The organism is Meishania litoralis (genome assembly GCF_042611095.1).
GTDB lineage: Bacteria > Bacteroidota > Bacteroidia > Flavobacteriales > Flavobacteriaceae > Meishania > Meishania litoralis.
This window is the reverse complement of record NZ_JBHFPV010000002.1, coordinates 286,807-343,064: the sequence shown is the minus strand read 5'-3', so window position 1 is coordinate 343,064 and position 56,258 is coordinate 286,807. Positions and strand designations below refer to the sequence as shown.

The window sequence follows — 56,258 nt, the reverse complement described above, 5'->3', positions numbered from 1 at the left end:
TTGCTTTCGACCAAATTCAGTTGGTCCACACTGACATTCGTGGTGAACATTCCGTAATTGACAATGGCCTTTCCTTTTTCGAGGAAATCAATGGTGCCGACGGCCTTTCCATCCAACATACGCACGCGATCGCCTACATTAAAAACGGGACGAGGTTTGTTTTTCTCTTTTTGAATGGCCTTTTTCTTTGCTACCTTCTTTTTCTCACGTATGACCTTGACCTCTTTTTGTACTTCATGGGCTACTTGGGCTTTTTTATCGCGTTCTTTTTTGGCTTCGGCGGCCGATTTCTTTTTTCGTTTACTGTTTTCGGTCTCTACAATCCGAAGTAATTCAGAAATTAAAGGTCGCTTCTTGTTGTTCTGAAAATACTTGTCAGCGGCCACGTTCACCTTGTTGCCCAACTGAATCATCCGCTGGTCATGGTCGTAGAGTTCTTGATAGTTTTCCAATTTGGTCTTTATCTTGGCATTCAGTTTCTCCAATCGTTCCGCTTCTTCGCGCGCCTTGGCTTCTTCTTCTTTGAGCTTGGAACTCGTTTCGGCCATTTTACTTCGTTCCTTCTGCAGTTTGGCAATGGTGGCATCGAACCGAACCTTGCCTCGTTTAATCTTCTTTTTGGCCTTGTTGATGAGCGAATAGGGAATACCGTTCTTTTGGGCTACCTCAAAAGTAAAGGAGCTGCCAGCCTGCCCTAGAATCAATTGAAACGTCGGTTCCAAGGTTTTGCCATCAAAAAGCATATTGGCATTGGTGGCATGGGGCAATTCGTTGGCCAAGGCCTTCAGATTGGCATAGTGAGTCGTGATTACCCCGTAGGAGCCTCGCTCGTAGAAGACTTCCAAAAAGGTCTCTGCCAAGGCACCGCCCAGTTCTGGGTCGCTACCGGTTCCAAATTCATCGATCAAGAACAAAGTTTTATCATTGCAGCGTTTTAAGAACTGGTTCATGTTTTTGAGCCGATAACTATACGTACTTAAATGATTTTCAATAGATTGATTGTCTCCAATATCCGTTAAAATCGTTTTGAAAAAACAGACCTCACTGCGTTCGTGAACTGGAATTAAAAGTCCGCTCTGCAGCATTACTTGCAACAAACCAATGGTCTTTAGCGTGATGCTTTTACCCCCGGCATTAGGTCCTGAGATAACGATAATTCGGTTTTCCGGGTGAAGTTCTATAGTCTGAGGAAATGTTTTTTCGCCCTTTCTTAAATTGCTCAAGAATAGTAGCGGATGATAGGCATCGCGCAAGTATGACCTTCTTTTGGTATTCAATTTCGGCATTAAACCGTTAATATCATGTGCGTAACGCGCTTTTGCGGCCGTAACGTCTATATGGGCCAAATAATCCTGATAATCGCTTAGAAGGCCCCTTAATGGCCTTATTTGATTTGTCAATTGATTCAGTATCCGTTGTATTTCTTCCTTTTCATCAAATTCCAGGTTGTTCAATTCCCTACTGAATTTCAAAGCGGCCTCAGGCTCAATGTAGACAATACTGCCCGTTTTTGAAGTGCCCATGACCGCCCCCCGCACTTTTTTACGGTACATGGCCTTGACCGCCAAAACGCGACGGTTCTCGACGACCGACTCCCGAATGTCGTCCAAGTAGTCCGAACCGTTATACGTGTTCAGGGCGGCGGCGAAACTCTGCCCGATTTTTCCCTTGACATGGCTCATTTGTCTTCGTATATCGAAAAGGGCGTCGGAAGCCTTGTCCCTTACTTCACCGAATCGGTCAATGATCCTGTCTATTTGCTTGGAAATTTCAGTATTCGATTCGATTTTTTCAGTGACCACGAACAACAAGGGGTAGTATTCCTTGAATTTTTTGAAGAATTTCTTGTGTTCGGCCATGGTGCCACAAATTGCAGAGATTCTTTTGAACCCGGCAATTTCCAATGTAGTGTTCTCGATCCGGAGCAGCTTAACATCACCTGTTATCGGGTCGAAACCATGATTGGGGATACGGTTTTCGCTCACCAAAGAAGAAAGATATTCCGAGGTCTGCCCCAATGCCCTGATTATTTCATCTTCATTGGGGAGGGGGCAAATATCCAAAACGTGCGTTTTTCCCAATTCGGTATTGCAGCGTGCCTGAAGTTGCTGCAATACAGTAGGAAACTCCAGGTCTTGAAGTGTTTTTTTTGATATACCGCCCATATTAACAAGAAATCGCGGGCAAAGGTAGCGATTAGGGATAATATTGTAAGCGTGACGACCTACGGTTTTTAGTTTCAAAAGCCTGTAAATTCTGATGTTTGCACAATAAATAGGCCTTAACGCGTGTTTTAGCTAGGTAAAACTTGTTCCCCGTCAATTGATCGGGGCACACCTATACCGACCGCCATGAAGAAAATCTGTTTAAATCTTGCACTGGGCATTTGTAGCCTACTAGCAATATCTTGCAGTAATACCAAACAAGTGTTGTTACAGACGACCGCTCCTTCACCGGTAATGCTCTCCGGTCAGATAAAAAAAATAGGCATTGTCAATAGCAGTGAGGTTTCGACCGGTGTGGAAGGTGAGACCAAAGGAATGGGCAACCTGTTGGTCGCTCAAGAAAAATGGCTTACCGAGAAGGGCAAGGATGCCGCCATTGAGGGACTTTTTGACGAATTGCTCAAGGATAAGCGTTTTGATGACGTTAAATTGTTGGATTCCGTTCAACTCGAAGGGCACGGTTCTGCAGAAAACTCCATTCCGTGGTCGTCAATTGCCCAATTGTGCGAAACCCATAATGTAGATGCGATTTTCGCTTTGGCGTTCTATGAGACGGATACCAAAATCTCCATAAAAAAAAGCTCGATGCTTCAGCCCAATTTGATGCGGGTCAAAGAAAAGGTGCCCGCACAAGAACTGACCATGGAAACACTTATTGAGAATGGTTGGCGGATCTATTCCCCCAAAAGCAGACAGGTCATCGACGAAATCGTGTTCAACGACCAGTTCGTTTCAAGCGGCAAGGGCACCGATACTTTTGCGGCCTATCAGGCCATTGGCGATAGAAAAGAGACGTTGATCCAGCAAAGCAAAACGTCGGGCATCAACTACGGACAAAGGCTTTTACCGTTCGAGCGGACAATTACCAGGGAGTATTTCAGTAAGGGCTCTGAGAATCTCGTATTGGCCGATAAATTGATTTCACAAGGTGATTGGGAAGGGGCCGGCCAGCTTTGGGCCATCGATGTCGATCATGAGGATACTAAAATCAGGGGAAGAAGTTGTCATAATCTGGCAGTGCTCAACGAAAAAAATGATAATTTGGAAATCGCTTTTCAATGGGCTTCCAAAGCCTACGAAAATAGTCGGGATGAAAAAGAACAGGATTATATGGGCATTCTCGAGAAGCGTCTTGAAGATAAGGGCCTGCTTATGAATCAAATGGCACAACTGGATTTCGCGAAATAAAAAGAATCAAAAGGTTCTTACCAGGATTCCGACCCCGATGGCCAAGCCAAAACTTAACAGCGTTCCAATAAGCACATATTCCGTCTTATTGAACCCTTTGGTTTCCTCTTTATAACGCAAAATAGACTTCGCGGCAATCAGGAAACCTACGGCACTGAACTGATCGATCAAGATAAAGGTAAGTACGAGCCATCGTTCCACAACACCGATAAGCCTTCCCGCATTAGGTAAATCATCCTTGTCCATTCCATCGAATTCGATCTGTGAGGCCTTGAAGATTTCCTTGATAAAGACATTCGCCGGTTTTCCACAGAAAAGATAACCTAATCCCAGCAGCAAATATTTCGTGTTTATATTTAAATGAATAAACGTATTCATTTGAAAATTAGAAGTGTACATCCAAACAACCAAGCATATTATTGCTATGTGCAACCCTTGGTCGATAAAGAACGAATACCTTCCCAATAACTTGCTCTTATCGATTCTGGGTTTGAATCCGTCGATAACCCAATGGGTAGATGCGATAATCAAAGCCCCAAAAACAAAGACCAGTTGAAATGAAAATAACCACGAGCTTATGAACATGACCAGAATGTGCCACTTCAAGTATTTGCTTTTGAATCCTTTTTTGTTCTTGTCGGCGGCCTGTTTGTCGGTCTGAAAGGTATAATCCGTTATTATGTGGGCCAATAACTGAAGTAGAAGTAGTTGGTAAACATCCATGGTCATTGACTTTTTAGGGTGTTGTTAAAATACTGTACGGCCTTTTCAATGGCATTCCACCCAATACCGTTCGCATGTTGGTTCACCGCCGGCTGTGATATACCCAATTTTTTGGCAATGGCATCTTCATTGTTTCCCATTAGCTTATAGTATAATACCTGCGATTGTCTGGCTGTGGCCTTGTTCATCAAAAAATCGAGCAAGAGCAGTAAAGGTTCGAATCGATTGTTCAAATCTTCGTCTTTTGAAACAAAGAACAGGGTATTTTTAATGCTTATGCGATCCATGGTATGGGTGTCCTCTTCATTGATTTTTCGCCCTGACATGTATATGGCCTCCCCATCTATGATGCCTTTTTCGGTGTCAAAACGTTGCAAGCTTCCGAAACCAATGGCCAATCGGATGCCATAGTTTTCGAAATAGGAGGTTCTATGGTCGCTTCTGGAATCCTTTGTTATAAGAATCGATTTGATACTGCTTTTGATCAAGAGCGCCACTTTTAGGGCATCTTCGGGTTTTGGCACGACACATTCCAAGTAATCACCTTTGACCAAACGGGCGTAACAGCCAAAAGCGGCCGTGAGTTCTTTAAAAAGCGCTTTAATGTGGGCTTCTACCGACTCTTTGTCTTTATTGGAAAGACTGGTAAACGCTACAATATCCCCAGAAATCACTCCTTTTTTCATAAAATTGGTACAAATGAACAGTCAAATATATAAAAATATAAGCTAAAAAGCTTATAAAATACAATTATAAGTTTAAAAGCTTATAATAAATAACTATAAGTCAATAAACTTATAATTTTCTTTAGGATAATGTTTCGCCATCAAAAAAGTCAGCTGCGGCAAGGCATTGTCGATAATCCTTATTTTTGTTTCTAGTTTTAAAAGGAAAAGTCTGGCATGGAGGTACGAATCGCGGAAAGTTGGAAACAACATTTGAACGAAGAATTTGAAAAGCCCTACTTTCGGCCTTTGATACATTTTGTTAAAGAGGAGTACACCAAATATACCTGCTACCCAAAGGGGAAACATATTTTCGCCGCTTTTGATCACTCCCCATTTGATAAAACCCGGGTAATCATTATAGGGCAGGACCCCTATCATGGTCCCGGTCAGGCCAACGGCCTTTGCTTTTCGGTCAATGACGGTATTCAGCATCCGCCTTCTTTGATCAACATTTTCAAGGAAATAGAAACGGACATGGGATTGCCTTATCCAAAAAGTGGCAATTTGGAACGTTGGGCCGAACAGGGGGTGCTTCTTCTCAATGCCACACTGACTGTAAGGGCGCAACAGGCCGGAAGCCATCAGAACAAAGGTTGGGAAGTGTTTACCGATGCGGTCATCAAAAAATTGTCGCAAGAAAAAGAAGGACTTATTTTTTTGCTGTGGGGCGGATTTGCCAAAAAGAAAGCTGCATTGGTAGAAGCGAACAAACATCACATCTTAAGATCGGGGCATCCTTCACCCTTGAGCGCGAATAGGGGCCTTTGGTTCGGCAATCGGCATTTCAGCACCGTGAACAAAATACTGGTCGATCGAGGGCAGTCTCCCATTCAATGGTAACGGGGGTCTACAGCGATCAAATCCTCTCGCTGGTCCATCGGTTTTGGAATAGGTTGAATTTTCCGCTTGATCCGCATGTATTCCTGCCAACGATACGATTCCAAAACATCGGCCATAGCCGATGTTTCTCTACTCGAAAGCTGTTTTAGCAGTTCGTACTTTGCCTTTGGAGATAGGGAATCGTCTTCTTCTATGGCCTTTCTTTTTACCAAGAATTTGGCCACCGTGCCTTGAAATTCCAATGCCTGCTCTGGCCCCATGACCAAACGGGGCTGGTAAGCGGCCGTAATATCAATGGCCTTGGCCCGTATGCTACGATCTATTTTTAAGGCGTAGAAGGTTTGTGAGATCGCAAATTCGCTAACAAAAACAGCAATGAACAGCGCTAATACCGTTTTTGTCAAAAAGCTTTTGGTCTTCATAACAAACTGATATTAAAGGTTTACTACCGAAAAATAACAAAACCACCTTTTTTTGTCAAGACCCTAATTATTAAGATTTTCCAAAATTTTTACCGATACTTCCTTTTGGTCGATCAGCTTGAGATCCAATAACGTGTCCTGCACTTTATCAAGCACTTGTGAATCCATTTGTGATTGACTCCATCTTGTTAGGGCGAGCCATTCTTTGATATCTTCCAACTTCTGGCCGTAGCGATTTGCCAATGTACGGTCAATGCTTGGTATTTGCTTGAATTCAAGGGTGTACAAATTGATGATTTCCAAAATATGGTTCAAAGTTCCTTTATTTTCGTCAATGAATTTGGCCGTTGCCGCGATTACAAAACAGGGCCACGGGGTAGGGCAGTCGCCCAACCTTCTAAAAACAGCTTGGTCGACCAAAGGTTTCGTCGTAAAGTGTTCCCACATAAAATAGTCGGCACCACCGTTGGTCAGTGCGTCAACGGCGCCTTGAAGGTTGTCAATTACTTCGAATTTTAAGCCTTCAGTTTCCCATCCTTCGGTTCGGGCATTTACGAAGGCCATGAGATGACTTCCACTCCCGAATCGGCTTATGGCGGCGCGGGAACCTTTAAGATCTGAAATGGACTTGAAGTTACTTTGGGCGCCTACGTGTATTCCCCAAAGTAGGGGCGAGGCGATATATTCCTGTACGATTTTGACGGGATTGCCTTCGGAAATGCTTTTCACCAGTCCCTCGGTCAGTATTATGGCGAGATCGGTCTCATTATTCTGCAACATTTGGCACATGCGGCCCGTACCTTCAGGAATGTCGGTCCATTGTAGGTCGATACCACGTTCTTCGAACGCACCTTCTTCAATGGCCATATGCCAGGGCATATTGAAATGCTCGGGCACGCCGATCAATCGCACTTTCTTCATTGGGTCAATTTTTCCAGTGTACTTTTTATCAATGTGTCCATGGATTTTTCAGGGTTTTTTGAGAATGTACCGGTAACGCGATTGGCCAAAATACAATTTAATGAGATCGCTTGGTGTCCCAATAGTTTTGAAAGTCCATAAATACCCGCCGTTTCCATTTCCAAATTGGTAATCTTTAGGTTTTCGTGCCTGAAAGATGCCAATTTTGAATTCAATCCACCATCTTTGGGCGTCAATCTCAGTTTTCGCCCTTGTGGGCCATAAAATCCCGGAATTGTAGCAGTTACGCCTAATCGTATATGATTTGATACGAAAATACGGGCCATTTCAGGGTCACATTGAGCAGCGTACGGATGGGCTTTTTCATGGTTCCAGTCCGAATGCCGCATAAACGCCTCCGCAATTTTTTTTTCAAGAACGGGCTCGCTGTCATAAAAGTGGAGTAGGCCGTCAAATCCGATGGCATATTCACTCAATAGGAAAGAATCAACCGGAATTTCGGGTTGAATGGCCCCTGAAGTCCCTATTCGTATTATTTGTAATCGTATATGATTTTCGTTTTTCGTTTTTTGGTCAAAATCGATATTTGCCAAGGCATCGAGCTCGTTCAAAACAATATCAATGTTATCCGTTCCTATACCTGTTGAGATGACCGTTAAGCGTTTTCCGTTCAAGAGACCCGTATGGGTTCTGAACTCCCTTTTGCCTTTTTTAATTTCGATGGAATCAAAATATTTGGAAACCGCACCAACGCGGTCGGGATCGCCCACGGTTATTATGGTATGGGCAATGTCTTCTGGCTGTAAATTGAGGTGATAAATGCTACTGTCGGCATTGAGGATAAGCTCGGAAGGCTCTAGCCGCATGCTACAATTTTAATATTCTGTCTGAATCTGTATTGTAAAGGTAGTTGTATTTCAAGGCTCCGCCAAGATAATCATCATTATCCCTAATGCAAGAATAGTAGCTTGTTTTTCCTTCCAATATTTCTTTGCCTTTTTTGGTCAACCTGACCGGGTTGAATGAAGAATATAAAGGTTTTAATGTGGTCAATATTCTATCGAACTGGGTGTCTCCGAAGCCATAATTGCCCTGATTCTTCAAGATGGTGCCCAAAAGTTGGCGCCGTGATTTTGGCTTGGTGGTCGCGGAGAGGTCCAACACACGGTTTTCCAATGCATTCAAGCCGTTTTTGATGCTCGGGAAGCGTTGAAGGTGCGAATGTAGCGCATCGGCAAGATATTCAAATTGAAATTCACCGAAATCGCGCAGATTCTCAAGCCTAATGGGATTGTCACTGCAGTATAGCTGCCAAACATAGTCGGCGTACTCGATGTCATCTTGTGAAAGGATCGTTCTGCTTTCGTAAAGATCTAGTAGTTTTTCATCGCTTAGCTCATTTAAGCCGTATAGCTTGTCCGTTTGATCTTCTTTTCCACTGCAGACCAGTGCTATCTCGGCATACTTTCGATTTGCTTTCAACCAACTCAGTACGGCCAACATATTGACTTGGCAGAAAAGGTCGTATTCGAACCACAAAACGATATGGTCTTGTTGCTTATGGTTACAGAGCGATCGGTACTCTTTGAGCGTTTTTTCGATGAAACTCGATTTTGTGACCTTATAGTTCTTGTGCAAAAACTCAAAACGGGTCTTCCAGAAAGATTCGCTGCCCACATTGGTCTCTGTCTTGCCCTCGCACAACATTTCCCGCCAGGTGATGATATCCCCTTTTAATTTAAGGCCTTTGAGTCTTTCTGTAAAACTGTCTCCATTGGTGATATGCAAAAGGGAACTCATAAGCAAATCGTTTACATTTTAGCTACTAAAAGTAACATTTAATCGAAAAAAACAAAAAAAATTAACACAAATGTGCGCAACCCTTTTTAAGGATCCCCATCGTTTTCGCCAGGTGCTATCCTCCAACACGTTTGACGCTAAAACCTTTTTCTTTTAGAACCGACATTATTCGATCGCGATAATCACCTTGAATTATGATCTTGTCATCTTTAAAAGTGCCCCCGACACTTAAGGTCGTCTTCAGTTCTTTGGCCAGTTTCTTGAAATCGGAAACGGCACCGTTATAACCTTCCAAAATAGTTATCGGCTTGCCCTTTCGTTTTTCATACTTGCATATAATCGGTTCGTCCTGCAACCAAATATCGTTTTTGGGCTTTGAGACTTCCGGTTCTTCGGGAACATGATCGGGAAATAAATTTTTAAGTTGGTCCTTTAAATCCATTTTTTTTAAAAGGGAATTGCCAAATATAAGTGAAAAACCGTTGTAGTCAGAAAAATAGGTGGCAAAAGCAGCATTGCAGAATATCTCGCGTTCTGAAATATATCTTGCTTCAAGGCTTATTTTGCCATTATACTTAGATTCCATGTCAAAACAGACGCTTCCATTGAAACCAAATAGAACTATGGTATTATTGCCTATCCACAAGGACGGAATCAAAAGAAGTACTAATAAGCTTTAAGCTTTGATAAGACCAAGCTCTATCAATCGCTCGTGCAAAAACGCACCGGCCGTGATATCTTCGTATTCCTTCGGATTCTCCGAATCGATGCAGTTTTCAAGGCAGTTCAGCGGCATTTCACTGATCGGGTGCATAAAGAAGGGGATGGAATATCGCGACGTGCCCCAAAGCGCTTTTGGTGGATTCACCACTTGGTGGATGGTAGATTTTAACCTGTTGTTCGAAAGCCTGGAGAGCATATCTCCTACATTGATCATAAGCTGATCGGGTCTGGCGATGGCATCGACCCATTCACCATCATGGTTTTTTACCTGAAGCCCTTTGCCATGGGCACCCATTAGCAAGGTAATCAAATTGATATCACCATGTGCCGCTGCCCTCACCGCATTCTTGGGTTCAGAGGTGATGGGCGGGTAATGGATCGGACGTAAAATGGAGTTTCCGTTTTTTATAAATTCGTCAAAATAATTTTCGTCAAGATTCAAATGCAGTGCCAGGGCCCGAAGTACATATTTGGCCGTTTTTTCAAGCATCTTATAGGTTTCCTTGCCCACCTCATTGAACTTTGGCAATTCTTCCACCGTTACGTTGGCCGGATATTGCGCCTCAAGTTTTGGGTCGTTCGCCACATATTGGCCAAAATGCCAAAACTCTTTCAAGTCACCCTCTTTTCTTCCTTTGGCATGTTCTTTTCCGAAAGAGGTATAGCCCCTTTGGCCGCCAATGCCCTCGATTTCATATTTATCCTTGGTTTTTTGGGGCAAATCGAAAAACTTCTTTATTTCCGAGTACAGATTTTCGACCAGTTCTTCTGAGAGAAAATGTCCGCCCAAGGCCACAAATCCGATTTCTTCAAATGCTTGGCCGATTTCTTTGATAAATTTTTCTTTTCGCGTCGGGTCGCCCGAAAGAAAATCCGATAGATCTACACTGGGTATGGCACTCATGGTCGTTAATTTTTATAATTGTCAAATTTACATAATATGGTCTTGACAAAGAATCAAACTACATGTTAATTGGTGTCTTTTTTGTTACTTTTGAACCTGTTTTTACGACTATTCCATGCAATATACCAATAAAGGCCTTAGTGTCGAAAGGCAGATTCAGTTATACCGAAGGATGCTCAAACCTCGAATGATCGAGGAAAAAATGCTGATTCTTCTACGTCAGGGCAAGATTTCAAAGTGGTTCAGTGGCATTGGTCAAGAAGCGATTTCGGTCGGTGTAGCCAGTGCCCTTGAGAATGAGGAATATATTTTGCCCATGCATCGCAATTTAGGGGTCTTTACGACCAGGGAGGTACCCTTGGACCGACTTTTTTCGCAATGGCAGGGAAAGGCGAACGGCTTCACCCAGGGCAGGGACCGTAGTTTTCATTTTGGCACCCAGGATTATAAAATTGTTGGTATGATTTCCCATTTGGGACCTCAATTGGGCGTGGCCGATGGAATTGCACTGGCCAATGTGCTTAAAAAGGAGAAAAAAGTAACCGCCGTTTTCACAGGAGAGGGGGGGACGAGTGAAGGTGATTTTCATGAAGCGCTGAATATTGCCGCGGTATGGGATCTGCCCGTTCTGTTCTGTGTCGAGAACAATGGGTATGGCCTATCTACCCCGACCAAAGAACAATTTAGATGTAAAAACCTGGCGGATAAAGGTATTGGCTATGGAATAGAATCGTATACGATTGACGGCAATAATATTCTCGAGGTCTTTACCACGGTAGATGCCATCTGTAAGCGTATCCGTCAAAAACCTGCACCGGTCTTGTTGGTTTTCGATACGTTTCGCATGCGAGGTCATGAGGAAGCGAGTGGCACGAAATATGTACCGCAGGAATTGATGGACCGATGGGCGGCCAAAGATCCCCTGGAGAACTATTTGGAGTTTTTACACAATGAAAACATACTTTCAGAGGAACAGGAAGTACAGATCAAAAAAGAGATCATAAAAGAAATCGATGAAAATCTTCAAATAGCTTTTGATGAACCTGCGGTTTCGTCGAATATAAGCAAAGAGCTATCCGATGTGTATTGCCCCTTTGATTATGAGGAAACTTCCCCAAACGGTGAAAAAGAGAACATTAGGCTTGTTGATGCTATTTCAAGCGGACTGAGGCTAAGTATGGAAAAGCATGACAATTTGGTCGTCATGGGGCAAGACATAGCCGATTATGGGGGAGTGTTCAAGATTACCGAGGGCTTTGTCGAAGCTTTTGGAATAGAAAGGGTAAGAAATACGCCGATTTGTGAATCTGCCGTGGTCTCAGCGGGTATGGGCCTTTGTATTAACGGCATGAAAGCCGTTGTCGAAATGCAATTTGCCGATTTCGTTAGTACCGGTTTCAACCCGATTGTCAATTATTTGGCAAAATCACATTATCGATGGGGCGAAAAGGCCGATGTCGTCATTCGAATGCCCTGTGGTGGCGGTGTAGGTGCCGGTCCTTTTCATTCACAGACCAATGAGGCGTGGTTTACAAAAACCCCGGGACTAAAGGTCGTCTATCCGGCCTTTCCGTATGATGCAAAAGGGTTGCTGGCCACGGCGATCAATGACCCGAACCCGGTATTATTTTTTGAGCACAAAGCCTTATACCGAAGTATTTATCAAGAAGTACCGAAAGATTACTACACGCTTCCCTTTGGTAAGGCAAACCTTTTGCGAGAAGGCAAATCCATTACTATCGCCACATACGGTGCCGGGGTACATTGGGCCCTGGAAACCTTGGAAAAAAACCCCGAAATAGAGGCCGATTTGCTAGATTTGCGCACCTTGGCACCTTTGGATATTGACAGTATCTATACCTCGGTAAAAAAAACGGGCAAGCTCATAATCCTTCAAGAAGATAGTCTTTTTGGTGGTGTCGCGAGTGATATTTCAGCACTGGTCATGGAAAACTGTTTCGAATATCTGGATGCACCGGTCAAGCGCGTGGCAAGTTTGGAAACACCTATTCCGTTTGCCAAGAACTTGGAAAACAATTACTTGCCTAAGGAAAGATTTACGGAAGCATTGCTTGATTTATTGCGATACTAGCTTTTGCAACAATAATCATCCTTTTTGAACACACCTTTTTGTCGATCAATAGGTTTCTTGCATCATATTAAAGGCTTCTTAACGTTATCTAAGACGTCGAAACTTGTATTCGTTTCGTATATAGTCTAAACCCTAATAAATATATAATGAAGAAACACGTATTAACCTTTGTCGTTGCTGCAATGCTAATTGTCTCATGTTCGGTATCGAAAGATGCCCGTGCCAAGCGCAATTTGCTCAGTGGTACTTGGACGTTGAACGACATATCATATGAAAACGCCTCGGGAAACTTTAAATCCGTTATATTCAATGATGCCGATGATATCTGTTTTGAGGGTAGCGAGTGGTATTTTCGTGACAACAACAGTACAGGTCGCTATACCATTGCCCCATCTACATTGTGCAACGGGGGTGACCGTTACATTCGGTGGTCGGTCGTGGAGCGAGAAGAGAATTACACCAGTCAATTGCAGTTCAAGTTGATCGATGAAAAGAACAAGGATATCTCAGGAGGACTGGGTTACCGATTGAACATTAGTAATCTCACCGAAAATGAAATGACCTTAAAATCAAATGCAACCGTTGATGGCAAAGTCGTCAATGTCGTTTATTCATTCACTAAAAAATCATAAAAAGATTCCCCATGAAAAAACTAGGTATTAAAGGTGTATATATAGTAATGGCGATGTCCATGATCGTTGGATGCAATGCTGTTAAGAATTCGAACCATAAACAAAGGGGCGCGACCGTAGGTGCCGCCAGTGGCGCGGTAATCGGCGGTGTGTTGGGCAATAACGTCGGAAAGGGCGATAATACGGCACTTGGTGCAATTATAGGAGCCGTTGTAGGTGGTGTCGCCGGTGGATATATCGGCGATCGAATGGATCGTCAGGCAGAACGTATCGAGGAAGAAATACCCGGCGCCGAAGTTACCCGTGTCGGTGAAGGAATCAATGTCATTTTCAATGAAGATGCAGGGGTTTATTTCGATACCAATAAATCTGGGGTCAAAGGTACTTCCGCCACTACTTTGGACAAATTGGCCGGAATCTTCAAAGAATATCCGAAATCATACATTTTGGTCGAAGGCCATACCGATAGTGCGGGGCCCGAAGACTATAATATGAAGCTTTCGCAGCAAAGGGCCGAATCGGTTACCGAGTACCTGGTGGCCAAGGGCATCGACGCAGGTCGTTTTACCACAAAATGGTACGGTGAGAACCAACCTAGGGAAAGTAATGAGACCAGTGAAGGAAAAGCCAAGAACAGAAGGGTCGAATTGGCCATTGTGGCTAGTCAAGAGCTTAAGGAAGAAGCGATACGCGAAACGCAAAACTAAATTCCCTATCCTTCTTGATTTGATTTTGAATCCCGATACATTTTGTATCGGGATTCTTCTTTTTTAATCGTTATCTTTCGATAGTGGAACACTATGATATTATTATTATAGGTGCCGGTTTGGCCGGATTGACCGCGGCAATTGATCTGAGGAAAAAAAACCACCGCGTTCTTGTGTTTGAAAAAAACACTTTCCCAAATCACAAGGTCTGTGGCGAATACGTTTCAAATGAAGTAAGACCCTATCTAGAATCGTTAGGCGTGGGCATTCCGCATAGTTCAGCGAACATCGATACGTTTACACTCTCCACGATCAACGGAAAGACGATTACGACGCGATTGCCTTTAGGTGGTTTTGGGATCAGTCGGTATGCCCTTGATAACCTGCTCTATGAAAAAGCCTTGGCATCGGGCGTTGCATTTATCTTTCAAGCTGTGGATGCCATAGCCTTTGAAGATTCGTTTTTCGAGATAACAACGCTAAAAGGGCAAATTTATAGGGCGCCATTTGTTATTGGCGCCTTCGGTAAGCGCAGCAATCTTGATAAAAACATGAAAAGGGCCTTCATTGCCAAAAAATCACCGTGGCTTGGCGTCAAGGCCCATTATGATTATCAGGGGTTTCCAGAAAACGAGGTGGCTTTGCATAATTTCAATGGGGGATATGCAGGACTTTCAAAGACGGAAACGGGCGCCGTGAACTTTTGCTATCTGACCTCGTATAAGAGTTTTCAAAAGGAAAGGAACATCACATCGTTCAATGAAAAAGTAGTTGCCCAAAACCCAGTTTTAAATACGTTTTTGAAAAAGGCAAAACCGATTTTCGATGAACCATTGAGTATTGCCCAGATTTCCTTTGAACAAAAGAAAGCGGCGGAAGACCATGTTATCATGTGCGGTGATTCGGCGGGACTCATCCACCCGCTTTGTGGCAACGGCATGGCAATGGCCGTTCACAGTGCCAAGATCGCTTCCGAACTAATCGATAAGTATATCAATGAAAATGGATATGACCGTCAAAAGTTTGAAAAAATGTATACCCTACAATGGAACGAAGCCTTCAAGAAGCGTTTATGGGCCGGTAGACAATTGCAATCATTATTGCTGAACAAAGGGGTTTCAAAACTGGGCATGTCACTTATCGTTGGGGCACCGGGACTATTGTCGCGAGTAATCCGAGCTACGCACGGACAACCTATTGTATAGATGATGGATTGGTCAAAACGCAGTACACAGTTGGAGATAATGGATGACTTTCAGGGCGAACCCGGTGTTTTGCGCAAGGTTTTTGACGATATCAATCGCGCAAACCGTCTTCTGGGAGGTGACTCCAATACCATTAGGGCAATCACAAAACTAATTGGGGAAAATCCGAAGGAGGATTATATAATTGCCGATATGGGATGTGGCGATGGGGCAATGCTGCGCACTTTGGCCCATTATTTCAAAAAACGGGATTCGAAGGTGGCATTTATCGGGATCGACTTGAGCGAAGAAGCCCTTTCCTTGGCAAAGGAAGCCTCGAAAGGTTTTGATGCGATACAATATTTGCAGGCCGATATTTTACAATTGAATTCGGCCGATTTTAAGTGCGATGTTATCATTAGTACGCTCACTATGCACCATTTTACGGACGGTCAAATTCCGTTATACCTTAAAAAGCTTGGTGAATTGTCCCGTATCGGGGTTATAATCAATGACTTGCATAGAAGTCCTTTTGCCTATTACCTATTTAAGGCCTTTAGTCGTATTTTTATCAGGACCAAGGTTGCAAAAAATGATGGTGCACTGTCCGTTAAAAGAGCTTTTGTAAGGCCCGATTTGATTGGATATTCAAAGCATCTACCCGATATGGACCATACAATTCGTTGGAAATGGGCTTTTCGCTTTGTATGGGTAATGCGTCCGAATCGACTAAAGTAACTATATGGGCAATGTACGAATTGTGAGTGTGGAGAAAGAGCTGCCATCCTATTCGAGAAAAACAGCGGATATTCTACCTTTTGTCGAGCTTTGGCTGGCCGATCAAGATGCGCGTTTTCGTCGCAAGGTGGTCAAGATCTTCGAAGGTGCGGGCGTTGATGTGCGTTATGGTATTATGGATATCGAAGAGGTATTCACCGCCACTTCCTTCGAGGCAAAAAACAATATTTATGTACGCGAGGTAAAGAAATTGGGCAGCAAGTCCTTGAAAAAAGCTTTGACAAATGCCCAATGGACGGCCGATTCCTTAGATTACATCATTACTGTCAGTTGCACCGGAATAATGATTCCTTCGTTGGATGCATATTTGGTCAACGAATTGGGGTTACGTCAAGATATCGTGCGTCTTCCGGTAACCGAAATGGGCTGTGCCGCAGGGGTTTCGGGCCTCATTTATGCCAGTAATTTTCTGAAATCGAATCCAGAAAAACGGGTGGCGGTCGTGGCCGTAGAAAGTCCCACCGCCACCTTTCAATTGAACGACTTTTCCATGGCCAATATGGTCAGTGCGGCAATTTTTGGTGATGGCGCGGCCTGTGTATTGTTGTCATCGGAAGAAGAAGCCACGGGCCCAAGAATTATCGGGGAAGAGATGTACCATTTCAAAAACGCCACACATTTAATGGGGTTTGACCTGACCGACCACGGATTGAAAATGATACTTGACCCAAGTGTACCGGAAACCATAGCTGCGCATTTCCCTCAAATTGTATATCCGTTTTTAGAAAAAAATGGCAGTGCCATTGAAAAAGTCGATCATTTGATTTTTCATCCCGGAGGGAGAAAGATCGTACAAACGGTCGAAAAGCTTTTCGGCAGTTCAGGAAAAAATATCGATGATACCCGAGAGGTATTGCGAAAGTATGGTAATATGAGCAGTGCGACCGTATTATACGTTTTAGAACGTTTCTTGAACCGGGAGATTCAAGGTGGGGAACAGGGCCTGATTTTGAGTTTTGGCCCCGGATTTTCCGCACAGCGGGTATTGTTGGAATGGTAAAAAAGCCCCACCCCTAAATCCCCTCCCAGAAGGGCGAGGGGACTTTAAAAAATTGAATTTTATGGATACAAAAAAGGAAAATAATATCCCCCTTTCGGGGGAAATGCCGAAGGCAAAGGGGGCATGGGCTTTAATCTTGGGCGGTAGTAGCGGTCTTGGTTTGGCAACGGCAAAAAAATTGGCTTTATACGGTTACAATTTGATTATCATTCACCGAGATGCAAGGGTAAACATGCCCGAAATCGAAAAAGATTTCAAGCAAATTGAGGAGGGCAACAGAATCGTTTTAAAACATTTCAACTGTGATGCCGCCAAAAAAGAGAAACGTGAAAGCGTTCTTAAAGAATTGAATACCTTGCTAAAAAAGAGTGAAAAAATAAGTGTTTTGGTGCATAGTATCGCGAAAGGGAGCCTTAAGCCCATGTACGAGGAAAACGGAACAGGTTTGAACCACGAAGATTTCGGCATTACGCTGAACGCCATGGCCTTGAGTCTTTTTGATTGGACAAAGTCAATTTTCGAAGCTGGATGGTTCGCAGGCGATAGCCGCATCGTCTCTTTCACCAGCGAAGGGAATACCAAGGCTTGGCCGGGCTATGCCGCGGTTTCGGCGGCCAAGGTCACCTTGGAGGCAATTACGCGAAACATCGCCTTGGAATATGCAGGTATGGGAATCAAGGCCAACTGCATACAAGCGGGAACTACCGAAACTCCTGCCTTTAAAATGATTCCGGGGAACGAAAAACTTAAGAAAAGTGCGCTACGTCGTAATCCCAATGGTCGATTGACCACTCCTGAAGATGTCGCGAACGTGGTTTACCTCCTTACTTTGGACGAAGCGAAATGGATTACGGGTACCGTAATCAAGGTTGACGGTGGTGAGAGTTTGCGATAGCTTAAAACAATGTTGAAAGATGCCCGAAAAGATGGGAATGAGAACATCGATACTGAATAAATTACCCTATTCCGAGCCTTTTTTGTTTGTCGATGAGCTTATCGCGGTCGATGAAAACGGTGCAGAGGGCAGATTTACCTTTTTAAAGGCTTCGGATTTCTACAAAGGTCATTTTCGTAACAATCCGGTTACCCCCGGAGTTTTACTTACCGAATGCTGCGCGCAGATCGGATTGGTCTGTTTGGGCATATATCTACTTGGTGACAACGGCAAAGGGGAAGTCGCTCAACCCCAAATCGGACTGAGTTCTTCCGAAATGGAATTTTTGTTACCTGTATTTCCGGGGGAAACCGTAACCGTGCGCTCCGAAAAATTATATTTTAGGTTCAACAAACTTAAATGCAAGGTAAAAATGTACAATTCGGACCATAAAATGGTATGCAGGGGAACCATCGCCGGGATGATCAAAGCAAATTCAAATGTCTAGAAGAGTAGTGGTTACGGGTCTTGGGGTCTGCGCCCCGAACGGCGTTGGGATCGCGGATTTCACTTACGCCATGCAAAACGGTAAAAGTGGGATACGTTTTCAGCCCAAACTGGAAGAACTCAATTTTGGTTGCCAAATTGCCGGTGAACCGTTGGTGAAGGATAATTTGGTAAATCGATACTTCACTCCGTTGCAATTGCGTGGATTGAATGCCAGCGGTATCGTTTATGGGGTAATCGCCGGTTTGGATGCCTGGAAGGATGCCGGCTTGCCGCTAGCGGATAACGATACACCGGATTGGGATGCAGGACTTGTCTTCGGTACGGGAATTTTGGGTGTGGATAAGTTCAGGGAATCCATTCACTTGGTCGACGAAAAGAACGTTAGGCGCTTGGGTAGTACCACCGTTTTACAGACCATGGCCAGCGGTATCAGCGCCTATTTGGGTGGATTGATCGGTTGTGGCAATCAAGTAACAACAAACTCTTCGGCATGCACAACGGGCACGGAAGCCATCTTGATGGCCTATGATCGCATCGCCAGCGGAAAATCGGAGCGTATGCTGGCGGGCAGTTGTAGTGATAGCGGACCTTACGTATGGGGCGGTTTCGATGCCATGCGCATTCTGCCACGGAATCATAATGACAACCCTACGGCGGCCAGCCGCCCGATGAGCGCCACAGCATCGGGATTTGTTCCGGGCAGCGGTGCGGGCGCCTTGGTGTTGGAGTCCTTGGAGAGTGCCAAGGCAAGGGGAGCGAAAATATATGCCGAAGTTCTAGGTGGAGCGATCAATAGCGGCGGGCAACGGGCCGAAGGCAGCATGACCGCCCCAAATAATGAAGCGGTGCAACGTTGCATTATTGAAGCCGTTCAAAATGCGGGCATTTCGCCATCGGATATCGATGCCATTAACGGCCACCTCACGGCAACGGCCAAAGACGCACAGGAGATTGAAAATTGGTGCAGGGCCTTAGAACGCTCGGGGGGCGATTTTCCCTATGTAAATTCCTTTAAAGGCCTGTTCGGTCATTGTCTGGCCGCTGCCGGAAGTATTGAAAGTGTGGCCACCATTTTACAGTTTGGGCACGGACAACTCTTTGGAAACGTGAACTGTGAAGATGTCCATCCGGAAATAGCCGAACGGATCGATGTTTCAAGAATACCGACAAAGACGTTTTCATACGACCCCAAATTCATTGCCAAGGCCAGTTTTGGTTTTGGTGATGTCAATGCTTGTGTTATTTTTGGAAAATGCAACGACTGATGCTTAGACCCGTCATTGGTCGGGAGGCCGATTAGGCAAAAGAGTCGATTTTATCTCTGAGTAAACTATTTATGGGCAAAGACGAACGCTATCAAAAATTACGCGACATCATTAAGATATATCTTCCGGAAGATGTTTCAATAGAACAAATATCCGAAGAAAGTCATTTCACGGAAGAACTCAATATCAACTCGGCCCATTTGGTCGATATTGTGCTCGACGTTGAAGACGCCTTCGATATTACTTTGGAAAATGATGATATGGACCAAATGCAGACCGTTAAGGATGCGTTGCGGATCATTGACCTTAAAATCAATAAATAGGATGACCGAATTTTTGCAATGGGCGAAAAATAAGCTTTTGGTCGACAAACGCCTACTGTTGCTATACTGTGTTGTCTATTTTTTGTGGGGTTTGGGTATGAATTGGTTCGGTACCCAAATGGAGATCGCCAAATTTACCTATTGGTGGCAGGTAATCACCTGTTACATTTTGTACATGGTGCCTATTTCATTGCTGCTTCGTGGTTTTCCTTTTCACAAGCAATATGCATACGGATTGATTGCCATGTGCCTTCTTGAGTTTGGGGGCTACGCACTCGAGACTTCCTATGCCTATCCGGGAAACATACTTGAATCCATTGTGGGCCAGCGCTCCTTTGGTCTTGCCATGGCCTTGTTCTTCGCGCTCTATTTCCCGTTGGGAAACTGGGGTGTGGACAGGTTATATCGGCTTATCTTCCCAAAAAAAGTCGATTAGTTATTTTTCATCGAAATGGATTCCGCAATACCCTGCGTGGGGGATAGTTCGTTTCAAGAAATTCTTTATTCGATCTGTTCATGGTGCTTCTCCGGAATTGCCAATGAGGCCACTATACCACCTACCAGAGCAACCGAAATCACGGTCAACGAGACCCATTCCGGAAGATGTACATAATGGGAAAACAGCATCTTAAGACCTACAAATGCAAGTATTACGACAAGACTGTAATTGATAAATCGAAACTTGTCCAACATCCTTGAGATCAAAAAATACATAGATCGAAGCCCCAGTATGGCCAAGATGTTCGAACTGAAAACTATGAAGGGGTCTGCCGTAATGGCCAAAATCGCAGGAATGGAGTCGAGCGCAAAAAGTATATCGGTCAATTCGATAATGATCAGTGCCACAAATAGGGGGGTAGCCGCCTTGACCCCCATTCGTTTCACGAAAAAGTCATGTCCCTGTATTGTACTAGTTATTGGATAAAGCTTTTTTACCTGTCGAAATACCCATGAGTTTTTCGGATTAAATTCATGCTCATCGCCTTTCAACATCTTAAAGGCGGTGTATAACAAGAAGACCCCGAATACATAGATGATCCAATCGAAACGGGTTATAAGGGCCACACCGAACAAGATCATCAATGCACGAAAGACGATGGCGCCCAATATGCCCCAAAAAAGCACACGATGTTGGTAAATGGGGGGTATTTTGAATGCGGAGAATATAACGGCGATAACAAATACATTATCGACGCTCAATGAAAGTTCGATCAGATATCCGGTAATATATTTTAGAACGGCATCGTTCGGGGTAAGTTGGGTAGGGTTGTCTATAATACCGCTTGAGAACAACCAATAAATGACCATGCTGAACGAAAATGCTATGGTCACCCAAATGCCGGTCCAAATACCAGCCTCTTTACTTTTTATGACATGTTCCTCTTTATGGAATACACCCAGGTCAAGGGCCAAGAAAACAATGATCAGCGCAATAAAAATTACCCATACCCACATTAGCGGAAAATTTAAGATGCGAAGTTAAGCATCATTTCGAAAAATTGTAGTGGAAATCGCGGAGATTGTAGACGATCATCGCAATTGAAGATCAAGCTTTACGGTTACCTTGTTCTGTTCGCGTTCTTTTTTGATATGTATACCATAATCCGATACAAATAGGGTAGTGGTACCGATCAATCGATCGCCATTTTTTCGAAAATCGAAGGTAATCGGTTTGGTCGTTCCTTTTAGGGTAAGATCACCATTTACCAAAAAACCATTTTCATTGGAAACGACCGAGCTGCTTTTAAAAAACAATCGCGGGTGTTCGTCTTCGTCAAAATATTTGCCACTTTTTAGCGACCAATCCCTTAAAAAGTTTCCGGTCTTGATCGTTGTCACTGCTACCGAACCTTCGAATGTGGAGTTTTCAAAATTTTGCAAGTCGATATTGGAGGAGGAGCTAAATCCCGAAATAGTCCCATTGACATCATTATCTTCAAAAACGAAGCTTATTGCCGCCGAACCGATTCGCGCCAGGTCTTGCGAAAAGACATTGGCCGAAACTGTTAAGAGCATCGTGAATAATAAAATTGGTTTCATAAGCTAGTAAGTTCAAGGTCCATGCCAAATTTATCGATAATGTTTTATCGATGAAAGTCTTTTTTCAACGGCCCAAACGTTGTCAAGACCAACAGATTGGGACTCTTTGCCTTTTTTTTTCTACTTTGTTATCGAGATTCACTTTTTGAAAATGAAACCTGGAAATATCAAAATAACTTTATACCTCTTGTTTTTGTATGCCTCTGTTGCGCTTGGTCAGACCACGGCCGGGAATCTGGAGAAAAAACAGATCAAGGTACAGCAATATACGGTTATGGAGCGTTTCGATCCAAATTTGGTCCTACCCGTCGAAGATCGTATTCAGTTGAAAAAAGATAGGATCGTCGAATTCAGACGCACCAAAGAATTGTTGGATACCTTGAGTATCTCAAAACGCAAAAAACGAAAACTGATGCGCGACCTTCGGCGCAGCCCCATTTTTACCGAACGCCTGAACAAAGTAGTTGCAGAGAACACCTTGGAAGACAACGAATAGTGCCTTACATCAGAAAGATTTCATTTTTGCCTTTCGCTTTCGAAGTTGTATTTCGAGGTCATTACAGGCCTCGGCTATGGAAGCTTCGAACGAGCCATGGTTTGCTTCGGCAAATAATCGGGGACCTGGCAGGCTCAATCGAATATTGCAGATCCTTCCTTTGTTCTGGGCCGAGGTATTTTCGGTTTTAAAGAATACATCGGCACGTACGATAAAATCGAACTTGTCAAGAAGCTTGTTCAGCTTTTCCCCTGTCATTATCTCTAATCTGGCACTTGCCCTAACATCGTCATATTCAAAGTTTATATCCATATTTTTCGCTTTATATGAAATTATAGATAGGCGGTCTTATTTGCAAGTAAATGACCACATATTTTCGGAGCGGTTATCAATGATCTTAACGCAAGTTTATCGGAACAATAAATAAACGTTAAAATCTCGTTCGTAGATACTTTACCACATCTGAACGGCGTTAATTTTACGTAGATTAATTAGCTGCACATAATTGTGTAACCCTTAAATTTAAAAATCATGGTGCTCGAGCAGGATACTTATATCGAAAGAAACAACTTGGTATTGCGATTGGAGCGAAATCAACGCGAGGTAGGGCAATTGAAAAACAAGCTCAATTCGTACGTTTGCGAACCCAAGACGTATTCACTTTTCGAACGTATCGAAACCTTGAAAACGGGTCTCGATAGGCTAAGCATTTCCAATCGCGAAATCTTACAGGCACTTAAGGAACGAAAAAAGTCGGTGGGGGACCATTTGGAAAATATAAGGCAACAGCTTTCCGAGTTCCATGAATTGCAGCAGGGTGTGCACGACTATGTTCGTGGTGTGCGCAACGTCTAAAACCCGATAAATTCCAGTAGATTACTGGTTTATCGATTGATTTACCTGATTAACACGATAACTCCATCCATATTTTCATTAATTTGCATACCACTTCTAGGAATGGAAACATGGTATTACGAATTGGCCTTTTATTGGTGTTGACGGTACTTGTTACGGCATGTCGGGATTTGGCGAAAAGTCAGGCGATGGCCTTTGAAGGTCATCCCGAAGAATTACCATACAAGGTGCAAACATCCTCGTTCGAGGATTTAAACGGGAATCCTGTTTCGCTCACTGATTTTAAAGGAAAATGGGTAGTGCTCAACTACTGGGCGACATGGTGCAGGCCCTGTATTGAAGAAATGCCCGACCTGGTGCGCGCCCAAGAACTTTTGAAAAATGAAAACTACGTTTTTTTACTGGCCTCGGATCAGTCCCTTGAAAAAATCAGGGCATTTGTCGATGAACGAAAGTTCGATCTTACGTTCATACGCTTAAAAGAAGCCTTCGCCCAAAGAGGTGTCAACGCCTTGCCTACAACCTTTATATACAACACGGCCGGGGAACAGGTACTTAAAATAGAGGGACAGACCGATTGGGCCAGTGATGGGGTCATCGATAAATTCAAGGCGGTTCAATGAGAAAATGGGGCTGTTTGGTTTTAGGTGTCATGCTTTGCCTACAAAGCTGCAATGAACAGCCAAAGAGCGAAGAACCATTAACACATCAGATGGACAATCCGGCAGGGATGGGTAGTGCCCTTCCTTTTCTTTTTTCCGACGGCAAAAGCGCTTTATTGTCGTGGGTGGAACCTGCCGACGACAGTTTGATGGCATTGAAATATAGCCGATTGGAAGGGCAAACATGGTCAGCACCCCAAGTAGTGGTCGCGGGAGGGGATTGGTTCGTCAATTGGGCCGACTTTCCGGCCATCAGCGAAAACCAAGGACATTTGTTGAGCCATATCCTTAAAAAATCCTCGGAGGGAACGTATTCCTACGACGTTAAACTGAACCTGAAAAAAACGGACGAGGGGCAATGGACAACCGATTTGCCATTGCACACCGACAATACCCCGACCGAGCACGGCTTCGTTAGTTCATTGCCCTATGAAAACGGATTTTTCATAACCTGGTTGGACGGTAGAAACACCATTGAAAATGAAGTAGGGAAGCGGGGAGCCATGGCCGTTCGAGCTGCTAAAATTGACGTTGACGGTACCCTTATAGACGAGCAGGAACTCGATGCCAGAACTTGTGATTGTTGCCAAACTACTGCTGCGATTACACATAATGGTCCGGTTGTTATTTATAGAGATCGTTCGGAAGACGAGATTAGGGATATCAGTATTGTAAGGCAAGTGAAAGGGCAGTGGTCGGCCCCGAAAAGTATTCATGAGGATGGTTGGCAAATAAAGGGATGCCCCGTAAACGGACCCAAGGCGGCTGCGTTGGGGAATCGCCTTGCCGTTGCCTGGTTTACGGCGGCCAATGATCGGCCAGCAGTGAACTTGATTTTTTCGGAAGATGGTGGTGCGACCTTCGATGCCCCGATACAGATCAGCGCTATCAATGCCATTGGCCGGGTCGATGTACTGATGTTGGACGAAGAAAACGCCTTCGTTAGTTGGATGGAGGCCGATGAAAATGGGGCCGTGCTGAACGCGGCAAAGGTCAATCGCAATGGCACAAAGGGAAAAATACATGCAATTGCGCCGCTGGACGCCTCGCGAAAAACCGGATTTCCGCAAATGGAAATGGTCGGCGATAAAATTTACTTCGCATGGACGCATATTACCGAAGAAAAAAGTAAGGTACGAACAGCCTATGTGTTAAAACAATATTTTTAGCTGATCAAAAATGGAAACCATGAAACTGAATAAGATACATTGGAACGAAGTGCCCGTAGAGAATGTGACCCCGCAAATGGAGCGTAAACTGGTCTACGGGGAAAAGATAATGATCGCCAGAATGAAATTCAAAGACGGTTTTGAAGTGCCGTTGCATCACCATGAGAGCGAGCAGATCAGTCAGGTGCTATCGGGAACGGTACGATTTTGGTTCGGCAAGGATAAAGAAGAGGTGATGGATCTACATGCTGGGGAAACCGTTGTCATTCCTGCCAACGTACCGCATGCCGCTTTAATGATCGGCGATGTCGAAGGTATCGATACTTGGTCGCCCATACGCGAAGATTGGCTTGATGGTAGCGACGACTACCTGCGAAAGTAGCCGATTGACATCTTATTGCATTTTTGGTAACTTAATTATTGTCAATGAAACGTATTACGGTATATGCAATAAGTATTTGGTCAAGTATAGGAATGCTTTTGGCCCAAGATAGCTATACTTCGCTCCGACGTGCCATGGTCGAAAACCAAATTCAAGCCAGAGGGGTTTCAGACTTACGGACGTTGACCGCCATGCTGAACGTACCACGACATAAATTTGTCCCCGAAGATATTCGACATTTGTCGTATCTGGATAGGCCATTGCCCATCGGAAGCGGGCAAACCATTTCACAGCCTTAAATCGTAGCTTTTATGACAGAAGCCTTGCAGCTGAAAAAGTCGGACAGGGTACTCGAAATAGGAACAGGTTCAGGTTTTCAGGCAGCAGTGTTAGGTAAAATCGTAGACTCGGTATACACCATTGAAATTATTGAGGAACTAGCGCTAAAAGCTAAAAAACGGTTATCGAACCTAGGTTATGACAACGTAATTGTCATGACTGGGGATGGTTATTACGGTTGGCCCGAAAAGGCACCTTTCAATGCCGTCATGGTAACGGCAGGAGCTGAAGAAATTCCCATGGCATTGGTAGAACAATTGGAACATGGTGGTCGCATGATTATTCCCGTGGGGCCGCATAATGCTGTTCGTCAATTGGTTCTGGTTACGAAAAGGAAAAACAAGATCTGCAAAAGGAATCTTATGCCGGTACGTTTTGTGCCGTTTACCCGTGAGAAGGATTAAATGAAATTATTATGAAATATAAAACAACACTACTCATCATTTCAATGTTTTTATTGGCGGCTTGTGGGGCCTCGCGAACGGTTTCTGAAAGCAATCCAAAGTTGGATTCGATGATACAAAACCTTGGGTTCAAAATCGAGATGAACAGCATGCAACCGCTGCCGACCCGGGCCTTGAACCAAATCGCGAATAGCGGATTGATCCAGCCCGGCAATACGATAAACCGCATCGACCTGACCAGTGCGAATCACTTCGTACGTATGCAAAGGGATTCCGTATCATCGAATTTACCTTATTTCGGGGAACGTCAAATGGGTGGGGGTTACAATAACAAAACCGGTATCGAATTTGATGGGGTTCCGAGAGAGATTGAGGTGACCAAGAACGAACGCGATAATAGTTATGATGTGAATTTCACGATTAATGAGTCCTCCGAAACTTTTTTCGTAAGACTCAAACTGTTTCCGAATTTATCGGTCTGGGCCGATATCTGGAGCTCACACCGCAATCGAATCCGTTATTCGGGGAATGTGGTAGCGCTTGAGGATTGAATAGGTTGTTCAATTGTAATCTCTATTTTGTTTGTCTGAACACCTTAATACACAATCCACTCGCTTTTTTCAACGTTTCGGTAAAATAATCCATTGAGTTTAGTTGATTATAATGCTTCTTTGCACTGGATATAAATAATCAAACGAAAAACCATGCGAACAAATTCCTTCAAACAATTTATTTTGATAGTAATCTTCCTGACATTATCAGGAAGTGCTTTTGGTCAAGAAGTATTAACGGCCGCACAATGGCAAGAAGACCTCCGTTTTTTGCAGAAAACCGTACATGCCGATTTTCCCTTCCTATTCAAAAAAGTGGAAAAGAAAGTTTGGGATGCTGAAGTAGAGAACTTGTATGTCGAAATTCCGAATCTGGAGGAACACGAAATCAGGGTCGGCCTTTCGAGAATCGTATCGCTGTTTGAATATGGACACACGCAAATACCCTTCAGTACCATTGCCAAAGATGGGGTGTTGCCCATAAACCTTTACCATTTCAAAGACGGGATTTTTGTGGAAGGGGCTCTAAAGGAACACACGAAGATACTGGCCGCGAAAGTGATCAAAGTAGGGGAGTACCCAATCGATGAGGCCCTAAAAATGATACGACCCGTAGTGCCGGTCGAAAACAATAGCTATTTCAAAGCCTACGGGCTCCGATTTTTGACCGTACCCGCCGTTTTACACGCTCAAGGAGTGATTCCCGATAACGGCAAGAACGTATCGCTGACACTTGAAAAAGAAGGCAAGGTCATCACGTATGAACTACCAAGTATCGCATACAATGAACTTTCACGTGACTACAATTTAACGCTACCCAACGAATTATGGGTCAGCGCTAGGGGAGCAGGGGAGCCCCCGTTCTATCTCAAGCATCTTTTTGAAAAGTATTATCATTATGAGTATTTGTCCGATTCGAAAACACTATATGTCAGACAGAGCTCCGTTTTCAATCATGAAACCGAAAGCTTGGCTGAGTTTTACAAACGGCTCTTTGATTTTATCGACACCAACGATGTACAGAAGCTTATCTATGATGTGCGCTTGAACGGGGGCGGCAATAACTACAATAACAAACCGCTCATTCAAGGGATAATGGCGCGCCCGGAACTCAATAAAAAGGGTAAGTTCATTTACATTATTGGTCGACAAACTTTTTCGGCCTGTCAAAACCTGACCAATGAGATAGAGAATTATACGAATGCCATTATGGTAGGCGAACCTACCGCGGAAAACAAGAATTTTTATGGTGACACCAAAAAAACAACACTGCCCAATTCTAAACTCAATGCCTACCTTTCGTTTGCCTGGTGGCAGGATAAGGCCCCTTGGGAGAATGCCGATGCCACGACTCCCCAAGTTTTTATAGAACCTACCTTTGCGGAATATAGCACCAATCAAGACCCAGTGCTGGAAATGGCGATGAACTACGATTTCGATTCCTTTTTGGTCAACCCAATGGACCATTTTACCAAATTGTTCATCGCAGGCAAGATGGAGCAGCTCAAAACGGATGCCACCCGTATCGTAAAAGATCCCGTGTACGCACATATTCCCTTTGATAAGGAATTCAAACAGGTCGGAAGGAATCTATTGTTTCAAGAGCAATTTGAAGGTGCGGTATTTCTTTACGGAATGTTTTCCGAATACTATCCCAAAGACCCCGAAATGTGGGAAGGCCTTGGCAAGGCGTTCAAGGGAATGGGCAAAGACAAAGAGGCCGATGGAGCCTTTGCAAAGGCAAAAACATTGAGCGAGAAAAAATAGAAGGTATGCGAGGTGTAACAATTCGGGTTGTGAATTGTCTTTTAAATCAAATAAACCAACCATCATGAGACACCTCGCACTTCTAATTATTGGATTTTTCTCCGCAACGGTCATTTCAGGCCAAGACCTCGAAAAGCCCCATGAAGGCCATTTTTCGGATGTCGATACATCAGACCTATTTTTATTGGGGACTTTCCATTTCAAGGATGCCGGACTCGATGGCTACAAACCAAAACACGACGTTGATATTCTTTCCCCCAAAAGGCAAGGGGAGCTACAGGACGTGCTCGACCAAATACGTAAGTTCAAACCCAACAAGATCGCGGTGGAATGGAAAAAGTCCCGACAATCAAGCCTTGATTCTTTATATAATGAATATCTCGCGGGGCGTTTTGAATTGAAGTCCAATGAGATATACCAAATAGGATTCCGGATGGGGAAGGAGCTCGGCCATAAGAAATTATATGCGGTAGATGCCCCAGCCCGGAATTTTGACGACTATAAGACTGAGGAGGCCTACAAAGAAAAGGAGGCATATTTCACTAAGAAATTGGGGGAGGAAATCGTTGCACGCGACGAGATGTTACATAATAAGTTTATGGCCATGTACGCCAAGGAAGATGAGCAAAAAATGCAATTGACACTACTGGAACAATTGTTGAACGAAAATGACCCGGAAGGAATGCGCATCGGTCACGGTCATTATTTGATAGGAAATTTCAAAATGAACGCGGGCGATGATTATTTTGGGGCGGACGGTGCGATATGGTGGTACACCCGTAATTTGAGGATCTTCGCCAATATTGTAGGAATCACGGATCCTGGAAAGGACAAAGTCTTCCTGCTCATTGGGGCCGGTCATCTACCGATACTGAATTTTGTATCCCGATCTTCTCCTGATTATCGTGTAGTCACACTTCAAGACCTTGTTCAGGAATAGCCTTGATAAATCAACTCCCTGTCTTAGTAGGGTTAACGTGTTAAAATTGAGTTAATTGGCGAATAGGTTCTACATTAAAATTGAGGATTTAATACTTTAATGGGGAACTAATTCCACTTGAGAAATGAAAAAAATCGTACCTGCTTTCGCACTGATCGCAATGGTCTTGTTGACCTTATCCGCCACGACCGCTATCGAATCAGATTCAAATCTGACTGAAAATTTCGTAACCGGAAACCCTGGGATAGCCTCGATCAATCATATAAGCTTTGGCCCTGAAGGCATCTTATTCTTAGGGGATTCAAAAAGTGCGGCCATTTATGCGCTGAATACCAAAGATGTGAAGACCGCAGCACCAGCTACCGAAATCAATATAAATGGGTTTGACAAGAAAGTGGCATCGGCGTTGGGCACCACAGTTGAGAATATAAAGATAACGGACATGGCCGTGAACCCAATTTCCAGAAACGTCTATTTTTCGGTTCAAGCAGCGGACGGAACTCCGGTTTTGCTCAAATTGAAAGGAGAGGGGTTCGAAAACATTTCCTTGAAGGATGTAAGTTATTCAAAAATCGAATTGACCGATCCGATACCTGCAGATGCCAAAGATAAATGGGAAAGACCACTACGTACCTGGGCGATTTCGGACCTAAAGTTTCACGATGGACAGGTTTTGGTTTCCGGCCTGTCGAATAAAGAATTCGGTTCTACCTTTAGAAAGATACCGTTTCCCTTTAAAGATGGCCAAGAGTATGCCTCCTTGGAAATTTGGCATGCGGCACATGGCGAGTATGAAACACATGCGCCCATCAAGACCTTCGACGTTATAAAATTGGACGGTGTTGACCACCTTATGGCAAGCTATACCTGTACTCCGCTGGTATTGTTTCCGTTGGATGAACTCAAAGAAGGAAAGCATACCAAAGGCCGTACCGTGGCCGAATTGGGTGCCGGTAATTCGCCCTTGGATATGATTTCATATGAAAGGGAGGGGAGCACCTACTTTTTGATGTCGAACAGCAACAGACCCGTAATGCGTATCAAATACGACGATATTGCCGATTTCAAGGAATCCCTGACCGATCCCGTACCAGTCTTTGCCGAGACCGAGGGTGTACCGTATGACAACTTGCCATTTCCGTACGTTTTGCAAATGGACAATCTCGATGCCACCCATGTCATATACCTCCAGCGGCAATCTGATGGAGATTTAAGGTTACGTGTTCGCACTACGGAATGGATGTAGTATGCGCACATAACACATTTAAAAAGATCAAAAAGATCAAGTGGTACTTGATCTTTTTTTGTTCGATTCTTCTTGCCGGATGCCATGAAGAAAGCGTTACCATCGAACAGGTCGATTATGAAAGTGAAAGGCCCGTTGGCATCACATTTTCAACGAATATGGATATTGAAAAACTGCGGGTATTCGTTGGCGAAGAATCACAAACTTCGGTAATCGGGGTTATCGTCGGTGACAAGGGCAAACATCATTTTGCACCCGTAGTTCCTTTTACCGAGGGACTGACGTACACGTTCCGTAAAAACAATACCGAGGTAATGGCATCGTTTACCATTCCAAAGAGGGAAAATACGGGTGGAGCTGAACTGATAGCGATTCATCCCAAAGTGGATACCGTGCCCGAGAATCTCCTAAAAATGTACTTTGAGTTTGCACAACCCATGCAGGAAGTACAGAATGCCCTGGATTTCATTTCGGTGGTCAATGAAACCGACGGAATCGAAATAAAACCTTTCTTACGACTTGAATCCGAACTTTGGAACAAAGAACGAACGGTACTGACCCTTTGGTTGGATCCCGGCCGCATCAAGACCGATTTGATTCCCAATAAGGAAAAGGGATTGCCCTTGACCGCTGGCAAAAGGTATACCATGGCAATTGATAGCAGCTGGAAATCAATTCAAGGCACGCCCTTACTAAAAAAGTATACCAAGAAATTCTATGTGGGTCCGCGTGATGATACAATGCCAAAAACCAAAGAATGGCAGTTGTGCATGCAAATTGAAGATTCGGTAAAAATTCTGTTAATGGACTTTGGAGAACCTATGGATGCATTTTTGGCCAAGGAAACGATCCGCGTCTATAATACAGGCGATAGGCAGATCCAGGGAAAATTCAATCTCTTGGAAAATGAAAGCGTATTACGCTTTGTGCCTGATGAAGAATGGTCAACGCCCAAGATTGAAGTACGCATTGAATCACGGTTGGAAGATTTGGCGGGTAATAATTTAAATCGATTATTTGACACGGAGGTAAAGAAAGACCCAAATCAAAGAACTCCAAAAGCCGTATTCCGTATTCCTTTTGAAGTACGCTAATCCCAAAAATTCAAGGGAAGCTTCAGATGGAATATGTTGGGTTTTAGTATCCTGTTCGATAAAAGATGTTAAAGTCCGCTTAATTTAGGAAAAGATTATCATTTTTAATATACGAAGCTGTCGGATATAAGGTTATTCTTGTATCGGTATGAAAAAGCATCGCAATTTCTTGGTTTTTTACAGCCTTTGGTTAACAGGTATTCTCCTGATATTAATAGTTTTTGATGCTGATCAGGATAAAACAAAGACACCGATGGATGAAACTAATACTATTTTTGAAATGACTACGCATTCTAAAGCGTATGCTGAGCGAAGTGACTGTGATAAAGAACGTGCTGTAGTAAACTAATCGCTGCGGCTTATATTTCGAACCCAACTAATTTTATTCCTTTGTTTTAATAGACGGCCTTCAGATAGAACTACATATTCGGGGGGCGAGCAGTAAAGTTTGTGCTAAAGCAATCTCAAATTGTATTTTACATAATATAAATTATAGTACAAATGTATTGTTTAGTTATTAAGAGTGGTTTATCCATTTGTAAGCTATAATGTAGTATTATGTAAAATATCCCAGAAGCATTCGTTTTCATAAGAATAATTGGAACTTGGGTCATTAAACTTATTTAATAGGAACGCTTCGCTGCGTTAATTAATTTGTATCTATAATTAGCCGTTATGTAAAATAGCCGCTACCAAGCGCTCGATTGTTTTATAAAATCAAATTGCTCTGGCAATTTATTTTACACACAATTATCCATCGCTTGCCAACGCCAAAATAAAAGCTAGCCTTTTTGCTATTATTAAAAATCGAGTATTCGATAAAATATCCGTAATAAAAAATTTTAGACGATTCTCGTAAGCTTGCCACAAGAGCATAAAATTACTCTGCGAGATAATTTCTATGCACTTGTTATATTTAGAACTTCAATTAATCTTTTTTTTGTTTCATTATCTTTTGTCTTGAAACAAAAGAAACAAAAATTCAAGGCTGCATATAATTTTGGAAACAATTAACGGCTCATTCGCTATATTTTAGGAAACATTGTAACTGGTTAACATTACTATGAAATCCTTTGTATAATTGAAACTATTAAGAAGCTATATTACTAAACCCCTAAAATATAGACGCTCACTTCACCTATTGTTTTAACCAAAATTTTATGAGGCCTTTTTGCGTATACCACTAGAATTTGGGTGAATTCCACCTCCTTTCCATTCGCCAGTAATATGCCAATTTTCATAATGATATAACCATAAAATTGTCCAAGGAATAATACAGTCAGAAATTAACATTTTTGAATTAAATTCTTGATATTTAGGATAGTATAAGCACAATTCATTTAATGGATATACATGAGGGATTTTATCATTATTAAAATTCCTCTTTAATTCTGGATTCAAAATATTCACTTTCGGACGTTTGCCTATTCTATATTTTAACTTAAAAGAATAATTAACACTTCTTGAAGTAGGTCTTATTAATCCAGTACATATAACACTATCCTTTAAGAGCTTAACATTGAATTCAGGATAGCTTCTTTTTAGAGCAATAAATTGCTCTGACAAAGTATATGTTTTTTGTTTATTCACTTCCGAAAAAAGTATTGTTTTTTATCGGTTTCGTATTAGCAACTAGTGATTCAGATATAACGCCAGTCGTAGTATTTATACCAATACTTTTCAACTTCCTTGCGTTTTCAAGTTGGTTTACTTGTGATTCTTGTGCACGTAAGAATGCTTTTTCGCCAAATAGTCCCTTTATCGTATTTGCTTCCTCAATAACACCATTTTCTTCTTTTAAAATTTGCCATTGCTTATCTAAATGAAGTATAAATTTCTTAAAATGTTCATATAATTCAGGTTCTTTATCATCATCCCATTTATCACTAAAATCTTCTTGAGAGTTAACAGGGTTTAATATTTTTAAGCGATTACCAACTAGACCTACAATGCCAAAATTTTGCTTTATTTTAAGTATTATGTTTTCAATAGTATCAAATATTGATTCTTCACCATCATAAAACTCACCTGCAATAGTTGTTAAAATTATGCTGGATGTGGCCATTTTAGGATTCGACTTAAAATATTCATCGCGATACATTTTGATTAACTGAACTGCTCTTTGTAAAGGCTTCTTTTTAGAAAATTCATCTGCTGGCAAATTTTCCATTGCATACGCCTTTTCTAGTAAGGTCATTTTTACCAAATTTGACTTGTCAACAAACCAATTACCATAGCCTCTAGGGTTACTTGAAGTCCAATCTCCTAATTCTCTATCTGGTATAACTAATTTGTCTTCGTCATAACTTGTTTCTTGACAACCAGGTAAAATATCCATATGAAAGTCCCCAGCATAGTTTAGGCGAATACATCTATTCTTTAATTCAACTTTATCTTTATATCTGTCACTGTTTTGTAGAACTCTTTTCAATTGATTGTAAATATATTGTGGAGAATGTTTCTCCCAATCCATAACAATATGTACAACTATATCTAAATCGAACTCATTTTTTCCAGTCGGCTTAACAGTTGTGCCAATCCTAACAGAACCTTGAGGATATATTTCAAAAACGGCGTCTTTAAAAAAGCCAGTATCTTCATTAAGCAAACTCTCAATTGCTCTGTAGGCTGTTTCCATTCTTTCTTTACGCGTATCGTCTAATTGAATTTGTTCTGCGATTCTGGCTAATAAATCGTCTAACTGCGTATTTTTATTTTTAAATAATATCATGCTTTACTCCATTTTAAATTTAAAACCCACTTTGCGTGTGGTCCAATATTGTATTTAGTACTTAACTCTCCCTCATCATAACCTAGTTTATTAATCATTTGAGTACTAGCCCATTTTATATATTCACTATCTCCTTTTATCAATAATTCTTCTAACTCCTTTTGTTGTGATTCATTTGGTATCAATTCTAAAACATCATATTGTAAAATCTCCCAACAATCCCAGCCGGATTCAATTGGAGCTCTTTTTAATGGAGTTTGAACTGATTTTATAAATCTGTAATTAACATATGGAAAATTCTTTTTTTTAAGAATTCGATTATCTGCCTTTCCTCCCAACAACTCTTCGTAAAATTCTCTCCAATGAGAAATTTCACGATTTTTTTCACTATTAAACCAATCAAGAAACTTCATTGCATTTCTAGCAGGAACAAAAACCGCTAAATCATCTTTTTTTAATCCAGCTGTCTTCATTTTTAAATCGTCAGTGGCATTCATTTCCTTTAAAACACTTTGTGTTTCAGGTAATCTTTTATACTTCCCTCCTACGTGTTGATACCAATTCCAATTTGGGTTTGCATTTTGTACTAAAAGGTATTTGTCATTAACCTTAATTAAATACTGATAAGACATGGAAAACCTTATGTATTTTCCAGAAAGGCTAATCCAAAAACAATGCAATGCTAATTTTAACCTTTTCCAGTTTTTGTAAAAAAAATTAAAACCGTCAATAATCAAAATAGTGATAAGTAAAATAAATCCGCCTCCAATGAATTCAGGACGAAGCGATTCTTCAATGTTATACCCTATGAAAATTAAAATTAATGCAACAAATATTTTTAATATGAATCTCAACATATGTATATAGAATTAGCCTTTTGGCGGAAAGTTGTCGTTACCAAAACTATCTTTCTGCCTAATTTGGCCTTTTTGGTTATGAACTAAAAGTTCAGATTTTTGATTTTTCGCAATATTTCTAGCTACATTAATTGCCTCCTTTTGAGTAGCAGTAACTTTTGTTGCCTTTTTATTTCCAGCTCCTTTAACTGCCCAACCACTGCTATGTGGCACTACATGTTGATTCTTTTTCATTATTTAAATTTTTATTACACTTTCTACAATTCCTTGTATCTTAAAATCTCTTGTTAATATAATTGGCTGATGCTCTTTAGTTGTTGATTTTGGCAACAGTACAATATGGTCTCCATTATTTTTAAATTCCTTTATTGTAGCTTCATCATCAATTAAGGCCACTACTCTATCACCATCTTCTGCGGTAAGTTCCTTTCTTATTAATACTAAATCTCCATCATCTATATTAGCATTGTTCATTGAGTCACCAGAAGCTCGTAGAATAAAATACTTTTTATCCTTTCTAATAAGCTTTGTTGAAACAGAAATCTCTTTTTCTATATTTTCTTCAGCAAAAAGAGGAAATCCACATGCAACATTTCCTAATACTGGTATGCTTACCATTTTTTCATACTCTTCTTCATCTTCAGCAACTTTCAGAATAGTTGGCTGCATTGAATCATATTTCTTTTTAGAGGTACGACTTTCTAACAATTCAGCAACTGCAACATCTAATATGTTTGCAATCTTGAACAAATCTTCAAGACTTGGTTGTCTCCTATTTTGCACATAAGAGTTAACCATATTGTAACTCTTTTCTAACCTTTCAGCCAACCAAGTTTGCTTAATACCTTTTCTTTCTAAAACTTCCTTTATGCGATTCATTATAATGAATTGATTTACAGATACAAATTTAATATTTAGTGTTTTAATATCTCATACTATGAGATATTTTATATTAACAATATGATGTTAATTATCAACAATATTTTATTTAATCTAATTACATTGAAAGAAAAACGTTTTGTTTTAATATCTTTCTATTTCAGTAGAAGAAACTATGACTTTAGAACAATACAATGCAATTCAAGTAACCACAATTGCTGATTTACCACTTACAGAAGCAGATATCTTCAATCCCGAAGGAAGCCCAATGCTTGTCGAAATTTTAAAGTCTTTTGACTTTTATTATAAAACATTGGCAACCGAAAGTGCACATTATGGAATTGCTCAACATTATATTTTAATTTCTTCGAATACTACCAAAAATGCTTCTGCTGGCACCATAGATGAAAAATATGTAATAAAATTAAATGTAGGTTTGATAAACTGGTTAATTTCTAAATTCCAATTAGGTACTCCAATTAACTTAAATGCCGATTTAGAGGCTTTGGATAAGCTTAACAAGAAATTAGATATTAGTATTAATGAATTTTATTATCAGTTGGCATCTCATTTTACTTTTTACCATGAACTAGGTCACTTGATTCAACAGTCCGATTTCCTCAATGAAGGCATTCAAGAAAGGTCATTGAATAATCAAGGTGGTTTTAATATTGAAAAACATATACTTGAGTATGACGCTGATTGTTACAGTTCACTATGTCTTGCAAATCATACTGTAGATTATTACGAGCGTCTTTTTAAAGATGATTTAGATAAAGAAGTAATTGAAGCTTTAACTATTCTTTCTGGAACAGTAATTTGTCAGTATTTATTAACCTTTGTTAATGATATTGAAAATCTTTATTATAGAGAACGTTCTCATCCACATCCAGCTATTCGTTTACTATATTCTCTAATGACATTTTGCACCTATCTTAAAGATGCATGGAATAGAAAAGGTGTAAATATTCACTTTGAAACAATTTTTATGAATGTCTTTTATGAATCAATCAATCTTGAAAAGGATTTTTTAAATACTGATAATTCTGCCAAACTCTTGGAAATTATTAAAAAAGAAAGGCCAGCCTTGTTAAGATATATTGGTGAATTACAAACAGAAGCTCATGGTCGCGAAGATTTAGCTATTTATAAACGTAATCAAACTTTATTGAAATGAGTTGTTAAAATTCCATTCCACACACATTATGCTTCCCTCCTACGTCGTCGCATAAAAAGTGTTCCATTCACATTGTAGAAGAAACTTTTTAGAATAAATTTTTTAAAGAAACTGTAGTAACAACTTTCGCTTTTAACCAAAGCTCAAGTTACATAACGCAGAACATTATGATACAAATATGTCTATTGTGTAAAACGGCGCAGCATTTCTGTATAGCTTGCTGTTTTGCATAATACCAGATATGGCTTCTTTAGAACCATATCGGCAGGTATTATGTAAAAAGAAATTCTGCAATGACCTCCAGCGCGCCATCTCGCCGAAAAAAGTAATCACCCACAGGGTAATCACTTTTAATCGCGTATGTCAAAGCCGTTTTACTGAAAGCCTTGTTTATATTCGTAAGTCATAATTCTATTATGTACGGAATATTTTAAAAGATTGAAAATCTTTTAAAATTTAGAGAGTTGATCCTGCTGGCAAATCACATTATTCCTAGAAAAGCCAACGCTTGGTATTTCAAACACAATTACTCATGCAGTTTATATTTTAATAAATCTGTATTCGTGAATGCTTCGCATTTTCCAGCCGCTTGCCATAGTTTATGCTGAGCGAAGTCGAAGGACCATTAAAAGATCAGCTTTTGGTCTTTGTTGAATCCTTTGGTTCAATTGAAAATTTGGAGAAGAAAAATTTCAGAGGCTTTTCGTCAGCTTGCCGCAAAAGCTTAGGACGATTTTTTGGAAGGTCTAGTAGACGTTTCAAAAAACGGGCCAGATGGTAGCGTTGGCAGAGGAGCGTAAATTTCTAAGCACTTGCTCGCATACTCCCCTGATTGAGACTCCTTTTTCGGATGTTTAAATATTATGTCAAATAGAAATGAAACTACTAACTGTTCCTTTTGAAGATTAATACTGTTCATTTTCTTTGCTTGTCCAAAGAAAACGAACCAAAAGAAAAGACCCTTTTTACGAGGTATTTTTAGCATAGCTAAAACCGTCTCAGTTTTCTAAATTTTCTCCAAGGTTTCGAAAATTCTTAACGAAAACTTCGTCTATACTGCGTAAAAAGATCGTCTTTCCCATTGAAATCAAGAAGAAATGCGAAGCATTCACGAATACCTTTAAAGACAATAAAATACAATGAGTAAAATATGCTTCCACGCTCCCTTTGTGACTTGTAGCTTCGCTACTTGGGCGTAAACGTGTAAACACAAAGTCGAGGGCAATGGCTCTTTGTGCCAAGCCATAAATTCACTCCCCTACTCGCCCGCATTTTCTTCTAGCCGGCGCCAGTTTCTTCATAAATTCTATTCTTCAACCACCGCTGAAAAACTTGTAGGTTCTATATGGATGTTATCAGATAAACATCCTTTTAATGATTTTATTTTACCTGATTTTCGGACATTGTTGAACTTATAAATCCTAAACAGAAAGAAATTATTAGGGTTCTTACAACTAAATTCTATCTCATTTATACTTAAAAAAAGTCTAGAATTACACCTACCTGCTGTCGTTTTCACCTCTATGAATTTCTTTGTGCCATTGATATCATAGGAAAGAATATCATAACCAAGGCCATCTCCTTTTACCACTGATGTGTGTTCAACCTTTTCCGCTAAATCTTCCCTTTCTGCCTTAATTAACCTTTGTCTTTCGAAAAAAAACACAAATAATTCACCCTCAAGCCCCAGTTTGGTATTTTCCATAGCCTGTTTCAAATAGTCCTTTTTAAATGCCTTATATTCCTTCTCTCTTTTCCTGTTTTTAAGTCTTTTTTTTGACTTTTTATCAAGTTTGCTGGTCCTTACTAGTGTTTTTAAGTTTGGATAAGAATCATTAGATTGATTCATCGGTATGATGACTATGTTGCCCTCTATTAAACCTATTAACACCTTGTCATCAGGCGCTACAAAATCGTTTAAACCAAAAATCCAAATCCTTGCTTCTCGCATCACAGGCGGAAAACCAAGTCTAATCCTAGTTTTTTTTTTGATTCACTCTTGGCAAGAATCACCCCTTCAATATATTTCTTGGTTCCATCTTCAAGTGCATTATAATCAAAAATTCCTTCGGTCAATAAAAAATTACGAATTTGCTCGGTAGCATTAAATTCGCTGTTCTTCAACATTCTACTACTCAATTGAAAAACCACATAACCTGAGTCCAACTGAGATCAATTATTTCCAAAATTTTGTCCATGGTAAATAATTTAGTAATATTCAATGTTAAAGTAAATTAGGAACTATATATTATAATTTATAAGCACTTTTATGACCATACCAGAATATTTCAGACAAATATCTGTTAATAGCCTTTTTGGAACTGCAACTTTAAGGAGATGTTGGCCGACTTGGAAAGCGAGAATACATCAAATCTTAGGCGAAAACTATAATGAAACGGATATTATAAATCTGGGAGACCACCTTTCAGATATATTTAAATCTACCGGTGGCGAAGGTCGTGGTCAAGGCCAATTATCAGGTGGGGGTACAGCTTGGGAATCTCTGGTATGTTGGTATATAAATTTATGTACCGTTGGAAGTAGAACTGTTGCTATCAGAAAGATGAGTTTAGTTCCCAAACCAATTCAGGATGCAATCACTGTAAACTATGGCAATTTTGCTTGTAATACAGAATCTGACATAACTGTAATAACTTTTCCTGATTTACCGAATTATGGTGTTGAATTAGATGAACTAAATGTTGGAAACAACGGAATTAGGTTCGATAATTTTAGAAGAAATAAGTTTAATAGAGAGATTACTAATTTTCTAGCATCACAAGATTTCGACAATTATGAGATTGGTGTGATTCAATGCAAAACAAATTGGAATGATAATGCCCAAATTCCTATGCTCTGGGACATGATATATTCAGCTAATGGATTTAGGGGACGAAACATAACAATTGGCAGAGACGGTTTTAATATTCACGATACAAATAATTTCACCTACTCTTTTGTTACTGTACCTTCAAATCAAAGGGCAAATTATAATTCTGATTCAGTTGCCGTTAAAAGAGTAACTAATCTGTCAGGGGGTAATTATTGGGGTAAACCAACAGAACAACATGTCGCCCGTTCATTAAAGGAAATTTTCACCAACAATTTTCAAGCTGGTTATCCGAACAATATTAGAACTGAAATTAGAGCCGCACTTGAAGAGTTTTCGGGTAATCTTTCTTACTTTGACATCATCTAATATTTTTCAATATTTCCAAAGCAACAGCCCTTGCCATTAAGGGAGGCACAGCATTTCCTACCAAAGTATACTGCGGTAGTTCGGATTTTCGATTGTTACCTCCTGTGGAACGCTTGCCCTGAAAAACGAAAGAATCATCGAAGGATTGCAGTCGAGCCATTTCTCTAACTGTAAGGGCCCTTGGTGTGCTATAGTGGATATAATCGTCTGGAATTGTCATGACTGTTGGACTCTGCCCCTCGGGTTTAAGAACATTATAATTTCTTTTGTTTGAAGAAAGACCACATTTGTCAAGTTTTTTCTGAGCCTTTTTATAATTTCCTGCTTCCAAAATCAACTCAAGTCTTCTCAATACATCATCACCTTGGTTACTAGTTTTATGGTTGTGCAAGACAGCATAATCTTTCTGATTATTATTCAAGGCTTCCGAATTTCTTACATAGAAGGGTTTTGTTGTGTTTTCAAATCGACCGTTTAGGCGACCAGATTTGCTCCAATCAGAAAAAGTTTTCCCTTTTCCACTCAATGGCTTTCCATCAATTGAACGTGTCTTTAAAAGATTTTTCATCTTTTTGGCCGTGCCATTATACTGTTTGGTAATATCAACGGTTTGGTAATGGTGTGCTTCTTGATTGTTGCCAATAAAATCTAAATCATACAACGCTTCAAAAACTGATACTTTTTCTTCTTCATTTACAGTTGCCGGAATCTCCGAAATAAATTTTTGGTCTTTCCTACATCCAATAAACAAAACACGTTCTCGATTTTGAGGTACTCCGTAGTTCGAAGAATTTGCAACGAAAGGGGACTTAATTTTGTAAAGTCTTATACTATCTACAATCTCTTTTAATTCTTGATTTTGTTCTTCATTGCAGTAATTAGAGATAAAGTTCAAACATTCATCTATGTTTAAAATATAAATTTTAAGTGCTTCAACTATATCTTCACATTGTTTCAAAAACTCTTTTCTTACTTCTAATTTCTGGAATGCACTTTCAATCTTATTGATAATCTCCCTAGAGTCTAAATCTGTTATGAATTGTGTAAATGAATCGACAAAATAGTCATTGTCAATGTTGCAATAATCTTTTTCCTTTATTAAATCCCGTTTTAATTTTTCCCATACTTTATCTCTAATCAGAATATTGAAACCATGTCGTATGGTGCTAATTCTTGAATCGGTTTTACTGGTTTTATAGTCAGCAATTTTAGGGGTAATCTTCTTAAATTGTGAATCAATAGCTTTTATGTAATTTTCTTTAGCTCCAGTAGCTTGAATGTCAGTGAATTGCTCAATTTCAATTCTTTTTACCAGACAATCTAAAATAAACTCACTTTCTGGATTTGTCTTTTTCAGAGATTTTACAAACGCTGATAATTTGGGAATTTCTTTAATGTCAACAATTGAATTAATTTCGGTTAAAATCAATTCTTTAATCTTTCCCCTTTCTTTAGTCAGTATTCCCTTAACATTTTCCATAATAAAGTACTTGGGTTGCAAGACTTTAATAACTTCTAAATAATGAGCAAAAAGGTCGTCTTTTTTGTCAAATTTCTTCCTCTTTCCTGCCAAACTAAAACTTTGACATGGCGGACCACCACAAACCACATCCACTTTTTTACCCTCAAGCTTTTCCAATAAATTATCTAAAAAATCAGGTTCAGTGATATCTTGACATAAGAATTCAGCATCTAAGCCTAACTGATAATTATATCTTACTAAATGGGTTAGTTCAGAATTTTCATTTATATCATTGGCTAATAGAAAATCAAAAAACTTATTGTTATGTTCCGCTTGCAAAAAACCTTCACTAAAGCCACCTGCTCCGGCAAACAAATCAATAAATGTGAATGCTTTACCATATAAAGGAACCTGTTCTTTTACAATATTGAAATCATGCCCATCTTTATATGCTTCAACAAAATCAGTTAGCTTACATTTGATTTCTTCAAGTGTATACTTCTTCTTGGGTGAGTTATTAACTAACTCCTCTGCCCTATCTTTTAAATATGATAAGTAATGATTAAGTTCAATAGCTCGTTCTGAGGTGTCTTTCACTAATTGATTTTCTTTGTCGAAATCAACAGGTTTAATTTTCTCTTTTGTTGATATTTTTACACGCTTAGAATTACAGTTAATTCTTAAATCAATTGGGGCATATCCACTTTTTCTGGTAGAATCAAGATAGAAGTTAATAGTTGCCATAGAATATCACGGGCTTTTTTACGGACACGGACAAAACTACGGACAGTTGTGGAATATTCCAACTTTTTTTGGAATATTTCCAATTTTAACCCATTCCATACACTTTCACCTCCCCCACTCTGCGGGTTCGGCAAAACAGTATTCCATTATATTTTATAAGGAAATTTTTAGAAGAAATTTTTCAGGAAGTGCGGTACCAACTTTCGCTTTTACCAAAGCTCAAGTTACATAACGCAAAACATTATGATGCAGATTCGTATAATGTGTAAAACGGCGCAGTATTTCTGTACAGCTTGCTGTTTTGCATAATACCAGATATGGCTTCTTTAGAACCATATCGGCAGGTATTATGTAAAAAGAAATTCTGCAATGACATCCAGCGCGCCAACTCGCCGAAAAAAATAATCACCCACTGGGTAATCATTTTTTATCGCGTATGTAAAAGCCGTTTTACTGGAATGGTACTTAACGGCTGTAAGTCATAATTCTATTATGTACGGAATATTTTTAAAGATTGAAAATCTTTTAAAATTTAGCGAGTTGATGCGGCTGGCAAATCGCATTATTCCTAGAAAAGCCAACGCTCGCACTGTAAATTGATACGTTTTAGGTATGAAGTGCTCATAGTTGTTCGATCACTACTGTTAGATTACCCTCTTTCATTACTTTTCTTGTGCAAGCGCTTGTTCATTTTATAGCTTATAATTATTTTAATCTTTTACAAATGATACTATGCTGAATCAAAGTTTAAAGCCCTTTATTTTGTGTCTTCTACCACTGGCGCTTATGCATTGCACCCCGGTAAAGGATGATACTGTGGAGTTGATCCATCGGACTTTGGAATATCGATATGATGAAAATGTATACCATCTCACTTTTGATACCGATTCTACATTACACTGGCAAGCAATGAAAGGTGATGAAACGGGACTTAAAGGGAATGAAGTTTATATCGCCGAATGGATATCCGGCGATAAACTTTTTATCACCTGGGGCGAGGAAAGTGGTACGGGTGTAAGTCAGGTGTTGGATTTTAAGAAAGGAAAAGTACACAACCATTTACTTTTTGGCAGGGAATTGTACGCCGGGGAGGGTACCTTTAAAATATTGGACAACAATTAGTGCGCCTAACTCTCAGACCAGCATTTACCGCCGTATTTTTGTATTGGAATGCATCCTTCATAGGTTCCTGGAACGGGGTCATGGGTTAAGGCTTGTGTAGCCCCTGCCTCAGAGGTGAAGTAGCCCAATAAGGTCATGCTGCGCATAATCTGAAAAAAAGACGTTTCGCTTTCTTGTCCGGCCTTATCGGACAAATCTTGTAAGACCTCGATTCTTTCTGCATGGCTTAAATCTGAAAAGCCCGTCTCTTGCAGTTCTTTCAAGCCATTTCTTACCGTCTTTTGTTCGCTCGGATCAAAATACCCGTGCAACATTTCGTCGATAAAACGATGTGCCATTGCGTCGGACGCACCAGGAGTCTCTGTACGCGGAATGAGAACATCAACCAGCATTTCGGTTAACATGGCCTCTTCGTTGGTCATGAATTTTGGGGACCAGTCAAGTTCTTTTGGTGCTCCACAGCCATGGAGTACGCCTGTCCAAATAGAAGTGGTCAACACCCCGCCCAGCAATAGCGAAGTCTTTTCCAAGGCCTTTCTTCTATTTATCTTGTCAGAGTTCATAGGTTTCCTTTTTTAAGTTGATCTACCGCATAGTCACATGCCCTAGCCGTTAGTGCCATATACGTTAGTGAAGGATTGCCCCACCCGTTGGAGTTCATACATGAGCCATCTGTCACAAAAATGTTCGGGATATCGTGCACTTGATTCCACTTATTGAGAACAGAGGTCTTGGGGTCGGCACCCATTCTCGCCGTGCCCATTTCGTGTATGCTCAAACCCGGCTCACTGGGTTCATCGTAGGTGCCAATGTCTTTGAATCCAGAGGCATCGAGCATTTCTGCACTTGAAGTCATCATTTCCTTGCGCATGGCCGATTCATTTTCACCAAATTCCATGTCGGTGACCAACATCGGCAATCCCCAGGGGTCTTTCTTGTTATGGTCCAAGTATATTCTGTTCTTATGATCGGGCAAACATTCGCCAAAGGCAAGAAATGTAAAGGTCCAAGGGCCAGGCTTGGTTAAGCCATCCTTCCATTCGGCCCCGAACTCATTGCCTCCAAAGCCTCTGTCCCACCCCTCGCGACCTGACCAGCCATAAGTGCTGAAACCTCGTAAATAGTCTTTTCGTTTCGTCTTGGCATCAAGGTTTTGAAATCGCGGGACCAACACATCTACGGGACGCCTGCCTTTGTGATATTGATCTTCAAAGCCGTCATACGTACCATAGGCACCGACCTGAAAATGATTGTCCATGAGATTATGCCCTAATTCTCCACTCGAGTTCGCCAAACCATCTGGAAAACTATGGGCAACCGAATTGAGCAGAATACTGGTACTGCCCAAGGTCGAAGCACATAGAAAGATGATCTTGGCCTTGTACTCGATCGTCTCTTTTGTCTCGGCATCGATTATTTGTACCCCTGAAGCCTTTTTAGTCTGCTTATCGTAGAGGATGGTGTGCACTATCGAATTGGGTCGCAAGGTCATATTACCGCTCTTTTCAGCAGCAACAAGAGTAACCGAATTACTACTGAAGTAAGCGCCATAGGGGCATCCTCTTCGGCATTTGTTGCGCGCCATGCACTTGCCGCGGCCCCCATGGGGCCTGGTGAGGTTGACCGTTCTGCCTATTGTCAATTTACGGCCATCAAAATGTTCTTCAATTTTACCGGCCACGTGCTTTTCCAAACAGCTCATTTCCCATGGTGGTAGAAACTTTCCATCGGGCACCTGGGGCAATCCATCATTCGACCCACTTACACCGATGTATGACTCCACATAGTCATACCAAGGTTCGATATCCTTGTATCGAATCGGCCAATCCAATCCGACGCCATCCCGGGCGTTGGCGCCAAATTCCAGATCTCCTCTTCGATATGCCCATCGGCCCCAGATGAGCGACCGTCCGCCTACCTGATATCCCCGGGTCCAAAGAAAAGGTTTCTTTTGCTCGTATGGATTTTCATTATCCTTGACAAAGAAATGCTTCGTAGATTGATCGATAGCATAGGATGTCCTACTTTGAACCGGGTAGATCTCTCGACTTTCCTTGGGCGTCAACCGATTGCCATAGGGTTGTTCCCAAGGGTTTAGATTCATTGTAGGATAATCGGTAAGGTGCTTTACCATTCTGCCCCTTTCCAGCACCAATGTCTTCAAACCCTTTTCAGAAAGCTCCTTGGCCGCCCAACCTCCACTTATACCGGTACCTACGACGATGGCATCGTATGTGTGCTGTTGTTTTGATTTGGTATTTAGGTTCATAACCAAAAATTTAGGTGTACACGTAAAGCCAAAAATATAAAGAGGGAACAAAAATTCCACTCTGGTCTTGTAGCAAGATAGAAAACTTTAGTCAGTTAATCTCATACCACACATTGCCTCCCCTCCTATCCTTCGACTCCGCTCAGGGCAGGCTCGTCGGGTATCATTCAAAGAATGCCTTTACTTTATTAAAGAAGATTTATATGCGAAATTTTTCAGGAAGTGCGGTGTAAAATTAGTCAGCGTACCATCTCGCACAAAGCTAAGTTACATCTGCCTACGGGCCACGCAGGTAAATTAGAACATTATCATTTCAATATATTTTTTGGCCATTCATAGTTAGCTTTGCTATTCGGAATAAATCGGTGCTCAAAATTCCTACTACTACAATTCACGGATCTTTATATCACGGAACCAAGATTCGAAGTACCAGTTTTGAAGCGCTATTTTTCCTCTGGTGGTTTTGCCAAAAGCGGGCCGGCCCTTAAAGTTGGAAGCTGCAACAGTATTTGCCCATTCAGATGAAGTTAAATCTGCCTCGGCCGTGAGAATATCATTTAAGTAGAACTGAATGTTGCCATCTTGTTGTATGATTTTGGCGGTGTTCCACTGCCCGGTGGCATGGGCCTTGGCCTCATTAACTTGGGGAAACAGTCCCCAAAGGCAACCTGGTCTTTTCATAGGGGTGTTCGTATCCATATGTTCGGGATCCAAAAGTTGATATTCGGGTCCGGTTTCGTAGGTTGCACCAAATTCAGGGGATTCTTGAACATTGATAAAGACGCCTCCGTTTCCCCGTAATCCCATTTGCCATTCAAACACAAGTTCGTAGTTTTCAAACTCGGTATCGGTCACCAAGTCCCCAAATAACCTGCTTTCATCGGTCGCGTTACAGTAAATAGTGCCATCCTTGACTTCCCAAGCCGAAAACTGGGTAGAGTCAGGCTTATTGTACAGGTGCCATCCGTCGAGGGTCTTTCCATCGAAAAGCAGTTGCCACCCCTGCTCCCTTTCGATATCGAGCAGTTGATTGTGTACCTTGTTCTTCATGGACAACGCCTTGGAGCGCTCAATTCGGAATTTCTTTTTTTCTTCGGTCTTACACGATACCACGATAAGTAGTATCAGGACCATCATAAAGGAGGAAGCTCGATTCATTTTTTTACGTAGTGGTACCGGTCAATATCAAAGATCTACACCTCAATCTATTATGCTGTATGGCCAGTAAGTTGTACAGGATGCCTAAAGTAACAATAATGGCTAGACATCACAATGATTTTTCATGCAATCGATATCTTAAGTGCCTGGTAATCGTGCAAATCGATTTTTGTAATGTTATCGCCATCAAGAGGCGCCAAACATGGCCAAGTAATTTGTCACTGATTTGCAATACACCGCTCAAGGCAAAATTCGTACAAGTCGGAAATACTCCCAATTGTACGGTCATCGCCATAAAGTTCTTGGGCCAATGCCGGACAATCTGAAAAATACTCGGCAAGACGCTTTCGCTTAAACCCCAAAATGCCCTGTGTGACACGGACCAATTCACTTGTATCGGGCCGGTAAAAAAACGGAGTGGAATCAAGGTAAGAACTATCCTCATGCACAAAAAGCTGTTCGAAATAGATAAGCTGCTCCGATTTTCGTACTACTTTTAAAAACACCCGCGGTGCCCGTGAATCGGTATAATACCGGAACTTAAAAAAATCAATTTCCTCCCTAAATGGCATGGAAACAAAATTTTGGCCATGGTAGCCATATCCCAAGATATCGTCAGGGCCGTACTTTTTGGTGCGCGAAGAACCAGCTTCTTTAAAACGGATCTTCGTGTATAGGGAAACAAATGTTCCTGTGGACCGGTCTTTGACGAGGCCTTGTATCGTATCACCGGATTGTTTTACAAGGTATCCCTTATTGAAGGCTTTTTTTTGTGCGTTCATAGAGTAAAGCCCCAAAAAAAGAATAATTAACAGCACTGGCCTTTTGAAAATCTGTATCATCCGATTGGTTTTGGTACCCTGCTATAACGTCAAAATTTATGCCATTATCAAGGGTAACGATATATTTCAACCCGGGTTTTGGTCCATTATTAGCACAGCGGGCCTGCTGACAATCGCAACCTAAAAGACGGGCCGTTTTGTTCATAAAACCAGCTTTTCAAGCTACAGATGAATATTTGAACTAGGTCAGTGTTCCATGACCTCAGAAAGATTTTCTTTGGAAGAAATTTTTTGAGCGGCACTATTGCCTGGGCTTTTATCTAAAAATCAAGTCGCGCGAACATTGCCGATAAATTTCAAGAACGGAATGCACCAATAGCCCATTCCGTTCCTGCAACTTTTTTACCCTTATTTCAATACAAGGGCATTGACCGGTTCTTCGATCCAACACTCTTTTTTGGGTTTTCCGGTAATCGGATCAATTTTCCATTTTCAAACCTCGTACACCGCAGGTTTTCTTTTAAGAAGTTCTACGATCGATGTTTGCTTCTTGCTGTCAGCATCCTCTTTGGTATACGGATCTTTTAAGCCTACTTTTTCAATGGTACTGTTTTTTTGGTTCATAATCATCGAAGTTAAGTGGATAACCAGTCTAGGTCAACCTGTATTCAACCCATATTTTAAAGGGTTTATACCCCTATTTACCATAGTTGTAAGCCGATGTTGCTGAACCAGTAGAAAGGTGCATTCCAAAGATTATTCATAGAATGCAACCATAAGTTTTTAATTATAAATTTATTGATATTCAAATAATTACATAACCCATTCGCAGGTTGGTTACTATATCAAAAATTCTCAAAGAAAAGATAAGAAACCCCATCCGAAGAGATGCCGCCGATCAAGGCCTGTTCCGGGGTAAGTTTCAATCCCGAATACTTAGATTGTGGCTCGTTACCCGGAGCTAAAGTTTTTTTCAAAACCCATTCATTGCCCACCAACTGTAGTAGGTACACCTCATGCCCACCTAGAGTAGCAATCAAAGCATGGTCTTGGGTCATACTCATACTATCTCCATAAAATTGAAGACCAAGGCCTAAATCTAAATTTGCATTAATGGTTATCGGGCTAATTGAACCATTAGGATTCATCGAAAACGACTGCAAACCCAACATTTCGGAATAATAAAGAAAAGTATTGCCGTTATTATCAATATCAGCGGGAACGATATTATTCTCAACACTTGCCAAATTCCATTCCGTATTCTCAAATTCGTAAACGTGCATCGGAATCGATAAGCCAGTAACAACGACAAAATTATCCGCTATAATCACGTCCTTGCCGAAATGATCATCAGGTGAACGATTCTCACTATAAAATTCTTGGGTTTGGATCCAATCGCCACCCTTATTGCCAAAGATATAAAATGAACCTTCGTCCTTATTCGGGATGCTGAACGATTCGTCCCATATGGCGGAAGCCCCAATAATCATCAAAGTGTCCTTGATTGCGATGTCATTACCGAAATTGTCTTGATTCCTTCCAACTTGGAAGTCCTTGGTGAATTGCCACTCGGTATTGTTTAAAGTATACTGACGTACCCTGCCCGTTCCCTCATCGTCAATTAGGCCTAAAAACAGCGATCCGTCCGCCGCCTTTATACTGTTCAAGGAACCGACATTAGCCAAATCAATTTCCTGAAAAAGGGATGTTGTCTGACCATTTCTTTCAAAAACCCAGATTTTTTTTTCGCCCCCAACAAATATTTGGTTTTCGTAAGTTTCGATAATGGAGCCGAAACCATCACAGAATTCGCAAATAACCTTATCGTTTTCGATAATCAGATTGGCAACAGGTTCTCGATCAAAGTCCGTATTTGAAGACTTGGCACAAGATATTATGATCAATAAGGCAAAAAATATAAGTATGCTATATTTCATAAATCGGAGATGAACATTTACTTCATTTCAGCATTTATCCGGCTTCAGCCGGAGTATCACGCAGCATTCTCGCAAACAACATTGGAGGTTTATGCTAAGGTAGTCTTTTTCAACAAATTAACTTCTTGGTAGAGTTGAGTCCAATACGTTAATTCATTCAATAGGAACGAAAAACTCTTACCCACAATGATATACGTCAGCCACATAGCCTTTAACCATACCACACCGATGTACATTGATCCGTTGTATTTCGGGATCCGGACTTAGTTTTTTCGAAGTTTTGAAATTTAAGTATCCAAGCTCCGAGCTACAGTGATTTCACGCTTTTCTAAAGCATACTCCATTTAAAGGCTAAAATTGAGCGGATATATTTCTTTCGAACAAAATTTGGTATATTTAAGGGTATTAATAATTAAACTAGTGCCAAAAAAAATTAAACAACTGCTATTATGAACCGATTAAAAGAACTTAAGCTTTTTACCCTGATCATGTTATTATTCTGCTTCGTTATTGCCGGAACGGTAAGCTCTTGTAGGGAGCAGAAAAAAGAAGAAAACACCGAAGCCCAGGCGGATGAACATTCTGAAGGTGAAGAACATCCCGAAGGTGGTGAACATCCAGAAGGCGGGGAGCATCCTGAAGGCGGGGAACATCCTGAAGGCGGGGAACATCCTGAAGGCGGGGAGCATCCGGCCAAGGATTCCGTGTCAGGGTAAGGCGACCAACTTATCCGAAGTTTCGTTCTTGGGCGTTCTTTGAAACGAAAAAAATGTTTTTGGAAATATAGGATCGCCCCCTTCCTCCATAACCGGGTATGCGAGAAAGTTTATCGGGCCGGACCGAGGTCCCGGTTCCACGACCAAATCACGACCTCTGGAGAACTCGATGCGATTTGCAGGATGGCGGCCAAAGTAATAGGTGGCGAGCGCAGAGTATTTATTGGCCTCGCTAATATCTACCGGCCACCATTTTCCTTCAGCATAAAACTCGGCCCAGCAATGGTAACCGTCGATACCGCCATCATTTCTCTCTGACGGAATCGAGGCGCCGACCGCAAAACGCGCGGGGATGCCGGCCGAACGGGCCAAAGAAATGAAGAGGGAATGGAACTCGGTGCAATTGCCGCTTTTAGAGTCACAGGCGTAAACAGTATCACCGGTGCCGTACTTGCCGGCCTTGATGTATTTTACGGTCTCGGTCACATAATCATACAATGCTCTTGCCTGCATGATAGTGCCATCTTTAGCCTTATTGCCTATTATCGAATCCGCTAACATCTGAAACCGATCGCCGACGGGCATCAAAGCACTGGCGTTAAGGTATCTTGACGGGAAGGATTTTTCCTCATAGGGATTTTTCTCTTGTCGCTCCACATTGTAAACAAGTTCTATTTTTTCTCCACTTTGACCGGGGGCGAGCTCCATATAGAGCACAGAATTGCCATTGGTTTTCTCATCGAGTATTCGATGTTCGACGGGCGCTGCCAAAGACGTTAATTCGACCGCTTGAAAACGATCACTTTGCGCAATGGGAATCCATATTTGTGCAGCTTTCTTTAGTTCGGGTATGGTAACCTCATAGCGAAATTCGAACCTGTCTTGCCCTTCGATGACGCCTAGCAAGTCATTTGAGGCATTTTGCATCGGCACCCTATACCAGGTCTTGTCTTTTTTTCGCCGTTTCCAAGTATAAAAAGGCTTGCCGTTCAACTTATGAAGTGTAGTCTCGGTAACCTTCATATTGCCCGGATCTCCTTCAAGAAAAAAATCCACATCGTACACATCACCACTTACATCGGCCAGGTCGACACAGGCAAAATGTCTTTGAGGCCCTAAGTTTGAAAGATATTCGGTATGTACACGAACCAATTGTAGGCGAAGTTCCTGTCCAGCTGCATCCTCCATATAAAAATACCCTCCACCTTCCTCAACCTTTTTGTCGATATTGGCTTTGATTCCCGCTTCGATATCCGCCGTGACCACTTTTGGGGCGTTCTTTGCTTGCTTCAAGGGTTTTGGTTTTTCTTTCTCTTTGTTATCGGAGTTGCAGGCAAAAGAAGCGATAAGAAACAAGGTGAGGATAATCCGGAACTTTTTCATCTTAATAACGGCATTAATATTCGCATGAATTTACGATAAATACATTTTTTCTTGGGTTAAGGATTGAAAAAATATCGGAACCTTTTGACAGCCATGCGCTTTGGACCATCGTTTGGCCATTCACGATTTCAAAATCAACGATATGTTGAATACTACTTTGGTCAAGGTAAATGGGTCTAATTTAAAAAAGACAGGTGACAATATTTTTTGCGGTGTCCATGATGTTGCCATTTCTGTGCTAGGCCATACTGAGGCATTTCAGAAATAAAGGCATAAAAAAACGAGATGGTGTTCATCTCGTTTTGTTGACCTTTATTATTGGAACTTATTCGCTAAGTTCAAGTTCGACGTCCAAAGTGGTTTTATTGGCGGGGGTAATGTTAATCTCTTCAATAGTTTGGGTTAAATAACCCTCTTTTTCGATGATGAGGGTATACGTACCCGCCTCTAGTCCCATAACCATATACGCGCCACTTTCATCGGTGAATGTGGAGGTGATCTGGGCATCACCATCATATATCGCTACTTGGGCACCTTCTATTCCGGTGGCAACTTCTTCTACCAGCTCTGACACGGTACCCGTCAGCGTACCTACCGTTGATAAATGGCTCGCTTTTATTACCGGTTTAAAATTAAAACCTGTAATCGACTCGATATCAGTACCACCTTTTGGAACAAATGATTTGCTAACATCAAAATCCAGCAAAAGGTCGGAACTCAGGCCGCCCGTGATTGTCAAATCGGGTTTTAGGAATATTTTAATTCCCGATTGCGAACCGCTTGGCACTTTTAAATCATAGGTTTGACCGCTGGTCAAAACGACATTGACGCCTTCTACATGAACGCGGATCAAATCATAGGAGCCTACGGGTACTTCGGTGTCAACCAGTTGTTGGGTAACGCCGTTGGTAAGATCCAACAAATTCACAGTTATTTCTCCCTCCATTAATACCACAAAAGACCCGTTGTCTTCGTTTATTATATCTTCTTCAGTACTTTCTTCAATTTCTGTACTTTCTTCGTTCTCCGTGTTTTCTTCGTTTCCGCCTTTTAAGCGCGCATCAATCTTGAAAATGGTAACATTGGCCTCTGCAACCAAGTCGTAGGGAAAAGGAGCATCGGTTAAATGAACCGATAAACGGCCATAAGCTTGATTATCGTCATTATCTGAACATGCCATTAAGATTAAGCTAAATAAAAACAGTGCTAATTTTAAGGTTTTGATTTTCATAAACTTAGATTTTTACAATTGTTAAACTGGTAATTGGGGCTTTTACTATCGATAGGTAACAATTGTATACGGTTAGACCCTAAAAAAAGTTTTGACTTTTCGATGAACTGCACTATTTCTCCCTACTTTCTCTAAAAATTAAAGAAAATTTGGTCGATTTCTATCTTACTATGGAAAGTTTATGCTTTGAAGACCAAATAGGTTATGATCTCCCCACGTTTTAGCGGCCGTTGGTATCGGCCTACATATTGGACTAATTGGTACCTCAGATTACCCAAGCCCTTTGATAACATCTAACGCCTTGTCTATTTCTTCTTTGGAATTGTAGATATGCACCGAATGACGTATGTTTTTGTCGCCGACCGAACGCGGTTGCAGCTTTTCTTTTTCCCACATGGTTTTTTGCAAATCCGGACCAGAAATTCCGGCGACACCGTAGGTAGTTATCCCAGCGGCCATTTCTTCATTGGTCGAAGATTCGATGGTCACATGGGGCATTTCCCTTAGTCCGGACCGTAAATAACTGCCGAGTTCCTTGATACGTCCCAACCATCTTTCTTGCCCAACGGTATTGAAAAAATCGACAGCGGCATCATAGCCGGCCAATAGGGCCGCATTACCAGTGCCGTTTTGCATCAGACGAAAACCATGGTCTTCTTGATTGTCCCATTGATAACTGGCAATAGTGGACCAAATACCCGGTGACACATCTTTATTAAGGTACAGAAGTCCGCTTCCGGCTGGGGCCAACAACCATTTATGCAAACTCGAATAATAGGCGTCGCAACCGATTTCCTTTACATCTACCTTGACGTGGCCCACGCACTGTGCGCCATCCAAAACGGTAAATATTCCACGTTTTCTGGCCTCGGAGCAAATTGCCTTGACAGGCATGACCGTTCCATAACCCGAAACGATATGCGGGATGGCGATTACCTTGGTCTTAGGGGTCACTTCCCTAAATATGACATCCACGATTTCTTGCGGATCATTGGCCGGTACCGGCATCTTGGCCTGTTTGTAAATACATCCTTTTCGTTTGGCCAGAAGCTGCCAAGCCGCAAAACCACCGCCATGTTCTTGATCGGTATTGAGAAGCTCGTCTCCTGACTTTAAATCGAGTCCCATGCCTACATAGTTCATTCCGAAGGTGGCGTTCTGTACCAACGAAAGCTCCTTAAAATCGCAATTGACGATTTTGGATAATTTAGTTCTTAAATCCTCATAGGGAAAGTACCCACTCAAAAGTTCGGGGCCAGAACCATTTTTATAGTCGATTGTGGCCGCTTCTTTGTTGTAATGCATCATGTGGTGCATGATTTGGTCAATTACGTAACCCGGGGTCGGCCCCATGGTACCATTGTTGAAATAGGTTTGGCCCTCTTTAAGCGGAAATTGTTTGCGGATCATTCGCCAATAATCCTCGGGGTTATTATACGCTTTTTGAAGCGAATTTAAAGACCAATTTTTTTCGGAATCAAAGGATAGAAACGGTGTGGAAACCGCGGCTAAGGACGTAGTTTTTAAAAACTTTCGACGTGGGTTCATAATTTATTTTTCGGTTGGTTCGCTAAATATAAACATCTGCTTTGGCATGTCGAAGTAAAATTTAAACAACCGTAGCGATGTGGTCATGGTCGGTCTTATGAGGAGAATAGAAATAGCTATTGCAACCCTTCGAACCATTGCTTGAAACGGGCGACCTTCTCGCGGCTCACGACCAGTTCGTTTTCAGTTTTGGGGTCGAGGGTAAGTTTTAAACGGCGGTTGGCATATACGACCACATCTATGATTGCATTGATATTAACGATAGAACTTCGGTTCGTTCTAAAAAAAAGTTTAGGATCCAACAATTCTTCAAGTGATTCCAAAGTATACTCGATGAGATATTTCCGTCCGTTGTCATCCATTAAAAACACATCGCGCCCTTCCGCATAGAAATAACGAATAGATTCGCTGGTGATTGACCGTATATGGTTGCCCATTCGAACCAAAAAACGGTCTTTATGCGTTTTCTTGCCTAATTGGCGTATGGCCTCATGTATTTCGCGGCCCGTAGAAAACTGTTCTTTCATCAGACTTAATTTCTTTAATGCCCTTGATATGTCAGTAAAAGTAATGGGCTTAAGAAGGTAGTCAATGCTGTTGACCTTGAAGGCATCAATAGCGAATTCATCAAAAGCCGTGGTAAAGATTACGGGCTTTTTTACCGAAACCTTAGAGAATATTTCGAAGCTCAGACCGTCTGACAATTGAATATCCATGAAAAAAACATCGACGGATTCTTGATTCTCAACGATCCACGGAATGGCCTTTTCCAGCGATGATAAAATGGTCAGCACTTCAACGGCTTCACTATACTTTAAAAGATAGCGTTCCAGTTTCTCCGCTGCCAGAGGTTCGTCCTCAACTATGACTACTTGCATCAATGCTCAATTTTGGTATTTCAACGATTTTATAGGGATTTTCGAAAAAAACACGGACAGCCCGATCTGAATAGAATTTATAGCTCTTTTCAATATCGGCAAGGGCTTGCTGGTCGAATTTACCCCGTAATGTTTCTTCCGGGATATATCGCAATGAAAAGGATTCCTTATCTTCATAAATGGCCAGATCCAATTGCACCTCGGCCGAGACAATCGTACTTCGAATTATCCGTTCGACTATGTTAAGAATACTGCCGGGGACCACCCAAGTACTCAAGTCCCCTACCCTTTTAAGACTTATTTTTCTATAAGGAAAGTAGGCAAAAAGGCGCGTAAGCTCTTGCAATACCTCAAATTCTTCGGAAATCGGTACCAATTCCC

Annotated in this window: 60 protein-coding genes and 1 pseudogene (2 of these 61 only partly in view); 30 read left to right on the top strand and 31 right to left on the bottom strand. The window is 41.4% G+C overall.

Going from position 1 to position 56,258, the window contains the following annotated elements:
• Positions 1-2,165, bottom strand: the 5' portion of a protein-coding gene (locus tag ACEZ3G_RS10665; RefSeq protein WP_432425474.1) for an endonuclease MutS2. The gene continues 7 nt to the left of window position 1, outside the view; the window shows 2,165 of its 2,172 coding nt (coding positions 1-2,165); it begins with the start codon at positions 2,163-2,165; its stop codon lies beyond the left edge, outside the window.
• Positions 2,166-2,351: 186 nt separating this feature from the next.
• Here ACEZ3G_RS10665 and ACEZ3G_RS10660 point away from each other — a divergent pair, with 186 nt between their 5' ends.
• The gene (locus ACEZ3G_RS10660; protein ID WP_432425473.1) at positions 2,352-3,413 is read left to right on the top strand and encodes a DUF6340 family protein; all 1,062 of its coding nucleotides are present in this window, start codon (positions 2,352-2,354) and stop codon (positions 3,411-3,413) included.
• Between the two features lie 6 nt (positions 3,414-3,419).
• On the opposite strand, the gene ACEZ3G_RS10655 is transcribed toward ACEZ3G_RS10660, so the two are convergent.
• Positions 3,420-4,136: a DUF3307 domain-containing protein gene (locus ACEZ3G_RS10655; RefSeq protein WP_432425472.1), complete on the bottom strand. Its 717-nt coding sequence runs from the start codon at positions 4,134-4,136 to the stop codon at positions 3,420-3,422.
• A 2-nt stretch (positions 4,137-4,138) separates the two neighbouring features.
• Positions 4,139-4,822, bottom strand: a complete 684-nt coding sequence (locus tag ACEZ3G_RS10650) for a helix-turn-helix transcriptional regulator (protein WP_432425471.1) — start codon at positions 4,820-4,822, stop codon at positions 4,139-4,141.
• A gap of 216 nt (positions 4,823-5,038) precedes the next feature.
• Between ACEZ3G_RS10650 and ACEZ3G_RS10645 the strand changes: the two genes are divergently transcribed.
• Entirely contained in the window at positions 5,039-5,704 is a 666-nt protein-coding gene (locus ACEZ3G_RS10645; protein ID WP_432425470.1) for a uracil-DNA glycosylase, read from the top strand.
• Here the strand turns inward: ACEZ3G_RS10645 and ACEZ3G_RS10640 are convergent.
• From ACEZ3G_RS10640 to ACEZ3G_RS10615, 6 genes are all read right to left on the bottom strand, one after another.
• Complete coding sequence (locus tag ACEZ3G_RS10640; RefSeq protein WP_432425469.1) at positions 5,695-6,126, bottom strand: hypothetical protein; 432 nt, start codon at positions 6,124-6,126, stop codon at positions 5,695-5,697. The two genes, ACEZ3G_RS10645 and ACEZ3G_RS10640, sit on opposite strands and share 10 nt — an antisense overlap.
• Before the next feature lie 63 nt (positions 6,127-6,189).
• Positions 6,190-7,047: a substrate-binding domain-containing protein gene (locus ACEZ3G_RS10635; protein WP_432425468.1), complete on the bottom strand. Its 858-nt coding sequence runs from the start codon at positions 7,045-7,047 to the stop codon at positions 6,190-6,192.
• The gene (locus ACEZ3G_RS10630) at positions 7,044-7,913 is read right to left on the bottom strand and encodes a nucleoside phosphorylase (protein WP_432425467.1); all 870 of its coding nucleotides are present in this window, start codon (positions 7,911-7,913) and stop codon (positions 7,044-7,046) included. The genes ACEZ3G_RS10635 and ACEZ3G_RS10630 overlap by 4 nt, the downstream gene beginning before the upstream one ends.
• A gap of 1 nt (position 7,914) precedes the next feature.
• Entirely contained in the window at positions 7,915-8,847 is a 933-nt protein-coding gene (locus ACEZ3G_RS10625; RefSeq protein ID WP_432425466.1) for a DUF1835 domain-containing protein, read from the bottom strand.
• A gap of 115 nt (positions 8,848-8,962) precedes the next feature.
• Positions 8,963-9,289 (bottom strand): translation initiation factor, encoded by a 327-nt coding sequence (locus tag ACEZ3G_RS10620; RefSeq protein WP_432426060.1) that lies wholly within the window; start codon positions 9,287-9,289, stop codon positions 8,963-8,965.
• Between the two features lie 234 nt (positions 9,290-9,523).
• On the bottom strand, positions 9,524-10,474 hold the full coding sequence (locus ACEZ3G_RS10615) for an isopenicillin N synthase family dioxygenase (RefSeq protein ID WP_432425465.1): 951 nt from the start codon (positions 10,472-10,474) through the stop codon (positions 9,524-9,526).
• Between the two features lie 115 nt (positions 10,475-10,589).
• Between ACEZ3G_RS10615 and ACEZ3G_RS10610 the strand changes: the two genes are divergently transcribed.
• The 11 genes from ACEZ3G_RS10610 to ACEZ3G_RS10560 all read left to right on the top strand — a co-directional run bounded on the left by ACEZ3G_RS10610 (position 10,590) and on the right by ACEZ3G_RS10560 (position 20,295).
• On the top strand, positions 10,590-12,566 hold the full coding sequence (locus ACEZ3G_RS10610) for an alpha-ketoacid dehydrogenase subunit alpha/beta (RefSeq protein WP_432425464.1): 1,977 nt from the start codon (positions 10,590-10,592) through the stop codon (positions 12,564-12,566).
• A gap of 146 nt (positions 12,567-12,712) precedes the next feature.
• Entirely contained in the window at positions 12,713-13,198 is a 486-nt protein-coding gene (locus ACEZ3G_RS10605) for a lipocalin-like domain-containing protein (RefSeq protein ID WP_432425463.1), read from the top strand.
• Between the two features lie 11 nt (positions 13,199-13,209).
• Positions 13,210-13,905, top strand: coding sequence for an OmpA family protein (locus ACEZ3G_RS10600; protein WP_432425462.1), 696 nt, complete (start codon positions 13,210-13,212; stop codon positions 13,903-13,905).
• Between the two features lie 83 nt (positions 13,906-13,988).
• Positions 13,989-15,110, top strand: coding sequence for an NAD(P)/FAD-dependent oxidoreductase (locus ACEZ3G_RS10595; protein ID WP_432425461.1), 1,122 nt, complete (start codon positions 13,989-13,991; stop codon positions 15,108-15,110).
• Complete coding sequence (locus tag ACEZ3G_RS10590; protein ID WP_432425460.1) at positions 15,111-15,827, top strand: methyltransferase domain-containing protein; 717 nt, start codon at positions 15,111-15,113, stop codon at positions 15,825-15,827.
• 4 nt (positions 15,828-15,831) lie between these two features.
• Positions 15,832-16,887, top strand: a complete 1,056-nt coding sequence (locus ACEZ3G_RS10585; RefSeq protein ID WP_432425459.1) for a type III polyketide synthase — start codon at positions 15,832-15,834, stop codon at positions 16,885-16,887.
• A 61-nt stretch (positions 16,888-16,948) separates the two neighbouring features.
• Positions 16,949-17,782 carry an SDR family oxidoreductase gene (locus tag ACEZ3G_RS10580; RefSeq protein WP_432425458.1) on the top strand — a complete coding sequence of 278 codons (834 nt, stop codon included), beginning with the start codon at positions 16,949-16,951 and terminating at the stop codon, positions 17,780-17,782.
• Between the two features lie 37 nt (positions 17,783-17,819).
• Positions 17,820-18,269 carry a 3-hydroxyacyl-ACP dehydratase FabZ family protein gene (locus ACEZ3G_RS10575; protein WP_432425457.1) on the top strand — a complete coding sequence of 150 codons (450 nt, stop codon included), beginning with the start codon at positions 17,820-17,822 and terminating at the stop codon, positions 18,267-18,269.
• The gene (locus ACEZ3G_RS10570; protein ID WP_432425456.1) at positions 18,262-19,536 is read left to right on the top strand and encodes a beta-ketoacyl-[acyl-carrier-protein] synthase family protein; all 1,275 of its coding nucleotides are present in this window, start codon (positions 18,262-18,264) and stop codon (positions 19,534-19,536) included. The genes ACEZ3G_RS10575 and ACEZ3G_RS10570 overlap by 8 nt, the downstream gene beginning before the upstream one ends.
• Before the next feature lie 71 nt (positions 19,537-19,607).
• Positions 19,608-19,859: a phosphopantetheine-binding protein gene (locus ACEZ3G_RS10565; protein ID WP_432425455.1), complete on the top strand. Its 252-nt coding sequence runs from the start codon at positions 19,608-19,610 to the stop codon at positions 19,857-19,859.
• A gap of 1 nt (position 19,860) precedes the next feature.
• Positions 19,861-20,295 carry a hypothetical protein gene (locus ACEZ3G_RS10560; protein ID WP_432425454.1) on the top strand — a complete coding sequence of 145 codons (435 nt, stop codon included), beginning with the start codon at positions 19,861-19,863 and terminating at the stop codon, positions 20,293-20,295.
• 65 nt (positions 20,296-20,360) lie between these two features.
• Here the strand turns inward: ACEZ3G_RS10560 and ACEZ3G_RS10555 are convergent, their stop codons facing one another.
• Both ACEZ3G_RS10555 and ACEZ3G_RS10550 read right to left on the bottom strand, forming a co-directional pair.
• Positions 20,361-21,314 (bottom strand): TerC family protein, encoded by a 954-nt coding sequence (locus tag ACEZ3G_RS10555; protein ID WP_432425453.1) that lies wholly within the window; start codon positions 21,312-21,314, stop codon positions 20,361-20,363.
• 75 nt (positions 21,315-21,389) lie between these two features.
• Positions 21,390-21,899, bottom strand: a complete 510-nt coding sequence (locus ACEZ3G_RS10550; protein WP_432425452.1) for a YceI family protein — start codon at positions 21,897-21,899, stop codon at positions 21,390-21,392.
• A gap of 151 nt (positions 21,900-22,050) precedes the next feature.
• Here ACEZ3G_RS10550 and ACEZ3G_RS10545 point away from each other — a divergent pair, with 151 nt between their 5' ends.
• Positions 22,051-22,395 carry a hypothetical protein gene (locus ACEZ3G_RS10545; protein ID WP_432425451.1) on the top strand — a complete coding sequence of 115 codons (345 nt, stop codon included), beginning with the start codon at positions 22,051-22,053 and terminating at the stop codon, positions 22,393-22,395.
• A 9-nt stretch (positions 22,396-22,404) separates the two neighbouring features.
• On the opposite strand, the gene ACEZ3G_RS10540 is transcribed toward ACEZ3G_RS10545, so the two are convergent.
• On the bottom strand, positions 22,405-22,707 hold the full coding sequence (locus ACEZ3G_RS10540; protein ID WP_432425450.1) for an HPF/RaiA family ribosome-associated protein: 303 nt from the start codon (positions 22,705-22,707) through the stop codon (positions 22,405-22,407).
• 219 nt (positions 22,708-22,926) lie between these two features.
• On the opposite strand from ACEZ3G_RS10540, the gene ACEZ3G_RS10535 reads away from it, so the two are divergent.
• From ACEZ3G_RS10535 to ACEZ3G_RS10485, 11 genes and pseudogenes are all read left to right on the top strand, one after another.
• On the top strand, positions 22,927-23,250 hold the full coding sequence (locus ACEZ3G_RS10535; protein ID WP_432425449.1) for a hypothetical protein: 324 nt from the start codon (positions 22,927-22,929) through the stop codon (positions 23,248-23,250).
• Positions 23,251-23,360: 110 nt separating this feature from the next.
• Complete coding sequence (locus ACEZ3G_RS10530; RefSeq protein WP_432425448.1) at positions 23,361-23,873, top strand: TlpA family protein disulfide reductase; 513 nt, start codon at positions 23,361-23,363, stop codon at positions 23,871-23,873.
• Complete coding sequence (locus tag ACEZ3G_RS10525; protein WP_432425447.1) at positions 23,870-25,081, top strand: hypothetical protein; 1,212 nt, start codon at positions 23,870-23,872, stop codon at positions 25,079-25,081. The genes ACEZ3G_RS10530 and ACEZ3G_RS10525 overlap by 4 nt, the downstream gene beginning before the upstream one ends.
• Before the next feature lie 19 nt (positions 25,082-25,100).
• A complete protein-coding gene (locus ACEZ3G_RS10520) occupies positions 25,101-25,463 on the top strand; it encodes a cupin domain-containing protein (protein ID WP_432425446.1) in 363 nt (120 codons plus the stop codon).
• A 44-nt stretch (positions 25,464-25,507) separates the two neighbouring features.
• Positions 25,508-26,206 (top strand): annotated as a pseudogene (locus tag ACEZ3G_RS10515) (protein-L-isoaspartate(D-aspartate) O-methyltransferase).
• An 11-nt stretch (positions 26,207-26,217) separates the two neighbouring features.
• Positions 26,218-26,757 (top strand): DUF4251 domain-containing protein, encoded by a 540-nt coding sequence (locus tag ACEZ3G_RS10510; protein WP_432425445.1) that lies wholly within the window; start codon positions 26,218-26,220, stop codon positions 26,755-26,757.
• A gap of 153 nt (positions 26,758-26,910) precedes the next feature.
• A complete protein-coding gene (locus ACEZ3G_RS10505; protein WP_432425444.1) occupies positions 26,911-28,524 on the top strand; it encodes a hypothetical protein in 1,614 nt (537 codons plus the stop codon).
• A 64-nt stretch (positions 28,525-28,588) separates the two neighbouring features.
• On the top strand, positions 28,589-29,464 hold the full coding sequence (locus ACEZ3G_RS10500; RefSeq protein WP_432425443.1) for a DUF5694 domain-containing protein: 876 nt from the start codon (positions 28,589-28,591) through the stop codon (positions 29,462-29,464).
• A gap of 124 nt (positions 29,465-29,588) precedes the next feature.
• Complete coding sequence (locus tag ACEZ3G_RS10495) at positions 29,589-30,710, top strand: hypothetical protein (protein ID WP_432425442.1); 1,122 nt, start codon at positions 29,589-29,591, stop codon at positions 30,708-30,710.
• A 47-nt stretch (positions 30,711-30,757) separates the two neighbouring features.
• Complete coding sequence (locus ACEZ3G_RS10490) at positions 30,758-31,804, top strand: hypothetical protein (protein WP_432425441.1); 1,047 nt, start codon at positions 30,758-30,760, stop codon at positions 31,802-31,804.
• Positions 31,805-31,952: 148 nt separating this feature from the next.
• Positions 31,953-32,153, top strand: a complete 201-nt coding sequence (locus ACEZ3G_RS10485) for a hypothetical protein (RefSeq protein WP_432425440.1) — start codon at positions 31,953-31,955, stop codon at positions 32,151-32,153.
• An 809-nt stretch (positions 32,154-32,962) separates the two neighbouring features.
• On the opposite strand, the gene ACEZ3G_RS10480 is transcribed toward ACEZ3G_RS10485, so the two are convergent.
• Genes ACEZ3G_RS10480 through lexA form a run of 5 tightly spaced genes read right to left on the bottom strand, consistent with a single transcriptional unit; the run spans position 32,963 to position 36,271 of the window.
• The gene (locus ACEZ3G_RS10480; RefSeq protein ID WP_432425439.1) at positions 32,963-33,370 is read right to left on the bottom strand and encodes a hypothetical protein; all 408 of its coding nucleotides are present in this window, start codon (positions 33,368-33,370) and stop codon (positions 32,963-32,965) included.
• 16 nt (positions 33,371-33,386) lie between these two features.
• Positions 33,387-34,535, bottom strand: a complete 1,149-nt coding sequence (locus tag ACEZ3G_RS10475; protein ID WP_432425438.1) for a nucleotidyltransferase domain-containing protein — start codon at positions 34,533-34,535, stop codon at positions 33,387-33,389.
• Positions 34,532-35,392 (bottom strand): SMODS-associated NUDIX domain-containing protein, encoded by an 861-nt coding sequence (locus tag ACEZ3G_RS10470; RefSeq protein WP_432425437.1) that lies wholly within the window; start codon positions 35,390-35,392, stop codon positions 34,532-34,534. The genes ACEZ3G_RS10475 and ACEZ3G_RS10470 overlap by 4 nt, the downstream gene beginning before the upstream one ends.
• 12 nt (positions 35,393-35,404) lie before the next feature.
• Positions 35,405-35,626: a DUF2188 domain-containing protein gene (locus ACEZ3G_RS10465; protein WP_220399470.1), complete on the bottom strand. Its 222-nt coding sequence runs from the start codon at positions 35,624-35,626 to the stop codon at positions 35,405-35,407.
• Positions 35,627-35,629: 3 nt separating this feature from the next.
• Positions 35,630-36,271: a transcriptional repressor LexA gene (gene lexA / locus ACEZ3G_RS10460; RefSeq protein ID WP_432425436.1), complete on the bottom strand. Its 642-nt coding sequence runs from the start codon at positions 36,269-36,271 to the stop codon at positions 35,630-35,632.
• A 175-nt stretch (positions 36,272-36,446) separates the two neighbouring features.
• On the opposite strand from lexA, the gene ACEZ3G_RS10455 reads away from it, so the two are divergent.
• Complete coding sequence (locus ACEZ3G_RS10455; protein WP_432425435.1) at positions 36,447-37,448, top strand: hypothetical protein; 1,002 nt, start codon at positions 36,447-36,449, stop codon at positions 37,446-37,448.
• Between the two features lie 1,306 nt (positions 37,449-38,754).
• Here the strand turns inward: ACEZ3G_RS10455 and ACEZ3G_RS10450 are convergent.
• Positions 38,755-39,399, bottom strand: coding sequence for a DUF3883 domain-containing protein (locus ACEZ3G_RS10450; protein ID WP_432425434.1), 645 nt, complete (start codon positions 39,397-39,399; stop codon positions 38,755-38,757).
• Entirely contained in the window at positions 39,399-39,575 is a 177-nt protein-coding gene (locus tag ACEZ3G_RS10445) for a hypothetical protein (protein WP_432425433.1), read from the bottom strand. The genes ACEZ3G_RS10450 and ACEZ3G_RS10445 overlap by 1 nt, the downstream gene beginning before the upstream one ends.
• A 142-nt stretch (positions 39,576-39,717) precedes the next feature.
• Between ACEZ3G_RS10445 and ACEZ3G_RS10440 the strand changes: the two genes are divergently transcribed.
• Complete coding sequence (locus ACEZ3G_RS10440; RefSeq protein ID WP_432425432.1) at positions 39,718-40,647, top strand: hypothetical protein; 930 nt, start codon at positions 39,718-39,720, stop codon at positions 40,645-40,647.
• Here ACEZ3G_RS10440 and ACEZ3G_RS10435 read toward each other — a convergent pair.
• Entirely contained in the window at positions 40,640-42,853 is a 2,214-nt protein-coding gene (locus ACEZ3G_RS10435; RefSeq protein ID WP_432425431.1) for a DNA cytosine methyltransferase, read from the bottom strand. The genes ACEZ3G_RS10440 and ACEZ3G_RS10435 overlap by 8 nt on opposite strands.
• A 732-nt stretch (positions 42,854-43,585) precedes the next feature.
• Here ACEZ3G_RS10435 and ACEZ3G_RS10430 point away from each other — a divergent pair.
• Positions 43,586-43,975, top strand: a complete 390-nt coding sequence (locus ACEZ3G_RS10430) for a MoaF-related domain-containing protein (RefSeq protein ID WP_432425430.1) — start codon at positions 43,586-43,588, stop codon at positions 43,973-43,975.
• A gap of 5 nt (positions 43,976-43,980) precedes the next feature.
• Here ACEZ3G_RS10430 and ACEZ3G_RS10425 read toward each other — a convergent pair whose 3' ends face one another.
• From ACEZ3G_RS10425 to ACEZ3G_RS10400, 6 genes are all read right to left on the bottom strand, one after another.
• Positions 43,981-44,538 carry a gluconate 2-dehydrogenase subunit 3 family protein gene (locus tag ACEZ3G_RS10425; protein WP_432425429.1) on the bottom strand — a complete coding sequence of 186 codons (558 nt, stop codon included), beginning with the start codon at positions 44,536-44,538 and terminating at the stop codon, positions 43,981-43,983.
• Complete coding sequence (locus ACEZ3G_RS10420) at positions 44,535-46,244, bottom strand: GMC oxidoreductase (protein ID WP_432425428.1); 1,710 nt, start codon at positions 46,242-46,244, stop codon at positions 44,535-44,537. The genes ACEZ3G_RS10425 and ACEZ3G_RS10420 overlap by 4 nt, the downstream gene beginning before the upstream one ends.
• A 384-nt stretch (positions 46,245-46,628) precedes the next feature.
• Positions 46,629-47,402: a 3-keto-disaccharide hydrolase gene (locus ACEZ3G_RS10415; protein WP_432425427.1), complete on the bottom strand. Its 774-nt coding sequence runs from the start codon at positions 47,400-47,402 to the stop codon at positions 46,629-46,631.
• 218 nt (positions 47,403-47,620) lie between these two features.
• Positions 47,621-48,244, bottom strand: coding sequence for a hypothetical protein (locus ACEZ3G_RS10410; RefSeq protein WP_432425426.1), 624 nt, complete (start codon positions 48,242-48,244; stop codon positions 47,621-47,623).
• 432 nt (positions 48,245-48,676) lie between these two features.
• On the bottom strand, positions 48,677-48,808 hold the full coding sequence (locus tag ACEZ3G_RS10405) for a hypothetical protein (protein WP_432425425.1): 132 nt from the start codon (positions 48,806-48,808) through the stop codon (positions 48,677-48,679).
• 221 nt (positions 48,809-49,029) lie between these two features.
• Positions 49,030-50,121: a hypothetical protein gene (locus ACEZ3G_RS10400; protein WP_432425424.1), complete on the bottom strand. Its 1,092-nt coding sequence runs from the start codon at positions 50,119-50,121 to the stop codon at positions 49,030-49,032.
• Positions 50,122-50,570: 449 nt separating this feature from the next.
• Between ACEZ3G_RS10400 and ACEZ3G_RS10395 the strand changes: the two genes are divergently transcribed.
• Entirely contained in the window at positions 50,571-50,837 is a 267-nt protein-coding gene (locus ACEZ3G_RS10395) for a hypothetical protein (protein WP_432425423.1), read from the top strand.
• Here ACEZ3G_RS10395 and ACEZ3G_RS10390 read toward each other — a convergent pair.
• Entirely contained in the window at positions 50,829-52,220 is a 1,392-nt protein-coding gene (locus ACEZ3G_RS10390) for a transglutaminase-like domain-containing protein (protein WP_432425422.1), read from the bottom strand. The genes ACEZ3G_RS10395 and ACEZ3G_RS10390 overlap by 9 nt on opposite strands.
• Positions 52,221-52,362: 142 nt before the next feature.
• Between ACEZ3G_RS10390 and ACEZ3G_RS10385 the strand changes: the two genes are divergently transcribed.
• The gene (locus ACEZ3G_RS10385; RefSeq protein ID WP_432425421.1) at positions 52,363-52,488 is read left to right on the top strand and encodes a hypothetical protein; all 126 of its coding nucleotides are present in this window, start codon (positions 52,363-52,365) and stop codon (positions 52,486-52,488) included.
• Positions 52,489-52,545: 57 nt separating this feature from the next.
• Here ACEZ3G_RS10385 and ACEZ3G_RS10380 read toward each other — a convergent pair whose 3' ends face one another.
• The 4 genes from ACEZ3G_RS10380 to ACEZ3G_RS10365 all read right to left on the bottom strand — a co-directional run.
• Positions 52,546-53,451 (bottom strand): DUF4382 domain-containing protein, encoded by a 906-nt coding sequence (locus ACEZ3G_RS10380; RefSeq protein ID WP_432425420.1) that lies wholly within the window; start codon positions 53,449-53,451, stop codon positions 52,546-52,548.
• A gap of 270 nt (positions 53,452-53,721) precedes the next feature.
• On the bottom strand, positions 53,722-54,999 hold the full coding sequence (locus ACEZ3G_RS10375) for an aminotransferase class V-fold PLP-dependent enzyme (protein WP_432425419.1): 1,278 nt from the start codon (positions 54,997-54,999) through the stop codon (positions 53,722-53,724).
• Positions 55,000-55,115: 116 nt separating this feature from the next.
• Positions 55,116-55,877 (bottom strand): LytR/AlgR family response regulator transcription factor, encoded by a 762-nt coding sequence (locus tag ACEZ3G_RS10370; protein WP_432425418.1) that lies wholly within the window; start codon positions 55,875-55,877, stop codon positions 55,116-55,118.
• Positions 55,858-56,258: the end of a histidine kinase gene (locus ACEZ3G_RS10365; protein ID WP_432425417.1), read on the bottom strand. 634 nt of this gene lie beyond the right edge of the window; only the last 401 of its 1,035 coding nucleotides appear in the window; the start codon falls outside the window, past its right edge; its stop codon occupies positions 55,858-55,860. Before ACEZ3G_RS10365 ends, ACEZ3G_RS10370 begins: the two co-directional genes overlap by 20 nt.

Bases quoted from the DNA above. Each gene is read 5' to 3' on its own strand.
- ACEZ3G_RS10660 (WP_432425473.1), top strand. From the start codon at position 2,352: ATGAAGAAAATCTGTTTAAATCTTGCACTGGGCATTTGTAGCCTACTA.
- ACEZ3G_RS10655 (WP_432425472.1), bottom strand. From the start codon at position 4,136: ATGGATGTTTACCAACTACTTCTACTTCAGTTATTGGCCCACATAATA.
- ACEZ3G_RS10650 (WP_432425471.1), bottom strand. From the start codon at position 4,822: ATGAAAAAAGGAGTGATTTCTGGGGATATTGTAGCGTTTACCAGTCTT.
- ACEZ3G_RS10645 (WP_432425470.1), top strand. From the start codon at position 5,039: ATGGAGGTACGAATCGCGGAAAGTTGGAAACAACATTTGAACGAAGAA.
- ACEZ3G_RS10640 (WP_432425469.1), bottom strand. From the start codon at position 6,126: ATGAAGACCAAAAGCTTTTTGACAAAAACGGTATTAGCGCTGTTCATT.
- ACEZ3G_RS10635 (WP_432425468.1), bottom strand. From the start codon at position 7,047: ATGAAGAAAGTGCGATTGATCGGCGTGCCCGAGCATTTCAATATGCCC.
- ACEZ3G_RS10630 (WP_432425467.1), bottom strand. From the start codon at position 7,913: ATGCGGCTAGAGCCTTCCGAGCTTATCCTCAATGCCGACAGTAGCATT.
- ACEZ3G_RS10625 (WP_432425466.1), bottom strand. From the start codon at position 8,847: ATGAGTTCCCTTTTGCATATCACCAATGGAGACAGTTTTACAGAAAGA.
- ACEZ3G_RS10620 (WP_432426060.1), bottom strand. From the start codon at position 9,289: ATGGATTTAAAGGACCAACTTAAAAATTTATTTCCCGATCATGTTCCC.
- ACEZ3G_RS10615 (WP_432425465.1), bottom strand. From the start codon at position 10,474: ATGAGTGCCATACCCAGTGTAGATCTATCGGATTTTCTTTCGGGCGAC.
- ACEZ3G_RS10610 (WP_432425464.1), top strand. From the start codon at position 10,590: ATGCAATATACCAATAAAGGCCTTAGTGTCGAAAGGCAGATTCAGTTA.
- ACEZ3G_RS10605 (WP_432425463.1), top strand. From the start codon at position 12,713: ATGAAGAAACACGTATTAACCTTTGTCGTTGCTGCAATGCTAATTGTC.
- ACEZ3G_RS10600 (WP_432425462.1), top strand. From the start codon at position 13,210: ATGAAAAAACTAGGTATTAAAGGTGTATATATAGTAATGGCGATGTCC.
- ACEZ3G_RS10590 (WP_432425460.1), top strand. From the start codon at position 15,111: ATGATGGATTGGTCAAAACGCAGTACACAGTTGGAGATAATGGATGAC.
- ACEZ3G_RS10585 (WP_432425459.1), top strand. From the start codon at position 15,832: ATGGGCAATGTACGAATTGTGAGTGTGGAGAAAGAGCTGCCATCCTAT.
- ACEZ3G_RS10580 (WP_432425458.1), top strand. From the start codon at position 16,949: ATGGATACAAAAAAGGAAAATAATATCCCCCTTTCGGGGGAAATGCCG.
- ACEZ3G_RS10575 (WP_432425457.1), top strand. From the start codon at position 17,820: ATGAGAACATCGATACTGAATAAATTACCCTATTCCGAGCCTTTTTTG.
- ACEZ3G_RS10570 (WP_432425456.1), top strand. From the start codon at position 18,262: ATGTCTAGAAGAGTAGTGGTTACGGGTCTTGGGGTCTGCGCCCCGAAC.
- ACEZ3G_RS10565 (WP_432425455.1), top strand. From the start codon at position 19,608: ATGGGCAAAGACGAACGCTATCAAAAATTACGCGACATCATTAAGATA.
- ACEZ3G_RS10560 (WP_432425454.1), top strand. From the start codon at position 19,861: ATGACCGAATTTTTGCAATGGGCGAAAAATAAGCTTTTGGTCGACAAA.
- ACEZ3G_RS10555 (WP_432425453.1), bottom strand. From the start codon at position 21,314: ATGTGGGTATGGGTAATTTTTATTGCGCTGATCATTGTTTTCTTGGCC.
- ACEZ3G_RS10550 (WP_432425452.1), bottom strand. From the start codon at position 21,899: ATGAAACCAATTTTATTATTCACGATGCTCTTAACAGTTTCGGCCAAT.
- ACEZ3G_RS10545 (WP_432425451.1), top strand. From the start codon at position 22,051: ATGAAACCTGGAAATATCAAAATAACTTTATACCTCTTGTTTTTGTAT.
- ACEZ3G_RS10540 (WP_432425450.1), bottom strand. From the start codon at position 22,707: ATGGATATAAACTTTGAATATGACGATGTTAGGGCAAGTGCCAGATTA.
- ACEZ3G_RS10535 (WP_432425449.1), top strand. From the start codon at position 22,927: ATGGTGCTCGAGCAGGATACTTATATCGAAAGAAACAACTTGGTATTG.
- ACEZ3G_RS10530 (WP_432425448.1), top strand. From the start codon at position 23,361: ATGGTATTACGAATTGGCCTTTTATTGGTGTTGACGGTACTTGTTACG.
- ACEZ3G_RS10525 (WP_432425447.1), top strand. From the start codon at position 23,870: ATGAGAAAATGGGGCTGTTTGGTTTTAGGTGTCATGCTTTGCCTACAA.
- ACEZ3G_RS10520 (WP_432425446.1), top strand. From the start codon at position 25,101: ATGAAACTGAATAAGATACATTGGAACGAAGTGCCCGTAGAGAATGTG.
- ACEZ3G_RS10510 (WP_432425445.1), top strand. From the start codon at position 26,218: ATGAAATATAAAACAACACTACTCATCATTTCAATGTTTTTATTGGCG.
- ACEZ3G_RS10505 (WP_432425444.1), top strand. From the start codon at position 26,911: ATGCGAACAAATTCCTTCAAACAATTTATTTTGATAGTAATCTTCCTG.
- ACEZ3G_RS10500 (WP_432425443.1), top strand. From the start codon at position 28,589: ATGAGACACCTCGCACTTCTAATTATTGGATTTTTCTCCGCAACGGTC.
- ACEZ3G_RS10495 (WP_432425442.1), top strand. From the start codon at position 29,589: ATGAAAAAAATCGTACCTGCTTTCGCACTGATCGCAATGGTCTTGTTG.
- ACEZ3G_RS10485 (WP_432425440.1), top strand. From the start codon at position 31,953: ATGAAAAAGCATCGCAATTTCTTGGTTTTTTACAGCCTTTGGTTAACA.
- ACEZ3G_RS10475 (WP_432425438.1), bottom strand. From the start codon at position 34,535: ATGATATTATTTAAAAATAAAAATACGCAGTTAGACGATTTATTAGCC.
- ACEZ3G_RS10470 (WP_432425437.1), bottom strand. From the start codon at position 35,392: ATGTTGAGATTCATATTAAAAATATTTGTTGCATTAATTTTAATTTTC.
- ACEZ3G_RS10465 (WP_220399470.1), bottom strand. From the start codon at position 35,626: ATGAAAAAGAATCAACATGTAGTGCCACATAGCAGTGGTTGGGCAGTT.
- lexA (WP_432425436.1), bottom strand. From the start codon at position 36,271: ATGAATCGCATAAAGGAAGTTTTAGAAAGAAAAGGTATTAAGCAAACT.
- ACEZ3G_RS10455 (WP_432425435.1), top strand. From the start codon at position 36,447: ATGACTTTAGAACAATACAATGCAATTCAAGTAACCACAATTGCTGAT.
- ACEZ3G_RS10450 (WP_432425434.1), bottom strand. From the start codon at position 39,399: ATGCGAGAAGCAAGGATTTGGATTTTTGGTTTAAACGATTTTGTAGCG.
- ACEZ3G_RS10445 (WP_432425433.1), bottom strand. From the start codon at position 39,575: ATGTTGAAGAACAGCGAATTTAATGCTACCGAGCAAATTCGTAATTTT.
- ACEZ3G_RS10440 (WP_432425432.1), top strand. From the start codon at position 39,718: ATGACCATACCAGAATATTTCAGACAAATATCTGTTAATAGCCTTTTT.
- ACEZ3G_RS10435 (WP_432425431.1), bottom strand. From the start codon at position 42,853: ATGGCAACTATTAACTTCTATCTTGATTCTACCAGAAAAAGTGGATAT.
- ACEZ3G_RS10430 (WP_432425430.1), top strand. From the start codon at position 43,586: ATGCTGAATCAAAGTTTAAAGCCCTTTATTTTGTGTCTTCTACCACTG.
- ACEZ3G_RS10425 (WP_432425429.1), bottom strand. From the start codon at position 44,538: ATGAACTCTGACAAGATAAATAGAAGAAAGGCCTTGGAAAAGACTTCG.
- ACEZ3G_RS10420 (WP_432425428.1), bottom strand. From the start codon at position 46,244: ATGAACCTAAATACCAAATCAAAACAACAGCACACATACGATGCCATC.
- ACEZ3G_RS10415 (WP_432425427.1), bottom strand. From the start codon at position 47,402: ATGAATCGAGCTTCCTCCTTTATGATGGTCCTGATACTACTTATCGTG.
- ACEZ3G_RS10410 (WP_432425426.1), bottom strand. From the start codon at position 48,244: ATGATACAGATTTTCAAAAGGCCAGTGCTGTTAATTATTCTTTTTTTG.
- ACEZ3G_RS10405 (WP_432425425.1), bottom strand. From the start codon at position 48,808: ATGAACCAAAAAAACAGTACCATTGAAAAAGTAGGCTTAAAAGATCCG.
- ACEZ3G_RS10400 (WP_432425424.1), bottom strand. From the start codon at position 50,121: ATGAAATATAGCATACTTATATTTTTTGCCTTATTGATCATAATATCT.
- ACEZ3G_RS10395 (WP_432425423.1), top strand. From the start codon at position 50,571: ATGAACCGATTAAAAGAACTTAAGCTTTTTACCCTGATCATGTTATTA.
- ACEZ3G_RS10390 (WP_432425422.1), bottom strand. From the start codon at position 52,220: ATGAAAAAGTTCCGGATTATCCTCACCTTGTTTCTTATCGCTTCTTTT.
- ACEZ3G_RS10385 (WP_432425421.1), top strand. From the start codon at position 52,363: ATGTTGAATACTACTTTGGTCAAGGTAAATGGGTCTAATTTAAAAAAG.
- ACEZ3G_RS10380 (WP_432425420.1), bottom strand. From the start codon at position 53,451: ATGAAAATCAAAACCTTAAAATTAGCACTGTTTTTATTTAGCTTAATC.
- ACEZ3G_RS10375 (WP_432425419.1), bottom strand. From the start codon at position 54,999: ATGAACCCACGTCGAAAGTTTTTAAAAACTACGTCCTTAGCCGCGGTT.
- ACEZ3G_RS10370 (WP_432425418.1), bottom strand. From the start codon at position 55,877: ATGCAAGTAGTCATAGTTGAGGACGAACCTCTGGCAGCGGAGAAACTG.